This is a genomic window from Syntrophaceae bacterium (assembly GCA_013177825.1).
Lineage (GTDB): Bacteria > Desulfobacterota > Syntrophia > Syntrophales > PHBD01 > PHBD01.
Genome location: JABLXX010000004.1, coordinates 228,511 through 284,912 on the forward strand (window position 1 = coordinate 228,511; position 56,402 = coordinate 284,912).

General features: G+C 63.5%; 55 protein-coding genes and 1 pseudogene (2 of these 56 only partly in view). 38 read left to right on the forward strand and 18 right to left on the reverse strand.

What is annotated here, in order from left to right; all coding sequences use genetic code 11:
* Both HPY65_10560 and HPY65_10565 read left to right on the forward strand, forming a co-directional pair.
* Positions 1 to 46 carry the 3' portion of a hypothetical protein gene (locus HPY65_10560; protein NPU84917.1) on the forward strand. The gene continues 1,634 nt to the left of window position 1, outside the view, so 46 of the gene's 1,680 nt are visible here — the last part of the coding sequence; the start codon falls outside the window, past its left edge; it ends in the stop codon at positions 44 to 46.
* The gene (locus HPY65_10565) at positions 27 to 1,019 is read left to right on the forward strand and encodes a sensor domain-containing diguanylate cyclase (protein NPU84918.1); all 993 of its coding nucleotides are present in this window, start codon (positions 27 to 29) and stop codon (positions 1,017 to 1,019) included. The genes HPY65_10560 and HPY65_10565 overlap by 20 nt, the downstream gene beginning before the upstream one ends.
* A 91-nt stretch (positions 1,020 to 1,110) precedes the next feature.
* Here HPY65_10565 and HPY65_10570 read toward each other — a convergent pair whose 3' ends face one another.
* On the reverse strand, positions 1,111 to 1,491 hold the full coding sequence (locus tag HPY65_10570) for a P-II family nitrogen regulator (GenBank protein NPU84919.1): 381 nt from the start codon (positions 1,489 to 1,491) through the stop codon (positions 1,111 to 1,113).
* A 63-nt stretch (positions 1,492 to 1,554) separates the two neighbouring features.
* Positions 1,555 to 2,781 carry an ammonium transporter gene (locus HPY65_10575; GenBank protein NPU84920.1) on the reverse strand — a complete coding sequence of 409 codons (1,227 nt, stop codon included), beginning with the start codon at positions 2,779 to 2,781 and terminating at the stop codon, positions 1,555 to 1,557.
* Between the two features lie 321 nt (positions 2,782 to 3,102).
* Between HPY65_10575 and HPY65_10580 the strand changes: the two genes are divergently transcribed.
* Positions 3,103 to 4,362 (forward strand): AMP-binding protein, encoded by a 1,260-nt coding sequence (locus tag HPY65_10580; GenBank protein NPU84921.1) that lies wholly within the window; start codon positions 3,103 to 3,105, stop codon positions 4,360 to 4,362.
* A 96-nt stretch (positions 4,363 to 4,458) separates the two neighbouring features.
* Here HPY65_10580 and uvrB read toward each other — a convergent pair whose 3' ends face one another.
* A complete protein-coding gene (gene uvrB / locus HPY65_10585; protein ID NPU84922.1) occupies positions 4,459 to 6,462 on the reverse strand; it encodes an excinuclease ABC subunit UvrB in 2,004 nt (667 codons plus the stop codon).
* Positions 6,463 to 6,697: 235 nt separating this feature from the next.
* Between uvrB and HPY65_10590 the strand changes: the two genes are divergently transcribed.
* On the forward strand, positions 6,698 to 8,188 hold the full coding sequence (locus tag HPY65_10590; GenBank protein NPU84923.1) for a GNAT family N-acetyltransferase: 1,491 nt from the start codon (positions 6,698 to 6,700) through the stop codon (positions 8,186 to 8,188).
* A 33-nt stretch (positions 8,189 to 8,221) separates the two neighbouring features.
* On the opposite strand, the gene HPY65_10595 is transcribed toward HPY65_10590, so the two are convergent.
* The 10 genes from HPY65_10595 to HPY65_10640 form a co-directional block, all read right to left on the reverse strand.
* A complete protein-coding gene (locus HPY65_10595) occupies positions 8,222 to 8,662 on the reverse strand; it encodes a GNAT family N-acetyltransferase (protein ID NPU84924.1) in 441 nt (146 codons plus the stop codon).
* A gap of 80 nt (positions 8,663 to 8,742) precedes the next feature.
* Positions 8,743 to 9,612 (reverse strand): class I SAM-dependent methyltransferase, encoded by an 870-nt coding sequence (locus HPY65_10600; GenBank protein ID NPU84925.1) that lies wholly within the window; start codon positions 9,610 to 9,612, stop codon positions 8,743 to 8,745.
* Between the two features lie 73 nt (positions 9,613 to 9,685).
* The gene (locus tag HPY65_10605; GenBank protein ID NPU84926.1) at positions 9,686 to 10,657 is read right to left on the reverse strand and encodes an alpha/beta hydrolase; all 972 of its coding nucleotides are present in this window, start codon (positions 10,655 to 10,657) and stop codon (positions 9,686 to 9,688) included.
* An 89-nt stretch (positions 10,658 to 10,746) separates the two neighbouring features.
* A complete protein-coding gene (locus tag HPY65_10610; protein ID NPU84927.1) occupies positions 10,747 to 11,457 on the reverse strand; it encodes a DNA alkylation repair protein in 711 nt (236 codons plus the stop codon).
* A gap of 61 nt (positions 11,458 to 11,518) precedes the next feature.
* A complete protein-coding gene (locus tag HPY65_10615) occupies positions 11,519 to 12,130 on the reverse strand; it encodes a LysE family translocator (GenBank protein ID NPU84928.1) in 612 nt (203 codons plus the stop codon).
* A gap of 159 nt (positions 12,131 to 12,289) precedes the next feature.
* Complete coding sequence (locus tag HPY65_10620) at positions 12,290 to 12,919, reverse strand: GNAT family N-acetyltransferase (GenBank protein NPU84929.1); 630 nt, start codon at positions 12,917 to 12,919, stop codon at positions 12,290 to 12,292.
* Positions 12,920 to 12,929: 10 nt separating this feature from the next.
* Positions 12,930 to 14,063 carry a PLP-dependent transferase gene (locus tag HPY65_10625; protein ID NPU84930.1) on the reverse strand — a complete coding sequence of 378 codons (1,134 nt, stop codon included), beginning with the start codon at positions 14,061 to 14,063 and terminating at the stop codon, positions 12,930 to 12,932.
* A gap of 82 nt (positions 14,064 to 14,145) precedes the next feature.
* Entirely contained in the window at positions 14,146 to 14,535 is a 390-nt protein-coding gene (locus tag HPY65_10630) for a hypothetical protein (protein NPU84931.1), read from the reverse strand.
* A gap of 99 nt (positions 14,536 to 14,634) precedes the next feature.
* Positions 14,635 to 15,045, reverse strand: coding sequence for a hypothetical protein (locus tag HPY65_10635; protein NPU84932.1), 411 nt, complete (start codon positions 15,043 to 15,045; stop codon positions 14,635 to 14,637).
* 94 nt (positions 15,046 to 15,139) lie between these two features.
* Positions 15,140 to 16,213, reverse strand: coding sequence for a hypothetical protein (locus HPY65_10640; protein NPU84933.1), 1,074 nt, complete (start codon positions 16,211 to 16,213; stop codon positions 15,140 to 15,142).
* Between the two features lie 320 nt (positions 16,214 to 16,533).
* On the opposite strand from HPY65_10640, the gene HPY65_10645 reads away from it, so the two are divergent.
* Entirely contained in the window at positions 16,534 to 17,979 is a 1,446-nt protein-coding gene (locus HPY65_10645; GenBank protein NPU84934.1) for a DHA2 family efflux MFS transporter permease subunit, read from the forward strand.
* Positions 17,980 to 18,045: 66 nt separating this feature from the next.
* Here HPY65_10645 and HPY65_10650 read toward each other — a convergent pair whose 3' ends face one another.
* Entirely contained in the window at positions 18,046 to 21,027 is a 2,982-nt protein-coding gene (locus HPY65_10650; GenBank protein ID NPU84935.1) for a peptidase M16, read from the reverse strand.
* Between the two features lie 190 nt (positions 21,028 to 21,217).
* Between HPY65_10650 and HPY65_10655 the strand changes: the two genes are divergently transcribed.
* From HPY65_10655 to HPY65_10735, 17 genes are all read left to right on the forward strand, one after another.
* The gene (locus HPY65_10655) at positions 21,218 to 21,850 is read left to right on the forward strand and encodes a TetR/AcrR family transcriptional regulator (GenBank protein NPU84936.1); all 633 of its coding nucleotides are present in this window, start codon (positions 21,218 to 21,220) and stop codon (positions 21,848 to 21,850) included.
* A gap of 12 nt (positions 21,851 to 21,862) precedes the next feature.
* Positions 21,863 to 23,176, forward strand: a complete 1,314-nt coding sequence (locus HPY65_10660; protein ID NPU84937.1) for a TolC family protein — start codon at positions 21,863 to 21,865, stop codon at positions 23,174 to 23,176.
* A gap of 15 nt (positions 23,177 to 23,191) precedes the next feature.
* Positions 23,192 to 24,205: an efflux RND transporter periplasmic adaptor subunit gene (locus tag HPY65_10665; GenBank protein ID NPU84938.1), complete on the forward strand. Its 1,014-nt coding sequence runs from the start codon at positions 23,192 to 23,194 to the stop codon at positions 24,203 to 24,205.
* 41 nt (positions 24,206 to 24,246) lie between these two features.
* Positions 24,247 to 24,966, forward strand: a complete 720-nt coding sequence (locus HPY65_10670) for an ABC transporter ATP-binding protein (GenBank protein ID NPU84939.1) — start codon at positions 24,247 to 24,249, stop codon at positions 24,964 to 24,966.
* The gene (locus HPY65_10675; protein ID NPU84940.1) at positions 24,947 to 25,702 is read left to right on the forward strand and encodes an ABC transporter ATP-binding protein; all 756 of its coding nucleotides are present in this window, start codon (positions 24,947 to 24,949) and stop codon (positions 25,700 to 25,702) included. The genes HPY65_10670 and HPY65_10675 overlap by 20 nt, the downstream gene beginning before the upstream one ends.
* Positions 25,703 to 25,735: 33 nt before the next feature.
* On the forward strand, positions 25,736 to 26,164 hold the full coding sequence (locus HPY65_10680; GenBank protein NPU84941.1) for a protease inhibitor I42 family protein: 429 nt from the start codon (positions 25,736 to 25,738) through the stop codon (positions 26,162 to 26,164).
* A gap of 143 nt (positions 26,165 to 26,307) precedes the next feature.
* Positions 26,308 to 27,441 (forward strand): ABC transporter permease, encoded by a 1,134-nt coding sequence (locus HPY65_10685; protein ID NPU84942.1) that lies wholly within the window; start codon positions 26,308 to 26,310, stop codon positions 27,439 to 27,441.
* A 1-nt stretch (position 27,442) separates the two neighbouring features.
* On the forward strand, positions 27,443 to 28,564 hold the full coding sequence (locus tag HPY65_10690; protein ID NPU84943.1) for an ABC transporter permease: 1,122 nt from the start codon (positions 27,443 to 27,445) through the stop codon (positions 28,562 to 28,564).
* A 3-nt stretch (positions 28,565 to 28,567) separates the two neighbouring features.
* Positions 28,568 to 29,065: a GNAT family N-acetyltransferase gene (locus HPY65_10695; GenBank protein ID NPU84944.1), complete on the forward strand. Its 498-nt coding sequence runs from the start codon at positions 28,568 to 28,570 to the stop codon at positions 29,063 to 29,065.
* Positions 29,066 to 29,120: 55 nt separating this feature from the next.
* On the forward strand, positions 29,121 to 29,570 hold the full coding sequence (locus HPY65_10700) for a DUF3788 domain-containing protein (GenBank protein NPU84945.1): 450 nt from the start codon (positions 29,121 to 29,123) through the stop codon (positions 29,568 to 29,570).
* Between the two features lie 148 nt (positions 29,571 to 29,718).
* Positions 29,719 to 30,444 carry a cysteine hydrolase gene (locus HPY65_10705; protein ID NPU84946.1) on the forward strand — a complete coding sequence of 242 codons (726 nt, stop codon included), beginning with the start codon at positions 29,719 to 29,721 and terminating at the stop codon, positions 30,442 to 30,444.
* A 15-nt stretch (positions 30,445 to 30,459) separates the two neighbouring features.
* Positions 30,460 to 30,843, forward strand: coding sequence for a nuclear transport factor 2 family protein (locus HPY65_10710; protein ID NPU84947.1), 384 nt, complete (start codon positions 30,460 to 30,462; stop codon positions 30,841 to 30,843).
* A 26-nt stretch (positions 30,844 to 30,869) separates the two neighbouring features.
* Positions 30,870 to 31,541, forward strand: a complete 672-nt coding sequence (locus HPY65_10715; protein ID NPU84948.1) for a diphthine--ammonia ligase — start codon at positions 30,870 to 30,872, stop codon at positions 31,539 to 31,541.
* Between the two features lie 81 nt (positions 31,542 to 31,622).
* The gene (locus tag HPY65_10720; GenBank protein NPU84949.1) at positions 31,623 to 32,897 is read left to right on the forward strand and encodes an MFS transporter; all 1,275 of its coding nucleotides are present in this window, start codon (positions 31,623 to 31,625) and stop codon (positions 32,895 to 32,897) included.
* A 25-nt stretch (positions 32,898 to 32,922) separates the two neighbouring features.
* Positions 32,923 to 33,417, forward strand: coding sequence for a signal peptidase II (locus HPY65_10725; GenBank protein NPU84950.1), 495 nt, complete (start codon positions 32,923 to 32,925; stop codon positions 33,415 to 33,417).
* 115 nt (positions 33,418 to 33,532) lie between these two features.
* Positions 33,533 to 34,339, forward strand: coding sequence for a methyltransferase domain-containing protein (locus HPY65_10730; GenBank protein NPU84951.1), 807 nt, complete (start codon positions 33,533 to 33,535; stop codon positions 34,337 to 34,339).
* 19 nt (positions 34,340 to 34,358) lie between these two features.
* Positions 34,359 to 34,976 carry a LysE family transporter gene (locus HPY65_10735; GenBank protein ID NPU84952.1) on the forward strand — a complete coding sequence of 206 codons (618 nt, stop codon included), beginning with the start codon at positions 34,359 to 34,361 and terminating at the stop codon, positions 34,974 to 34,976.
* Between the two features lie 25 nt (positions 34,977 to 35,001).
* On the opposite strand, the gene HPY65_10740 is transcribed toward HPY65_10735, so the two are convergent.
* On the reverse strand, positions 35,002 to 35,448 hold the full coding sequence (locus HPY65_10740; GenBank protein ID NPU84953.1) for a hypothetical protein: 447 nt from the start codon (positions 35,446 to 35,448) through the stop codon (positions 35,002 to 35,004).
* A gap of 708 nt (positions 35,449 to 36,156) precedes the next feature.
* Here HPY65_10740 and HPY65_10745 point away from each other — a divergent pair.
* The 6 genes and pseudogenes from HPY65_10745 (at position 36,157) to HPY65_10770 (ending at position 43,203) form a co-directional block, all read left to right on the forward strand.
* Complete coding sequence (locus HPY65_10745; protein NPU84954.1) at positions 36,157 to 37,938, forward strand: lactate permease LctP family transporter; 1,782 nt, start codon at positions 36,157 to 36,159, stop codon at positions 37,936 to 37,938.
* A gap of 119 nt (positions 37,939 to 38,057) precedes the next feature.
* Positions 38,058 to 39,455 (forward strand): FAD-binding protein, encoded by a 1,398-nt coding sequence (locus HPY65_10750; protein NPU84955.1) that lies wholly within the window; start codon positions 38,058 to 38,060, stop codon positions 39,453 to 39,455.
* A gap of 1 nt (position 39,456) precedes the next feature.
* Entirely contained in the window at positions 39,457 to 40,740 is a 1,284-nt protein-coding gene (locus HPY65_10755) for a (Fe-S)-binding protein (protein ID NPU84956.1), read from the forward strand.
* Positions 40,741 to 40,965: 225 nt separating this feature from the next.
* Positions 40,966 to 41,357 (forward strand): annotated as a pseudogene (locus HPY65_10760) (DUF5329 family protein).
* Positions 41,358 to 41,420: 63 nt separating this feature from the next.
* Entirely contained in the window at positions 41,421 to 42,188 is a 768-nt protein-coding gene (locus tag HPY65_10765) for a glycosyltransferase family 2 protein (protein NPU84957.1), read from the forward strand.
* Between the two features lie 103 nt (positions 42,189 to 42,291).
* Complete coding sequence (locus HPY65_10770; protein ID NPU84958.1) at positions 42,292 to 43,203, forward strand: PhzF family phenazine biosynthesis protein; 912 nt, start codon at positions 42,292 to 42,294, stop codon at positions 43,201 to 43,203.
* Positions 43,204 to 43,217: 14 nt separating this feature from the next.
* Here the strand turns inward: HPY65_10770 and HPY65_10775 are convergent, their stop codons facing one another.
* Positions 43,218 to 44,816, reverse strand: coding sequence for a tetratricopeptide repeat protein (locus tag HPY65_10775; GenBank protein ID NPU84959.1), 1,599 nt, complete (start codon positions 44,814 to 44,816; stop codon positions 43,218 to 43,220).
* Between the two features lie 238 nt (positions 44,817 to 45,054).
* Between HPY65_10775 and HPY65_10780 the strand changes: the two genes are divergently transcribed.
* The 8 genes from HPY65_10780 (at position 45,055) to HPY65_10815 (ending at position 53,891) form a co-directional block, all read left to right on the forward strand.
* Positions 45,055 to 46,056 (forward strand): hypothetical protein, encoded by a 1,002-nt coding sequence (locus tag HPY65_10780; GenBank protein ID NPU84960.1) that lies wholly within the window; start codon positions 45,055 to 45,057, stop codon positions 46,054 to 46,056.
* A 100-nt stretch (positions 46,057 to 46,156) separates the two neighbouring features.
* Complete coding sequence (locus tag HPY65_10785) at positions 46,157 to 46,888, forward strand: glycerophosphodiester phosphodiesterase (GenBank protein ID NPU84961.1); 732 nt, start codon at positions 46,157 to 46,159, stop codon at positions 46,886 to 46,888.
* Between the two features lie 130 nt (positions 46,889 to 47,018).
* A complete protein-coding gene (locus HPY65_10790) occupies positions 47,019 to 48,236 on the forward strand; it encodes an FprA family A-type flavoprotein (protein ID NPU84962.1) in 1,218 nt (405 codons plus the stop codon).
* 27 nt (positions 48,237 to 48,263) lie between these two features.
* Positions 48,264 to 48,425 (forward strand): rubredoxin, encoded by a 162-nt coding sequence (locus HPY65_10795; GenBank protein ID NPU84963.1) that lies wholly within the window; start codon positions 48,264 to 48,266, stop codon positions 48,423 to 48,425.
* 9 nt (positions 48,426 to 48,434) lie between these two features.
* Positions 48,435 to 48,926, forward strand: a complete 492-nt coding sequence (locus tag HPY65_10800) for a rubrerythrin family protein (protein ID NPU84964.1) — start codon at positions 48,435 to 48,437, stop codon at positions 48,924 to 48,926.
* Positions 48,927 to 49,092: 166 nt separating this feature from the next.
* Positions 49,093 to 49,524 (forward strand): phage holin family protein, encoded by a 432-nt coding sequence (locus HPY65_10805; GenBank protein ID NPU84965.1) that lies wholly within the window; start codon positions 49,093 to 49,095, stop codon positions 49,522 to 49,524.
* On the forward strand, positions 49,515 to 52,139 hold the full coding sequence (gene mutS / locus HPY65_10810) for a DNA mismatch repair protein MutS (protein ID NPU84966.1): 2,625 nt from the start codon (positions 49,515 to 49,517) through the stop codon (positions 52,137 to 52,139). The genes HPY65_10805 and mutS overlap by 10 nt, the downstream gene beginning before the upstream one ends.
* Positions 52,140 to 52,319: 180 nt before the next feature.
* Positions 52,320 to 53,891 (forward strand): AAA family ATPase, encoded by a 1,572-nt coding sequence (locus HPY65_10815; GenBank protein ID NPU84967.1) that lies wholly within the window; start codon positions 52,320 to 52,322, stop codon positions 53,889 to 53,891.
* A gap of 138 nt (positions 53,892 to 54,029) precedes the next feature.
* Here HPY65_10815 and HPY65_10820 read toward each other — a convergent pair whose 3' ends face one another.
* A complete protein-coding gene (locus HPY65_10820) occupies positions 54,030 to 54,848 on the reverse strand; it encodes an outer membrane protein assembly factor BamD (protein ID NPU84968.1) in 819 nt (272 codons plus the stop codon).
* Positions 54,848 to 55,177 carry a thioredoxin gene (gene trxA / locus HPY65_10825; GenBank protein ID NPU84969.1) on the reverse strand — a complete coding sequence of 110 codons (330 nt, stop codon included), beginning with the start codon at positions 55,175 to 55,177 and terminating at the stop codon, positions 54,848 to 54,850. The genes HPY65_10820 and trxA overlap by 1 nt, the downstream gene beginning before the upstream one ends.
* Positions 55,178 to 55,376: 199 nt before the next feature.
* Here trxA and HPY65_10830 point away from each other — a divergent pair, with 199 nt between their 5' ends.
* Entirely contained in the window at positions 55,377 to 56,093 is a 717-nt protein-coding gene (locus tag HPY65_10830; GenBank protein ID NPU84970.1) for an MTAP family purine nucleoside phosphorylase, read from the forward strand.
* Positions 56,090 to 56,402, forward strand: partial view of a cob(I)yrinic acid a,c-diamide adenosyltransferase gene (locus HPY65_10835; protein NPU84971.1) — the 5' portion only. Its footprint extends 203 nt past the window's final position; 313 of the gene's 516 nt are visible here — the first part of the coding sequence; it begins with the start codon at positions 56,090 to 56,092; its stop codon lies off the right edge, out of view. Before HPY65_10830 ends, HPY65_10835 begins: the two co-directional genes overlap by 4 nt.

A 56,402-nucleotide genomic window follows, 5' to 3' on the forward strand; every position in this document is an offset into this window, starting at 1 on the left:
TCGGAAAAAAATCCAAGGAGTGCTCCATGGCCATCGCAAAGGATAAGGTAAAACGGCTGATCAAGATGGCGGATCTGCTCTGTGCCTCCTTCACCATGGAGGAAGCTTATGGAGTTCTGGGACGGGAAATGTCCCGCCTGTTTCCGGCGGGTGTCTTTTACCGGCATCACGCCGTTCGGGACCTGCTGGAGGCGGAGGCCTGGTGGGGCGAAGCGCCGAAGGAGGCCGTCTTCGCCCCGGTCGACTGCCATGCAGTCCGACGGAACCGTCCGCACCTGGTGGCCGGCGCGGCCAGGGGAATTCCCTGTCCTCACGCGGAACGGGAGAGCGACGGCCGCGTCTCCCTCTGCGTGCCCATGACGGTCCACGGGGAGTTCCTGGGGCTACTCCATCTCCGGCTCGATCTGCCCGCGGGGGCGCCGCGGCGGGCCGTCGAGGCGGGAGAGCAGCTGGCCCTGATGGCGGCCCAGCAGATCCGGCTGGCCCTGAAAAACATCCAGCTGCGGGAGGAGTTGAGCAGCCTGTCCACCCGGGATCCACTGACGGGGCTCGTCAACCGCCGCTACCTGGAAGCGACGCTGGAGCGGGAGCTGAAAAAGGCGGGAAGGCAGGGACAGTCCGTGGGGGTCGTCTTTATGGACATCGACCATCTCGGCCACATCAACCAGACCCACGGCATCGAGGAAGGGGAGCGGATCATCCGCGACCTGGGGACATTTCTCGGCGGGAACATTCGTGACGAGGACATCGCCTGCCGCTGGGGGGCCGACGAATTCGTCCTGATCCTTCCAGGAAGCGGCCTCGATGCGGCGCGGCGCCGGGCCGAAAATCTCCGGGAGATGCTGGGGGACGAGTCCCGGAAGGAGGGCCTTCAGCACCTGCGGCGGGTCACTCTTTCCATCGGCGTGGCCGCTTCGCCCGAGCACGGCGAGACGGCGGGGGATATCCTCCAGTCTGTCCGGGGGGCGGTGAAGCGGGCCAAGCAGGAAGGGCGGGACCGGGTCTGCACGGCCGGCTGAAGCAGGGCGCTTCCTCGTCATACGTCGTTCGGGGAGCGGAAAGAGAATGCGGCTGTTCCTCCTCTCACCCGGGATGACCGATTCCCCTGTATTACGGCTTTCCGCCTTTCCGCGCGTCGATGTCGCCGGGGTACATCATTGCATCCTGGCCGCGTTCTCTTGTCCGGACGCGGACCACCTCCTCCACGGGAGTGACGAAAATAATCCCGTCGCCGGGCTCGCCGGTGTAGGCGGCGGCGAGAATGGCCTCCAGTGCCGTCTCCAGGTTGCGGTCCGACAGGACGATATTGATCTGGATCTTGGGCAGTACGTTGACCTGGTAAGTCCCGGCGCGGCCGACCAGTTGGACACCGCCCTGGCGCCCGTGACCCCGGACCTCGAACATGTTCATCCCCACGATGCCGATCCCCGCCAGGGCCTCCTTCACGTCGCAGACCTTGTCTTCGCGAATGATCGCCTCGATCTTCTTCAGCATGGTTGTCTCTCCAAGATGTCTTTGAAATCTATTTAAAATTCGGGTTTCGATTCCGGGACGCTACGAGTAGGACCTCTCCCCATGGGAGCTGATGTCCAGCCCCACTTCCTCTTCCATGGGGGAGACGCGGAGCCCCATGCTCCAGTGGAGGAGCTTGGCCAGCACGTATGTCATCCCGAAGGAGAAGGCGATGGTGACGAGGATCGCAACGATCTGGACGCCGACCTGACCGGGGTTGCCGAAGAAAAGGCCGTTTGCGCCGTCGCCGTTGACGGCCGTCGTAGCGAACAGGCCCGCGGCGATCATGCCCCAGGTGCTGGCGATGCCGTGACATGCCCAGACGTCGAGCGACTCGTCGAGCTTGCGGCGGTCCCGGAAGCGCATGGCGTAGTAGGACAGGGGGGCCGCCACGGCGCCGACCACCATGGAAGCCAGGGGGGTGATGAACCCCGAGGCCGGCGTTACGGCCGCCAGGCCCACGACCATGCCCGTGGCGATTCCGAGGGTGCTGGGTCGCCCGTCCAGCCACGAGAGGAACATCCACACCAGACCGGCTGTTGCTGCCGAGGTGTTGGTCGTCAGGAGGGCGTTCACCGCCGTGCCATTGGCGGCCAGGGCGCTGCCGGCGTTGAAGCCGAACCAGCCGACCCAAAGAAGGCCCGCTCCCAGGACGGTGAGGGGGATGTTATTCGGTTCCATCGGTGATTTGCCAAAGCCTCGCCGGGGGCCGATCACCATTGCAAAGGCGAGGGCCGAGAACCCGGCGGCGATGTGCACCACCGTACCGCCGGCGAAATCCAGAACGCCCATCTCTTTCAGCCATCCCCCCTGGCCCCAGACCCAGTGGCAAAGGGGATCGTAGACCAGGGTCGCCCAGAGGAAGCTGAAAAGAAGAAAGCCTTTGAACTTGACCCGCTCGACGAAGGCGCCGGTGATGAGGGCCGGCGTGATGACCGCGAACATCATTTGAAAGGCGGCGAAGAGGCTATGGGGGATGGTTTTGCTGTAGTCCGCATTGGGGGCCGCGCCGACGCCCTCGAAGCCCAGGAAGTTGAGCCCTCCGATCAACCCGTTGATGGATTGGCCGAAGGCAAGCGAGTAGCCGAAGAGGACCCACTGGACACCGATCAGGGCCATGAAGACGTAGCTCAAGGTCAGGGTGGAGAGGACGTTTTTCCTCCGGACCATCCCTCCGTAAAAGAATGCCAGGGCCGGGGTCATCAGGAGGACCAGGGAACAGCACACGAGGATCCAGGCGGTGTCGCCCGCATTGATGGGGGTATTCATAATCTCCGCTCCTTCATGAAATGGATCTACAAATTGCAAATTGCCGGCCAGAATTTGAAATGAGTAATGTCAACGGGTTGTGCGAATCAACCCGTCCGAATACGGAACGGAATTGTCCCGATTGAAAGCGATTGCACGGATTTGTTGCAAACGCGCCACATGGACCGGAAACCGGAAATTGTGCGGGAATGCCGGATGAGCCCGGGAAGCATGTTTGACAAGCAAAAGGCTTTCCACTACATATCCGGGCGGGAAGAACTTCGGGAAACGTCATCCGTGCCGGGGTCGCCTTCCGATTTTCGCCACGCCAAGGAGGACATCATGGAACCCTATTTCAATGACCGGGAGACGTTGTCCCGGGAGGAGAGACTCAGGAAGCAGATTGAGGCGCTTTCCCGGATGATGGAGAATGCCGGCCGCCGGTCGCCGGTCCTTCGGAAACAGTTCGAAGACCGGAAGATCAGCCCTTCCGACATCAGAACGACGGCGGATTTCGAGCGGCTGCCGGTCGTCTCCCGGGAAAGGCTCGTGGAAATGGAACTGCAAAACCCGCCTTACGCGGGCCTGGCGAACCCCGACGCACCCATCGACCGGATCTTCATTTCCCCCGGTCCCGTATACGAGCCCCATCTGGGCGAGGAGGATGTCCTCTGGGCCCGGGCCTACAAGGCCGCCGGCCTCGGGAAGGGAGACGTGGTCCTGAACGCCTTCTCCTACCACATGGTCGCGGCGGGGCTGACGTTCCACGGGGGGCTGCGCAAGGTCGGCGCAACGGTCATCCCGTCGGGGGCCTCGAGCGCCCAGGCCCAGGTGCAACTGATCCGCGACCTCGGCGCCACGGCCTACACGGGGACGCCGAGTTTCCTGATGGCGATCATCGAGAAGTCAAAGGAGATGGGGTACGACTTTCGGAAGGACTTCCGGGTCCGGAAGGCCTGCTTCGCCGCGGAGCCCCTGTTTCCTGCCATGCGCGCGCGCTTCGAGACGGAGTTCGGCATTGACACCTACCAGATGTACGGAGCGACGGAGGTGGGGGACGTCGCCTACGAGTGCCGGGAAAAGAAGGGCTGGCACCTCTGCGAGGAGGTTTACGTCGAGATCGTCGATCCCGCGACGGGGAAGGCCGTTCCGCCGGGGACCCCGGGAGAGATCGTCGTGACGCGGTTCAACGACGTCTTCTATCTCTTCCGCTTCGGCACGGGTGACCTCTCCCGGATCGTCGAGGAGCCCTGCCCATGCGGCAGGACCTCGTACCGCCTGGCCGGGATCCTGGGCCGGGTGGGAGACGCCGTGAAGGTCCGGGGCCTCTTCGTCGCCCCGAGCCAGCTGCAGCAGGTGGCCGCGAAGTTCCCGGAGATCCGGAAGTTCCAGGTCGTCGTCGGCCGCAGCGGCGACAAGGACCTGCTGGAGGTACGAATCGATCCGCAGGAAGTCCCGGGCGACCCCTCCTCCCTGGAGCAGGCTTTCGAAAAGGTTTTCCGCGAGATCTGCACCGTCCGGATCGACCGGATCGAGTTCCTGAAGCCGGGGACCCTCGCGGACGACGACAAGCGGATCATAGACGAACGGGAGTGGAAGTAGGAATCACCGGCGGGAGCGGTTCTTTTTCCGCCCGGGCGGTTGGGCGGGTTTCTGCCGAGCCGCCGGAACTCCGGCGGCAAGGCCCGCCGCCCGTTCTCAGCCCATTTCCCCCATGGCCAGCATCAGGTCGGTCAGCTCCCGGATGCGGTCCCGCAGCTCCGCGGCCTTTTCGAATTCGAGGTCTTTCGCCGCGGCCTTCATCTCCTTCTTCAGTCGCTCGATGACGGCGGTGATCTCCTCCTCCGTGCCGTAGGCTGCTCCAGGCTCCTTCACGACGGGGACGGTGACGTAGTCCGCCTCGTAAACCGAGGAGAGGACGTCGGAGATGGACTTCCGGATGCTCTCGGGCGTGATGCCGTGCTCCTCGTTATAGCGATGCTGGATCTCCCGGCGGCGTTTCGTCTCCGAAAGGCAGGACCGGATGGCCTGGGTCTCCCGGTCGGCATAGAGGATGACCCGGCCGGCGACGTTCCGGGCGGCCCGGCCGCTGGTCTGGATGAGGGATCGCTCGGAGCGGAGGAATCCCTCCTTGTCGGCGTCCAGGATCGCCACCAGGGACACCTCCGGGATGTCCAGCCCCTCCCGGAGAAGGTTCACCCCAACCAGGACGTCGAACTCGCCGAGACGGAGGTCCCGGATGATGGCCACCCGCTCGAGGGTCTGGATGTCCGAGTGGAGATAGCGGACCCGGACGCCCAGTTCCTGGTAGTAGCGGGTCAGGTGCTCCGCCATCCGCTTCGTCAGGGTCGTCACGAGGACCCGCTCCCCCCGGTCCGTCCGTTCCCGGATCTCCGCCAGGAGGTCGTCCACCTGGCCCGCCACGGGCTTGACGGCCAGCTCCGGGTCCATGAGTCCCGTGGGGCGGATGATCTGTTCGACGACGCGCCCCCGGGCCTTTTTGATTTCATATTCGGCGGGCGTCGCGGAGATGTAGAGGCGCTGCTGAGGGAATTTTTCGTACTCGTCGAAGCGGAGCGGCCGGTTGTCCAACGCCGAGGGCAGGCGGAACCCGTGGTTCACCAGGGTCTCCTTCCGGGACCGGTCCCCCCGGTACATGCCGTTCAGCTGGGGGATGGTGGCGTGGCTCTCGTCGATGATGATCAATGCGTCCTTCGGAAAGTATTCCACGAGGGTGGGCGGCGGCTCCCCGGGCCCCCGGCCCGTCAGGTGGCGCGAGTAGTTCTCGATCCCCTGGCAGTATCCCATCTCCTCCATCATCTCCAGGTCGAAGGAGGTCCGCTGCTCCAGCCGCTGTGCCTCGAGAAGCTTCCCCTGATCCTTGAGCCAGGCCAGGCGCTCCTTCAACTCGACCCGGATGTCCTTCACGGCCCGCTCCAGGTTGTCCCGGGTCGTGACGTAATGGCTCCCGGGATAGACGGCCATCTTGTCCACCTTCATGAGCTTCTTCCCCCGCAGGGGGTCCACCCAGGAAATGGCCTCGACGACGTCGCCGAAGAACTCGATCCGGACGGCCCGGTCTTCCTCGTAGGCCGGGAAGATCTCCACCGTGTCCCCCCGGACCCGGAAGGTTCCCCGGTGGAAGTCGATGTCGTTCCGCTCGTACTGGATCTCCACCAGGTGGCGGAGCAGGTCGTCCCGGGGCATCTCCAGGCCCTCCGCCAGGTTCACCTGCATCCCCGAGTAGGATTCGGGGGACCCCAGGCCGTAGATGCAGGAGACGCTGGCGACGATGATGACGTCGCTCCTCTCGAAGAGGGCGTGGGTGGCGGCGTGGCGCAGCTTGTCGATCTCCTCGTTGATGGACGAGTCCTTCTCGATGTAGGTGTCTGTGCTGGGGAGGTAGGCCTCGGGCTGGTAGTAGTCGTAGTAGCTGACGAAATAGTGGACGGCGTTCTCGGGGAAGAGGGACTTGAACTCGCCGTAGAGCTGGGCCGCCAGGGTCTTGTTGTGGGCCATGATCAGGGCGGGCCGCTGGACCGCCTCGATGACCCGGGCGACGGTGAAGGTCTTCCCCGAGCCGGTGACCCCCAGGAGGACCTGGTGGGGATCGCCGCGGAGGACGCCCTCCGTCAGCGCCTCGATGGCCTGCGGCTGGTCTCCGGCGGGCTGGAATTCCGAAGTGATCTGGAAGCGGTTCATAGACATTATGCCGGGTGCGAGTCCTCCGGGAGGAGCCTCTGTTGTTCCTCCAGGTCGCGACAGCGCTTTGCTTTTCGGCGGGTTTACAGGTATAAGCGCGGGACCGGATGCGGCTTCCCTTGAGTCGCGAACTATAGCGGCGCCGCCGGTTCGTGTCAAATGCAAGATCCCCTCGCAGAAGCAGGGATCGATCCTGCACGGGCGGCATCATCCGGCATTTCAGAGGAGGAACCCGGTGAACCCTTCTTCCATTGCGCGTCTTACTGTGCCGGCGGACATGCGCTTCCTGGAGACGATCCGGGGCTTTGTGCGGGAACTGGCCTCGGCCGCCGGACTCTCCCAGAGGGAGATTCTGGGCCTGGAGCTGGCCGCCGAAGAGGCCTCCGTCAACACCATCGAGCATGCCTATCCGGACGGCCGGCCGGGAGACATTTTCCTGAAGGCGGAGATCGGGCGGACGGAGCTGGTCCTGTCCATCCGGGACGAGGGGCTGCCCTTCGACCCGGATCTGGAAGGCGCCGGCGTTTCCGGGACGGTCGCCGACGAGTTTTCGGCCCGGGGCCTGGGGCTGCGGATCATCCGTCATGAAGTCGACGAGGCCCGCTTCGAGAACCTCGGCCGCCGGGGGAAGGCCCTGCGCCTCGTCAAGCGGCTGACTACAACCGCGGAACCGGAGCCGGAGCACCTGCCGCCGAGGATCGAGCCGGCCTCCCCGCAGCCGTATGAGATCCGGACCATGAAACCCGGGGAGGCCATCCAGGTGGCCAGGATCTTCTGGCTGGCTTACGGCTATTCGTACAAAAACGAGAATTTTTACCGCCCGGAGGGCCTTCTGTACCTGGTGGGAAGCGGTCGCCTGACCAGCACCGTCGCCGTGACCGAAAACGGCGAGGTCGTGGGGCACGCCGGCATCCTGCGGCCGACTCCGGCGCCCATGGCCGAGGCGGCCCTCCTGGTGATCAACCCGGCCCACCGGGGCCGCGGGCTGATGGGCGCGCTTTCCAGGGCCAACGAGGCCAGGGCCCTGGAGATGGGGCTGCTCGGGATGTCCGTCGATCCCGTCACCAGCCATGCCATCAGCCAGCGAGACGTGATGCGGCTGGGGGGAAGGCCCTGCGGCCTGGACCTGGCCGCCAGTCCCCCCCGGCTGTTCAAGGCCCTCGGTTCCGAAACGGCCCCGCCCCAGCGGGAGTCCTGCCTCCACTGCTTCCGCTACTTCGACTCCCCTCCGCCGGTGAAGGTCCATGTCCCGCCCCGCCACCGGGAGATCGTCACCCGCATCTACGAAGGCCTTGCCCAGGCCTGCACCTTCGGCGATCCGGCCCCGGCCTCCGCGTCGGGTGAGTACCGGATCGACTTCGACAAAACCGTGCTCAAGGGGATCATCCGGGTGGTGCGGGCCGACGAGCGCCAATGGCCGGAGCTTCTCCGGGCTGCGGACGACCTCGCGGAGTACGCGGGCGCGGAGGTGGTGAACCTCGATCTTCCCCTCGAGCAACCGGCGGCGGCCCTGCTCTGCGAGCGGGCGGAGGAGGCGGGCTTCTTTTTTTCGGGGCTCCGGCCCCGGGAGGCCCCGGACGGCGACAGCCTGAGGCTCCAGCGGCTCCACTGCCCCTTCGATCCGGACCGCCTGCAGTTCTTCGACGAATTCGGCAGGCTGCTCTTCGATTACGTGAAGGCGGGGATGGGAGAATCAGGGAAGAAAGCAACGGGGTCGGGCGGGTAGGGACTTCTTTGCCGACTGCTCGGGAACGTCCTGTTACGGCCTTGCCAGGAATGCCCGCTTGATCCGGCCGTCGAACCCGGCGGATTCGTAGAACGTTCCGATCTCCTCGTTTTTTCTTCCCGTGCACAGCATGACTTTGTAACAGCGGCTCTCCCGGGCCAGCGCCAGCGCATTCTTCAGAACGGCCGTTCCGTAGCCCCTGCGGCGATGTGCTGCATCCGTGACCACGTTTTCGATGACGCCGTACGGCCGGCAGCCCCGGCTGAGATTCGGAATGATGCTCAGGGTGCAGGAGGAGACAAGCCTGCCGCCCACGAAGACGCCCAGGTACCGGAAGGACCGGCTGTCCCGGATCTGCCTCCAGACGGCCTCCACCTCCCGCCTTTCCGGCAACGGATCATCGGACGCGTGCATGTGCGCATAGAGGGCGAGCAGGTCGTCCAGTTCCCCTTCAAGAAGCTCTCTCGTTTCCATTCGATCCTCCCGCAACCCGCCGGCCGCCGTCGGTGTGACCCCGCCGCTCTTCCCGCGGGCGGCCGCTCCGGCTGCCCCAATTACCCCCGGCCTTTTCGAGCGACAATTGCCAGGTTGGCGGATTGGCTTTCCTCTTCGACCTCGACGCCCACCAGCGATGGATAAAACCGGACTTCTTCGAATCCCGCCCGGGTGAGCACATCCCGGAACTGCTCGTCCGTATAGGCTTCAGTGGTCATCGCGTGGCGGGACACCGCTCCCGTTTCGGCGTCCACGACGAAAAAGCGCTGCGTTGTCGCCAGCTCGTCGGCGTCCCAGAAGCTTTCGGTCAGGCAGAGATGCGGGCGGTCCGAGAAGAGGCCGCCGCCGTCGCCGCAGGTATGCCAGGAGCTTCCCGACTGACCCTGTTTCATGACCGTGTCGAACTTCTGCGGTTCAAGCAGCAAGAGGCCATCCGGGGTAAGGGCCGAGAGGGCCTTTTCGAGGACCCGGCGCGCGTCGCTTCTCCGGAAGACGTTGAACTGGCCGAAGATCATAATGACCAGTCCGTACCCTTCGCCGTAATCCGCTGTCCGCACGTCCTCCAGCCGGTAGCGGCAATTCAGGCCTTCGTGCGCAGCATTGGCCTGTGCGTAACGGACCGGCTCGGGAGCGTAGTCGATGCCGACGCACGCATGCCCCAGCCTGGCCAGGCGGCTCGTGTACAGCCCGGGCCCGCAGGCCAACTCCAGGATTCGCGTCGGCCTGCCGCCCAGTATCGCTCCGTGGATCCAGCCGACCTGCCGGTCGATGATGTCGAAACGGCGGCTGGCCAGGTTGTGCTCCTGGGAGAGATGCTCCGCCAGCATTCGCCGGCTGAAGTTGGGGTCGTTCCAGGGGATGTTCTCCCCCTCGGCCCAGGAAACGGGGGGTATCCTGCGTCCGATGATGTCCTGCAGGTTCATGGTCATTCCGCCATCCAGAGATGTGGAGATAAAAGTTTTTCCCGTTCCGGGATCCTGCCTGTCATGATCGCCTTTTCTGTCAGTCCTTTCCGGCCTGTGTTTCCACGCAGAAGAGATCCTTCACCTTTTTTAGCATCCGGTATCCGTGGACGATGTGATGGAAGTGCCCTTCGCCTTCGATCCGGTTGATCCGGACGTCCTTTGCGTGTTCCGCCAGGTATTCGCTGAACCGGGGAGGGATGAACAGGTCGGCCGTTCCCTGGAAAACCTCGATATGGATGTCGATGTCGGAGAGACGGAATCCCCAGTCCTTGTAGACCGTCTGTGCATCGTAGGCCGGCCCCGCGGAGCCGTTCCGGAAGAGCTCCTGGAAATCCCGCATCAGCAGGTATTGGAACTCGGACATCCTGAAAATCTCCTTGTCGGCGGGACAGAGGCTGGAGTCAAACATCCGCGCGAACGTCCCGGGTCTTTTCACGACTTTTTGCGTCATGCCCAGAACGGAGAAAGGAATCCGGAACAGGGCCAGGGGCAGCCGGGTGCCCAGCCTGGCATAAAGGCGATCCATGTTGCCGAGGTTTCGTACCATTTCGGGGTCGGCGTAGACCGGCATGGCGCAGGCAAGGTCCACGACATAACGGAGGCGGTCCGGAATGGCAAAGGCGCTGGCCATCAGGGTGGGGCCTCCGCCGGAAATGCCGATGGCCCCGAAAGAGCCGATTCCGAGACGGTCCGCCAGATCGGCCATGTCCCGGGCGTAGTCCAGAACGGTCCACCCCGGACGGAAGTCCGATCGGGCGACGCCCGGCCGGTCCGGCGCGATGATCCGGAAGCCGTACTCGATGCCGGGCTTGTGAAGAAGCATGCCGTGAACATGGGACCCGGTTCCGTGGTAGAAAATGATGGGGTCTCCGCCGGGATCCCCGTACTCGTGAAAGGCGAGGCGCGTTCCACGGCTGGTTTCCAGGAACCGGACGTTTTTCTCCAGCTCCTCGATTTCACTCCCGGAAAGGATGCTCAGTCGCTTCTCCCGATCGGCCGGTTCGCTCATCGATGGACCTCGTTTCTTTTCCCTTGTTCTGGTTATTGGATGGCCGCCCCGGTTTTCCAATCCGGGACACGCCCCCTTTCCTTTCGGGTTCAGGGTGACATATCTCCGCTCAGGTACCGCTGTCTCAGCTCTTCGGGAAACTTCTCGAGGGCGTACCGGAGCATCGTCCTCGGCATGATCCGGCAATGAAGCTTCAGAAATGCTTCTTCCGCCGCCCGGTCGCGCTTGCCGATTTCCCGGAGCATCCAGCCCGAGGCTTTGTGGATCAGGTCCTCACGGTCCCGGAGGAGCCGTTCGGCGATGTGGAGCGTCTCGGCGAACTCCCCCCGCTTGATGAAGTGGAAGGTCGCCATGACGGAGATCCTTCGGTCCCAGAGCAACCCGGATGCCGCCAGGGCATGGAGCGGCGCGCGGCTGCGGTCCAGAAGATGACGGCCCACGATGTGCTCGGCCGAGGCGTCGACCAGGTCCCAGTTGTTGATGAACCGCGTATGCTCCAGGTACAGGCGGTAGATCCGCTCCTGCATCGCGGCGTCTCCCCGTGCATAGGCACCGACCAGGATGAGAAGCGCCAGGAGCCTCGCCTCGTGGATGGGGGAATGGAGCAGATCGGCGACGTCCGGCAGGGGGAGATCCCCGTGCTCCCGGGCAAGTTTGCGGATCTCCGGGACGTAGAGGCCGATGAAAACGTCGCCTTCGCCGTACTCCCCCGGGGCCGTCTTGAAAAACCGCTGCAGGATCCGGACCCTTTCCGGGTTGCCCAGTGTCTGCAGCCGGCGCTGGATGTCGGCAGCCTTCAAATGACAATCCTTTCCCGATGCTTCTTGACCGGAACAGTGTGCTGTGGCCGAGGCGGCATATTTACTTTTTGGCGGCGATCAGGGCGGCCCCGAAAAACATGAACGTGGCCCCGCCCAGCCGGTTGATCGCCCGTCCGCCCCGCTCGGAGGTGAGCCAGCGCCGGGCGGTGCCGGCAAACAGCCCGTACAGGCAGTGGATGACGACGACCAGGGAGCTGTACGTCAGGACCTGGACGGCGAACTGGGTCCAGTAGTTCTTCGAGAGGTCGATGAACTGGGGAAAGATGGAAAGGAAAAAGAAGATCACCTTGGGATTCGTGAGCTGCAGGGACAGCCCCTCCAGGAAACGCCTGCCGAACCCGGCCTCGCAGGACGCTGGTTCCTGGAAGCGCATCGCCGGAGCGCGCCAGAGCCGGATGCCCAGGTAGAAAAGGTAGGCGGCCCCGATGAACTTGAGGATCGTGAAGGCCAGGGCCGAGGCGGCCAGCAGAATCCCCAGGCTCGTCGCCGAGATGGCGGCGACCGCGAGGGCGCCGAAGGCAATGCCGAGAATTCCGCCGAAGGTTCCCTTCATGCCGTAGCGAAGGGAGTTGGTGAGGGTCATGACGACGCCCGGCCCCGGGCTGAGCACGGTCAGGGCGGCCACGAGCAGGAAGAGCGGATAGAGCGTCAAGGGGGTCCTCCGTAATGAAATTTCCGTATGGCTACACGATCTTCATCACAAAAGGCAATCCCTTCCATCGCCGGCAGGGCTCGATTGATGTTTCGACCGACCCGGAAAACCCTTGGCGACACCGGAGTGGTTTCCCCGGCGGGCGGGGGCTCGCAACTCTTATCGCAGCCGTTTCACCATCCGGAAGTGGCTTCTTACGCCCCGCTCCTCAAGGGGAAGAACGCGGCTCTCGGAGAGGATCTCCATCCCCAGCCGCCGGTAAAACCGGACCGCCGGGTTGTCGCCGGCCACGTCGAGATGGCAGGCGTCATAACCCCTTTCGCGGGCGCGGTCGAACGCGCCGGTCAGCAGCCTCTTCCCCAGGCCTTTTCCCTGCTCCCCGGGATCCGCCGCCAGGAAAAGCACGTAGTAGGCATGATTCGGGATCGGCGGCGTGAGATACCGGATGTATCCGACGATTTCCAGGTAATGCCGAAATTCCCCGGGTGTCAGGATCTCCGGGGTCCGCTTCACCATGTTGGGGATCATCCGGTCCTGCCTGTCCCGGTCGTACCCGACTTCCAGGCCGGCGATCCTGCCGCCGGCGACGGCGACCGTGGCGTTGGAGTGACTGTACAGGCTCTCCTCCCCTTTCCACATGGCGGTGAAGAAGCGGAGGAAGCGGTCGAAATCGTTTTCGAAGAGGCAGTCCCAGAGGCGGGGATCCGTGCTGTAGATGAGCCGGGACGCGGCCTGGGCGTGCTCGGGGCCGGCCGGCAGGAACGCGGGGAGATGCGGATTCGTTTCCATGGCCGGTTTTTTACACTTCTTTCATCGCCTGGTCCATGTCCGCGATCAGGTCGTCCGCATCTTCGATCCCGACGGAGAGCCGCAAGAGCGAGTCGGAGATGCCGATCCTCCGGCGCTCCTCCGGGGAGATCTTCGCGTGGGAGGTCCCGGCGGGGGCGCAGATCAGCGTCTCCACGCCGCCCAGGCTGACGGCCGGGCGGATGATCCGGAGGCGGCGCAGGAAGGAGGCGGCGGAGACGATCCGCTCGTCCGGTTCGAAGGACAGCATGGCCCCGAATCCCGTCATCTGGGACCGGGCGATTTCATGCCCCGGCGAGTCCGGCAGGCCGGGATAGTTCACGCGGAAAACGGATGCATGTGCGGACAGATAGGCGGCGATGCGGGCGGCGTTCGCCGTCTGGCGTTCGACCCGGAGGGCCAGCGTCTTCATGCTCCGTTCGAGGAGGTAGCACATCATGGCGTTCAGGCTGCCGCCCAGGTGGCGGGCTGTGGCGCGGATTTTCGAGGCATGGGGTCGCGAGGTCAGGGCGGCGCCGCAGCTCAGGTCGCTGTGGCCGCCCAGGTACTTGGTTCCGCTGTGGACGACCACGTCGATGTCGAGCTGCAGAGGGCATTGGTTCACCGGCGTGGCGAAGGTATTGTCGAGGATCGTGACGATGCCCCGTTCCCGGCCGATCTGTGCCACCCGCCGGATGTCAATGATCCCCAGCAGGGGGTTCGTGGGCGATTCAATCACGATGACCTTCGTCTCCGGCGTCACCGCATCCGCGACCGCCGCGGCGTCCGTGGCCGCGAAGGTGTGGCGGATCCCCAGCCGGTCGAACATGTCCGTGGCGAAGGCATGGGTTCCGCCGTACAGCTCGTCCATCATGACGACATGGTCCCCCGCTCCGGCGAAGGCGAGGATCGCCGTGCTGACGGCGGCCATGCCGGAGCTGAACAGGACGCCGTCTTCCGCGCCTTCCAGTGCGCAGAGCTTGCGGACCACGGCGTCCTGGTTCGGCGTGTTGAAGTAGCGGGGATAGGGGATGTCGTCCCGGTCCAGGTATTCGAACGAGGAGGACGTGAAAATCGGCGTGTTGACGCCCCGCGTCGCGGCGTCGCGGTACGTGCCGCCGTGAACGCAGATGGTTTCCTTCTTCATGCAGCCTGCTCCTTGCCAATGTTCTGTCAGCGGCTGGGGCGCCGGCGGCACGGGAGGCCGCCGGCATTCCCCGGCCGGTACTTCACTTGTCGGACGATGCCTCGAAAAACGCTTCGCAGTGGCGATTCCCTTCGGTCCCGGTGACCGACACCCATCCGCCCGCCTTGGCCGGGAAACCCAGACACTCAAAGCTTTGCGGTTTCATGTCGTGGATCATGAACTTGACGGTGCTGTCTCTCTTCCCTTCCATGTTGCAGTCCTTGTTCTTCCAGTTGCAGCAGACGTGATCTCCGGGTTGGACGCCCCACCATTCGGCGCACCTTTCCATTTTGCAGCCGTGGGTTTCCTTGACGTGGATCGGCCGGTCCGTATTGTTATAGACACAAAATGCGCCTGCGTTCCCCGCCATCAGACAAAAACCGAACACGGACAGCATCAATACCGTCAAAACGAGGCTCTTCATTCTGCACATGGTAAACGTTCCTCCTTGTAATCGATTTTTCCGCGTGAACATTCAATGCACGAAATCGGTCTGTCGAGCATGTCGTTATTTTCCTCGTTGCCAGGACACTCATTGGTCGTCACCGTCTTTGTCCCAGGATTCATCAAAGTACGCTTCACACTTATATTGGTGCTTTCTATCACCGGATACCGACAGCCATCCACCCGCCTTGACGGGAAAGTCGACACAGAGGTTAATCGGGAGCACCTGCGTGAACGCGACAAGGAACTTGACAGTACTGTCTTTCTTCCCTTTCACGTTGCAGTCCTTGTTTTTCCAGTTGCAGCAGGCATGATCTCCCGGGCTGATTACTTTTATAAACTCCTTGAACTTCCTTCCACCGTGAGTTTCCTGGACCTGAAATTCCAAATCCGAATTGTTATAGACGCAAAAGGCATCTGCGCCCTCTGCCGTCAGGCATAGAAAAATTACCGAAAAGATCCATACCGCAAACAATACCGCCCCCTTCTTTTTGCACATGCCGATCCTTCTCCTTTCTTTGATTTGTCCGGTTGAACATCCGCTGCCTGAGATCGAATTTCCGCTGTCCCGCAAATCCGGGTCCTTATTGTCTCTATTGCTGCTTCGTTTCGATTTGGACGCTTTTCAGGAATGCGATCAATTTGTCGCGGCTGATGCTGGAGGAGATGTGAAGGTCAATCCAGGTGTCCTCCCGGACACAGCCGGCCCGCAAATTGAACTGGACCCATTCCGGCTTTGCTTTGGGGAACATGGAGTAGGTCATGACATCCCAGGGGCCGATTTTCCGGGTCATAATATTTTCGACGAGGACAGGACCGAGATTGGAGAGCTTGTCCCTGATCGTGGCGAAGTATTTTTCTCTGCCTTCGAATGCCCCGGCCGGCTCGAACCACCCGGAAAGGATGATTCCGCTGCCGCCCCCGTCGAAATAGAAGTACCCGGGATGATCGGTGCCGCCTCCGCTACCGGCCGAATTGCCCGGCATCAGGCCGTTTTGGGGAAAGCTCAGAACGATCCGGCCGGGGGGAGCGGTCAGCACATACTGGCCGTCTCTCTTGCCGATCTGCACGGCCTGTGGCGATACTCCCGCATCCTTGCGGTCATCGCTTTCCCTGCAGACGGCGCTGCCCACCATGGCCAATCCGGCGGAGACAGCGGCCTCCCGGTCCTCATTGGCCAGGATTGTGAAGTGCATGAGCACGTTCCCGGTGCGGGCTATGCCCTGGGTCATGTATCTGTATCCACCATCCTCCGGAGCCCGGTCCGTTGCGGAAAAGTAGGAACCGGTTGCGGAGGTCCCCTCCAACCTGCGAATGTCGATTCTGTCTTCCACGGCCCCGGACTTGATCTCCTCGGCGCGTTTCTGCACCCTCCCGTGCAGGGCGGCATCCCCGGGGGGCGACATGCCTTTGCCGGGGGGCCAATGCGGCGTCACCAGGACGTTGAAGGGCTTGCCGCTTTTCGGCTTGAAGGAGATCGTCGGCTCCGGGCGATCCCTGGGCTGAGAGACCTCGTCGCTCCAGTCCGCAGGCACCTGGAACTGAAGGATTCCAAAATCGGGCAGGGGGTAGCTGCGGAGGGTCGTTTCCGCCGCCCGCGACATGGCCGGGCTTGCAAAAAGCAGCAGGAGGATTCCAAGGCATAGCGCATAAAAGAATTTTTTCATGATTTCCTTTCTCCGGCCATGGCGCCGGCGGGCGTGAAGTATGTTTTTCTGCACGGATTCGGCTGACTGCTCACGGCCAGTATTCAAGGAAAATTCACAAGGATCAACAGGAATAATCGCTTATATATCAATAGGTAATATGCGGTTGAAAATTAGCGGATCCGCAGTTATTGTGCGGACTCCGTCAAATGAGATAAATCGATCCGAAGATTTGTGATCTTGAAAAAAGTGGAAACAGGACCCGATATTTCGAGCGGGTCCGGAAAGATGCGAAACACGGCTATGATTCTCCGCTCCCCCGAGCTGCCGCGACACCAATCATGAGGAAGACCCCGGCTTCCCGTAACGCCGACCGGAGCCGTCTGGTCATCCTCGCGGCGGGCTGCGCGGCCTTCATGAACATCCTCGACGGGACCATCGTCAACGTCTCGCTGCCGTCGGTCGTGCACGACCTGAAGGTCGACACGGACGTCGGCGTCTGGATTATCCTGGCCTATTCCGTCACGCTCGCGGGAACGGTCCTGGCGTTCGGCAAGCTGGCCGACCGGCTCGGGATGGGCCGCGTCATGACTTGGGGATATCTCCTGTTCACGGGCAGCTCCCTCCTCTGCGGGCTTGCCCCGACTGCGACGGTCCTCGTGGCCGGACGGCTCCTGCAGGGGATCGGCGGCGGGATGCTTTCCGCCACGTCGCTCGGCGCCGTCGGCAGCTACCTTCCCCCGGAGCGCCGGGGATGGGGGATCGGCATCGTCAGCGCCGCGTCGGCGCTCGGGGCCATGCTGGGAGCGCCGATTGGGGGATTCCTTTCGGAAATGGCGGGATGGCGGTGGATCTTCCTGGTGAATCTTCCCGTCGGCCTGTTTGCCTGGTACATCGTATCCTTCCGGTTCCCGCGGGATGCGGGAACCATGGCGAATCTGAACCGGAGGACGATCGGGATCGATCCGGCCGGTGTCCTGCTCAGCGTGGTCGCCCTCGGAAGCCTGCTTTACGGGATCACCCGGGGGCCTGATGACGGCTGGCTCTCCGCGCCGGTGTTGGGGAGCCTTCTCTCCGCCGCCTTTTTCTCTGTCGCCTTTCTGTTCCGGGAGCGGCGGAGTCCGGACCCGCTCCTGAACTGGAGCCTCTTTCGCGATCGCCGCTTTCTGGTCGCCAACCTGGCAAATTTCTTCACGTCCATGTTCGTTGCAGGGGTGAACTTCCTGTTTCCCTTCTATCTCATTTACGTGCAGGGCCTGGGCCAGGCGGTGACGGGAGCGGTCCTGATTCTCTTCAGCGGCGTTTATGTGCTGGTGAGTCCGGTGGCGGGAAGGATGTCGGACCGGATCGGGGTGCGGCTTCTGACGACGGGAGGGATGGCTCTGGCGTCGGGCGGGCTCTTGGTCTTCACGTTCCTGGCAGGCGCCCCGTCCATGGCGGCCCCCGTCGGGCTCCTGGTTCTCCTGGGGGTGGCCTACGGCTTGTACCTCTCACCCAACAACCGGCAGATCCTGAACCTGGCGCCGCCGCAAGGGCAGGGTAGTGCTTCCGGTGTCCTGCGGCTGCTGTTCTATCTTGGGCAGCCCTTGGGGGTGGCCCTGGCGGAGGCGGCGCTCCGGGACGGCCTCCCGGAGACGGTCTTGTCGGTTTCCCAGTGGCGCTCCCTGCCGGTGGCGGAGCTGGTCACGGCCTTTCAAGGCGGATTCATCATCTGCGCCGTCGTGGCGGCCCTTGCCGCTTGCTGCTCCCTCTTTTCCTCCGGGCGAGGGAAAACGCCCCGGCCGTAATCAGGAGATCCGCAGGCCCCGGGCATCCCGAATGCCCTTCCCGTCCGGATCTTGCCTTCCGCCGCGTCAGGCCTTCGCCTGGACCAGCGGCTCCACCTCCAGGGCTTCCTGCAGGCTCTCATTGGCCTTTTGCAGCTTCTCCTCCGGGGCGAACACCGCGACGGACGACCGGTCCATCGAGTCGGCCAGGAATGCCTCCGCCGCCGCCTGCATCGTCTCCGGCGTCATGTCCAGGATCCGCCGCCTGAGGGCGCGCCGGTCGTCGTCGGTGACGCCGGCGATGTGGCGGATCATGGCCGTGTGGGCTTTCCCCGAGGGATCCGACGGGCGGTCCAGGAGGCCGATCGTGCCGATGACGGCCTTCTCCAGTTCCTCCGGGTCGATTCCCCGCCGGATTTCGTCGGGCACGCCGTCGTAGACGTCCAGGGTTTCGACGAGGTGGGGATCCCGGTAGGACAGGAAGGAGAACAGCCCGTTCATCGAGTCGTAGCCGCACATGCCTCCGTAAGCCCCGCCCTGGACGCGGATCCGCTTGTAGAGATAGCCGCTTGAAAGATATCGGGCCAGGACCAGGAGGGCCGCCGCCTGCGGATCCCCGTGGACCGGCGCCGGCAGGACCCGGGCGACGTAGTTCACGTCGGCGGGGATGGCGACGCCCGGCCGCGACGGCTTCGGGGTTGTCTCGACAGGAGGCGACGTCTTTCCTGCAGGGAGATCCGTGATGAGGGCGCCCAACTCCGCCGAGAGGATCGAGAGCCCTTCCCGGTCGGCGGCAATGTCGACCGTCATGCCGGCCCGGCGGAACACCGCTGTTTTCAGCCCGGCCAGGGTTTCCTGCAGGCGTTCCGTTTCCTTCTCCAGGGATTCGGCCGTCCGGGCGGCGAAGCGAAGCTGGGAGCGGCCGTGCCACTGCTCGTCCCGCCAGGCCGGCAGGGCCAGGGAGGCCGCCGCCGCCATTTTCGCAAAGGAGTGTCCCGAGGGGATGACCGCCGCCTGGAGGCGGTTCTTCTTTTCCAGGACCAGGTCCCGCATGCGGGCCCGGTCGCCCAGGTCCCCCGCCAGGAGGAGGTCCTTCAGGATCGCCAAGGCGTCGGGGAGGTTCCGGTAGAGGGCCTTCCCCTCGACGAGCAGCTTCTGCCAGGTTCCTTGGCCCCTCCGGCCGAAGCCCGCCGAGAGGGAGAAGCGGAGACCGCCCGTCTTCAGGGCGAGCCGCTTGGCCATCTCCTCGTAGGATCGGCCCGCGGCGCCCATGTTGAGGGTCAGCTTCCCCAGGAGAGGGAGATACGGCTGGAGGTCTTCCGGGATGTCCGCTATGTCGAAAGCCAGTGACCAGTATGCAATCCCGTTGGTGTAAAGATCGTGCCGCAGGGTCGGCACGCCCCCCAGCAGGGATTCTTCCGTCGGGATATATTCCGGCTCGACGGGGATGTCTGCGATCTCGAGCCGGGGCAGGGTCGCCGCCGCCTCGGGCGGGTCCGGCTCCGACTGGTATCGCCGCAGATCGTCCGCCTCCCGCCGGATCCGCTCCATGTCACCGTTGGACAGGGTCGAGCGCAGCCCCGCCATCCGGTCGCGGAAGGCCGACTCCCGCTCTTCCTGCATCGACTCGCTCGGTTCGAGGACGACCAGGAGGCGGTGCGGGTTCTCGATCAGCCACGTCCGGGCGATCTTCTCGAAGAGACGGGGGTCCGCCTCCCATTTCCGGCGGATGCCGCTGATGATGGCCGGGAAATTCAGGCCCGCCAGTGGATTGCCCCCGTAGAGCCAGCTATGGAAGGATCGGCCCATCAGGGTGATCCCGTAGGGATACGTTTTTCTTTTGATTTCCCGTCCGTGAAACTCCACCTGGTGCAGGGTTCCCTCGATCAGCTCCCGGTCGAATCCTTTCTCCGTTTCGGCCTCCAGCGTGTCCAGGATCAGCTTTTCGATCTCCTCGGCCTTTTCCGGATCGGTTCCCCGGAGGCCCGTGGAGAAGAAGATCTGCTTCAAGTCCCGCTCGATGCCCGTCGCGGGTGAAAGGTCCTCGCCAAGGCCCGAGTCGACGAGGGCCTTCCGGAGGGGGCCCGCGGCGCTGCCCACGAGGATCCCCGCCACGATCTCCAGGAGGACGGCCGTCTCGGAATCCCGGCCGTCGGTGAGCATCCAGGCGGCGTTGACGGTGGACTTCCGCTCCCGGGGCTCGTCCTTGCCGATGGGGTAGGTGGCCCGGACCGACCGGGGCGCCTCCCAGCGCTCCTGGTTGGGGATCTCCGCTGCGGCGTCGGTCCGTTCCGCGCCTTCGAGGATCGTCTTCAGGAAGGCCAGGTGCTCCTGCGGCGGGATGTCTCCGTAGAGAAAGAAGAAGGCGTTCGACGGAGCGTAGCGGGCCCGATGGAACGCCCGGAACTGGTCGTAGGTCAGAGAAGGGATTTCATCCGGGCTGCCGCCGGAGTCGTGAACGTAAGGGGTCGCGGGGTACAGGTTCTCCTGGATGGCCTTGTACAGCAGCGACTCCGGGGAGGAATAGGCGCCCTTCATCTCATTGAAGACGATGCCCGAGACGGTCAGGCCGCCGGCGGGGTCGTCCGGATCCGCCGGCTCCAGATGGTGCCCCTCCTGCCGGAAGGTCTCCGGGAGCAGGCGGGGATGGAACACGAGGTCCGCGTAGACCCGGGCGAGGTTGTAGAAATCCGCCGGTGTCTGGCTGGCCACGGGATAGACCGTCTTGTCCGGGTAGGTGAAGGCATTGATGAAGGTCTGCAGCGAGCCTTTCATCAGTTCGTTGAAGGCGTCTTTCACGGGATAGGTCCGCGATCCCGCCAGGACGGAGTGCTCCAGGATGTGTGGGAGGCCCGTCGAGTCCGCCGGAGGCGTGGGGAAGGCCACCGCAAAGAGGTTTTCCCGGTCCCGGCTGTGGAGGTGGAGGACCCGGGCCCCCGTTATCTCGTGCTCCATCAGATAGGCGGTAACGCGGATATCTTCGACGGGTTCGACGCGGACGACGCGGAATCCTTCGTGAAACTCACCTGTTGCAAGGACCGGCGCGGGACTGCTGTTTTGATCGGACATGGCCTGCCTCCCGAATTGCATGTATTTCGCGAAGGTTCTCTATAGCGTACCTCCGGATGCGGCGCAACGGCCGGAAAAAAGTCTTGACAGGAGAAACGTGGGAAAGTATTCAACCAAACAGTTAGACCAACCGGTTAGTTTTAACGTTCGGTTGTTTCGGGGGTTCCAGGAAGATTGATGGAGGTGAATCATGGAGGAAGCGACCCACAGCGACAAGTCGGGAGACACGGTGGAAAGGATCCTGCGCGCCGCCGCCGAGGTCTTCGCTGAATCAGGATTCCCAGGGGCCCGGGTCGACGAGATCGCCCGGCGCGCCGGCGTCAACAAGGCTATGCTGTACTATCATGTAGGCGACAAGAAAAACCTTTACGAGGAAGTTGTTCGAAGCATCATCGGCAAGACGGCGGAGCGGCTCGAAGAGGAAATCGGACAGGCGGATACCCCGGAGCGTAAAATGAGGATTTACATGCGTCGCTTCGCCGCCACCCTGGACGAAAACCCCGTCATTCCGCCCATCATGATGCGAGAGCTGGCCTCCGGCGGGCAGACGCTGCCCCAGGCGGCGGTGGAGGGGGTGGCCCGGGTGGTGTCGCTCGTCTCGACCATTCTGGACGAAGGGGTCAAAAAGGGCGTCTTCAGGTCCGTCAACCCCTTTCTCATCCATATGCTTGTGGCGGGGGCCTTTATCGTCTTCAAGGTGACGACGCCGGTCCGGGAGAGGGCGGAGTTCATTCCCGATGAGGTCCGCAGGATGCCCCGGGAACTTGCAGGTTCCGTTCTCGAGGATGTCGAAGAGATGGTTCTCAGGGCGATCAGGAAATAAGGAGGGCGCACAATGAAAGAAAAGTCAATCCATGCATCCATGATCCTGGCCGGGCTGCTCCTGCTCCTGGGAAGCACGTCCTGCCTCGCGGGGGAGAAGATGACGCTTCAGGAAAGCATCGACATCGCCCTGAAGCAAAGCCTGCTCGTCCATTCGGCCCGGGAGGGCGTCGCGGGCGCCCGGGCCCAGGAGCGGGAGGCCTTAACGGGATTCCTGCCGAAGTTCTCGACGTCTTACGGCTACACCCGCCTCAACGAGGACCCCGGCATGACCGTTCCCAGCCTTGGCTCGTTCACGACGGGGACCCGGGACAACTACACCTGGGCCACGGAGGTCCGGCAGCCCCTCTTCGCCGGCGGCGGGATCGTGGCCAACTGGCGCGCCGGCAAGCTGGGCGCGGAGATCGCCCGGACGGACGAGCAGGCCGCCGTCAACGACCTCGTCCTGGACGTCAAGACGGCCTACTTCAACGTTCTGAAGGTGCAGCGTCTCGTGGAGGCGGCCCGGCAGGCGGTGGAACTGCTCCAGGCCCACCGGAACATGGCGAAGGACTTTTTCGACGTCGGGATGGTGCCCAAGAACGATGTCCTCCGGGCGGAGGTGGAGCTGGCCAACGGGAAGTACAACCTGACGAAGGCGGAGAACGTCCTCGAGATGGCGAAGGCGAACTTCAACACCATCCTGCGCCGGGACGTCAATGAACGGGTCGATCTGGAAGATATCCCGGATCTCCGGCCCTTCGACGGCTCCCTGGCGGACGTTCGGAAGCAGGCCTTGGAAAGCCGTCCCGAAATCAAGTCCTACGCCATGAAGACCGAGCAGGCCGACCGGTACGTGGACGCCGCGCGGAGCGAGTTCTTCCCCACCATCAGCGCCGTCGGCCACTACGAGCGTTTCGGCGACACCCCTGGCGTTTCCGGCAGTCCCTATCAGGACGCCGAGAGCTGGTACGTGGGGGGCATGCTGAACTGGAACTTCTGGGAATGGGGCCGCACGAAGTACCGGGTGGACTCCGTGAAGAGCCGCCGGAACCAGGTGCAGGACGCCCTGGAGGGCATGAAGGACCGGGTTACCCTGGAGGTCAAGAACGCCTGGCTCCAGCTCGATGAGGCCCGGAAGCAGGTGGGGGTGACGAAGAAGGCCATCGAGCAGGCGGAGGAGAATTTTCGCATGAGCCAGGAACGCTATCGCGAGCAGGTCGGGACGGCCACGGAGGTCCTGGACGCCCAGACGCTCCTGACCCGGTCCCGGTCTGATCACGCCGGCGCCCTGGCGGATTATCACATCGGTCTGGCCCGGCTGGAGCGGGCCATGGGGCGCCGATAGGCGGGGAGCTGCATCATGAAAAAGAAACGGATTGTCATCGCGGTTTTCCTGGTCCTCCTGGCGGGTGTGGGCGCCCTCGTCTACTGGGGCCAGTGGAGGAACCAGCGGCAGGAGCTGTACTATTCGGGAACCATCGAGGCCACGAACGCCAACCTGGCCTTCCAGGCCCCGGGACGGGTCGTCCTGGTTGCCGTCAGGGAGGGAGAGGCCGTGGCGAAGGACCAGTTCCTGGCGGAGCTGGAACCGTCGGAACTGAAGGCCCGGCAAGAGCAGGCGAAGGCAAACCTGGAGCGGGCCCGGCACGTCCAGGCACAGGCCGGGACGGTTCACGGCATCTACCGGGAGACCCTGCCTGCCGACGTGCTCAGGGCCGAGGCGAACCTCAAGGCCGTTCGGAGCGCTGCGGAGGACAGCCGGAAGAATGCCGCCCGATACGAGCAGCTCTTTTCCCGGGGGGTGGTGACGGAGAAGGAGCGGGACGCAGTCCGGCTCAAGGCCGATACCGACCGAGATCGGCTGGCCGAGGCCGAGGCGGTCCTCGTCCAGGCAAAATCGAACCTGAAAAAGATCGATGCGGCCCAGCAAGACCTGGCGGGCGCCCGTTCCGCCGCGGAGGCGGCCCTGGCCTCCCTGGACCAGGCAACGATCCAGTCGGGCTATGCGAAACTGTCGGCTCCCTTTGCGGGCATCGTCACCAGCCGGAACGTCGAGCCGGGTGAGGTCGTCACGGCGGGTCGGGAGGTCCTGACCGTCACCGATCTCTCCACGGTGGACCTGAAGATCTTCGTCGACGAGACGGAGATCGGCAAGGTCAAGCCCGGACAGAAGGTGGAGGTGAAGGTGGACACCTTCCCGAAGAAAACCTTCGAGGGCCGGGTGACCTTCATTTCTCCCGAGGGCGAGTTCACGCCCAAGATCATCCAGACGAAGAAGGAGAGGGTGAAGCTCGTCTACCTGGTGAAAGTGAATGTGCCCAACCCGAACCTGGAGCTGAAGTCGGGCATGCCGGCGGACGCCTGGCTGAAGTGAGGTATGCCGTGGCGCCCTTTGTTTCCGTGGAGAATGTGTCCATGCGGTTCGGTGTCGTCGAGGCCGTCCGGGAGGTGTCCCTCGCGGTGGAGGAGGGGACCCTCTTCGGCCTGGTCGGCTCCGACGGGGCGGGGAAATCGACCCTGCTGCGCATGGCGGCCACCATGATCGCACCCCTGGCCGGGCGGATCACCATCGATGGCCTCGACGTTGTTAAGGACCGGAAGAAGGTGAAGCCCCTCATCGGCTACATGCCCCAGCGCTTCGGCCTCTACGCGGACCTGACGGTGGACGAGAACCTGCGCTTCTTCATGGATGTCTTCAACATTCCCCGGGCGGAGCGGATCCGCCGTCGGGAGAAATACCTCGGGTTCTCCAACCTCCTTCCCTTTGTCGACCGCCCGGCGGGAAACCTCTCCGGCGGGATGAAGCAGAAGCTGGGACTGGCCTGCGTGCTGGTCCACGAGCCACGGGTCCTCATCCTGGACGAGCCGACCAACGGCGTCGATCCCGTCTCGCGGCAGGAATTCTGGGACATCCTGAAGCAGATGCGGCAGGAGGGCATGACGATCCTGGTCTCGACGGCCTACCTGGACGAGGGGGAGAAGTGCGACCGGCTGGCCCTGATGCACAAGGCGAGCCTGATCGAGACGGCTACCCCGGCGGACGTCCGGGCGGACTTCCCCTCCCTGGAGGAGGCCATGATCGCCCGGATCCGGGACGTGGACGAGGAACTGGCAAATGAAGCCTTCCAGCGGTGATGCCATCGCCGTTCAGGAACTGGAGAAGCGGTTCGGCGACTTCGTTGCGGTGAACCGGATCACCTTTTCGGTGAAGCGGGGCGAGATCTTCGGCTTTCTCGGCTCCAACGGCTCGGGCAAGTCCACGACGATCCGCATGCTCTGCGGCATCCTGAGCCCCACCTCCGGCCGGGGCGAGGTGGCGGGGATCGACATCTTCCGGGAGCCCGAGCGGGTCAAGGGCGTGATCGGCTACATGTCCCAGAAGTTTTCCCTCTACGAAGACCTGACGCCCGCGGAGAACCTCCGCTTCTACCTGGGGATCTACGCCGTTCCGCCGGATCTCTGGGGGGAGCGGACCCGCTGGGTCCTCTCCATGGCGCGGCTGGAGGCGGTGAAGGACCGCCCCACGGGGGACCTGCCGCAGGGCTGGAAGCAGCGGCTGGCCCTGGGGTGCGCCCTCCTGCACCGGCCGGAGATCCTGTTTCTCGACGAGCCGACATCCGGGGTCGATCCGGTGACGCGCCGCCACTTCTGGGACTTCATCCGGCAGCTGGCGGACGAAGGCATCACGGTGTTCGTCACGACCCACTACATGGACGAGGCGAGGAACTGCGAGCGCCTGGTCCTCATCGACCAGGGCGCCATCGTGGCCCAGGGAAGTCCCGGGGAGATCGTCGACATGGCCTGCCCGGACCGGGAAGATGCGGACCTCAACGACGCCTTCATCAGCCTGATGGCCCGGAAGCCCTGCTGAGAAGAGCGGGAAAAAAGAAAGGAGGATCGAGACATGAAGAAGGGATGGATGCTGTTTCTGGTTTTTATCATAACGATGGTCTTGGCTCCGGCGATTCAGGCCGCGCCGGGAGACGGCCGGGCGGGGGCGGGCCGGGTCGGGGGAGTCGGGCCGGTCTTCACCGATCCGAATCAGCCGGTTGAAGTGGCGGCGGGGGAAACCTTCCGCATCGTCCTCGACTCCAACCGAACGACGGGCTACGGGTGGCAGCTCGCGGAAACGCCCGACGAAGCGGTGGTGAAGAAGGTCCACAACCGCTATCGGGTACCGAGGGTGAAGCGTCCGGGCGCCGGCGGGCAGGAAGTCTGGCGGTTTCAGGCCGTGAAGCCGGGGACGGCGGAGATCCGGATGGTTTACGTCCGCTCCTGGGAAAAGAGCGTCGAACCCGCCCGGACGGCTGTTTTCAAGGTCAACGTGAAATGAAGCTGCTGAGCGTTGCGCCGCGAGGTTGCGCGGACCCGTCGCCCGCCGGTTTTCCGGTGAAAGCTGCCATGAAACGGCAGGGGGAAACGCGCAGTCGTCGCCCTGTTTCAACGTTCGGAAAAGCAGACGCCTGAGGAATGATCATGAACCCCGTCCGCGTCCAGGCCATCATCCGCAAGGAGTTCTATCACCTGATCCGGGACTACCGGAGCCTCATCCTGGCCTTCGCGATTCCGCTTCTCTTGATCCTCCTGTTCGGCTACGCGCTGAGCCTTGACGTGGACAACGTCGAGACGGTGGTCGTGGACCAGGACCGCACCGACCTGAGCCGGGACTTCATTCGCCGCCTCGATGCGTCACCCTATTTTCACGTGAAGGCCCACCTGGCGGACACACGCATTGTCGCCGACTGGCTCGACCGGGACCGGGCGACCGTGGCGGTCGTCATTCCCCCCGACTGGACGGAGAACCTCCGGAGCGACCGGGAGGCGCCGCTGCAGATCCTCCTGGACGGCAGCGACCCGAACTTCGCCAACATCGCCCGGGGTTACGTCAACGCCTTCGTCGAGCAGTACAACGGGAAGCTCCTGGCGGATTTCCTCACCCGCCGGGGGATCGAGCCGATCCGGGCTCCCGTGGAGGGGCGCATCCGGGTCTGGTTCAACGAGGACCTGGAGAGCCGGAACTTCATCGTCCCCGGAATCATCGCCCTCATCATCATGATCGTCGGGGCCATCCTGACCTCCCTGGTCATCGCCCGGGAGTACGAGAGCGGGACCATGGAGACCCTGAAGTCCCTCCCCGTCACGGGGATGGAGCTCCTGGTCGGCAAGGCGGTTCCCTACTTCTTCATCGGCCTGATCGATGTCCTGATCGCCGTCTTCATGGGACAGGTCCTCTTCGGCATCGTCATGAAGGCGAGTTTCTGGGTCATGATCCTGGCCTCGTCTCTCTACCTGTCGGTGGCCCTGGCCCTGGGGCTTCTCATCTCCACGGTCACCAAGAACCAGCTTGTGGCCAACCAGGGGGCGATCCTCCTCACCTATCTGCCGTCGCTGTTGCTGTCGAACTTCGTCTTCCCCATCGCCAACATGCCGAAGGCCCTCCAACTCCTCACGTATATCGTACCGGCGAACTACTACATCGAGATTCTGAGCGGCATCTACCTGAAAAACCTCGGGTTCATCCAGATGTGGACGAACTTCGCGGTCCTGGGCGTCATGTTCCTGGTCCTGGCGGGGATGACCGGGGCGCTGCTGAAGAAGGAGGGCCTGTAGGATGAACCGGCTGCGTATCCGCGAACTCGTCCGCAAGGAGTTCCTCAGCCTCTTCCGGGACCCGAAGAACCGGCGCATCCTCGTCATTGCGCCCATCATCCAGATCCTCGTCTTCGGCTACGTGGTGAACTACGACATCCGCCACATCCGCGTCGCCTGGCTGGACCAGGCGCAGACCCGGGAGAGCCGCCTGCTGGCGGAGAACTTCCAGGGGAACGGGATCTTCGACATCACCCACCCCGTTCGCGATACCCGGGCGCTGGAAGATCTTCTCCTCAAGGGGAAGGTGGACCTGGCGGTCAAGGTGGCCCCCGACATGAGCCGGCAAATCCGCCGGGGCGAGACGTCGGAGGTCCAGATCCTAGCCGACGGCACCATGAGCAACATGGCATCCGTCCGGATCGCCTACACCATGACCGTCCTGGACCGGTACAACCGGACCCTGATCCGGGAACTCAACCCGATGCATATGGACTACGCCCGGGTCGACGCGCGGATCCGCACCTGGTACAACGCGAACCTGGACAGCCCCCACTTCTTCGTTCCGGGGATCGTCGCCTTCATCGTGATGCTGATCTCGCTGCTCCTCACCTCCATCGCCATCATCAAGGAGAAGGAGGCCGGGACGATGGAGCAGCTCATCGTCACGCCGCTCAAGCCGGTGGAGCTGATCATCGGCAAGACGATCCCCTACATCGTCATCTCTTTCGCCCAGATGATCGTGGTGACGATCCTGGCGGTCTTCTGGTTCGAGATCCCCCTGGAGGGGTCGATCGGCCTCCTGGCCATTGCCACCTGCCTCTTTCTTCTCTCCACCCTCGGCATGGGCCTCTTCATCTCCACGGTGTCCTCGACGCAGCAGCAGGCCATGATGGCAACCTTCTTCGTCATCCTGCCCTTCTTCCTGCTCTCGGGGTTCGTCTTCCCCATCGCCAACATGCCCGAGCCGGTCCAGTGGCTGACCTTCCTGAACCCGCTCCGCTACTTCCTCGTCATCATCCGGGGAATCTTCCTGAAGGGCGTGGGCCTGGATGTCCTCTGGCCCCAGTATGTCGCCCTCATCATCCTGGGAACCGCCGTCTTCGCCGGGGCGACGGTGCGGTTCCGGAAGCGGCTGGATTAGGATATGAAATTTCTGATTCGCATCTGCACGATGGAAGACTGCGCCATGCTGGCCGAAACGATCCGGATGTCTTTCCGGACGGTGGCGGAGCGGTTCGGCCTGACGAAGGAGAACGCGGCCCGGCATCCCTCCAACTGCGAGGAGGACTGGGTCTTGAAGGACATGGAGCGGGGCGTCGTGTATTACGTCCTGGAGATGGGGGACCGGACCGCCGGGTGCGTCGCCTTTGAGCGGACCGACGACGCCGGGTGCTACCTGGAGCGCCTGTCGGTATTGCCCGGAAATCGACGGCAGGGCTTGGGAAAGGTGCTGGTGGAGCATGTCTTTGCCGAGGTGCGGCGTCTCGGCCTCCGCCGCGTCGGCATCGCCATGATCGCGGAGCAGGACGAGCTCAAGGCATGGTACAAGGGGTTCGGTTTCGTCGAGGGCGTCACGAAGGATTATCCCCACCTGCCGTTTCGCGTGACCTTCCTGTCTCGTGATCTTGCAGGCAGCGATTGACGTACGTGGCGGGAATCGACGAAGCGCGGGTTTCAATTCCCGGCAGGAGGATTCCATGGCACAGAGCGGTCTTCGCATGACGGACCCGGGGGGGCCTCCCGCCCCGGGGGAAGTCGAGGCTTGGATCGGCGGTGAGGCTTGGGAATGCTGGCTGCGCGTCGAGTCCATGATCGAGCGCAACTACCCGGGTGTCTTCGCGCCGGAGTGGCTGTTTGGAGGAAAGAAACACGGCTGGTCGCGCCGCTATAAAAAGGGGAAGTCATTCTGCACGCTGATTCCGGAAAGGAACCGCTTCGCCCTGCTGATCGTCTTCGGCGCGGAGGAGCTGGCGAAGGTGGAGGCGATGCGGCAGGATCTGTCAGAGCGGACCCGGAGGGACTACGACGCGGCCACGACCTACCACGACGGGAAATGGCTGCTTCTCGCCGTCGACGCGGATGAAATCGCGGCCGACACGGAGCGGCTGCTGGCGGTGAAGCGGAAGCCGCGAAACATAGCGAAATAACCCCGCCTGTTGTACTTGCATCCGATTGAACGTGTGACTTTCAATTTGACACGATGGATTCCCCGGTGCAGTCTGACGCCTTGACAGGGCCGTATGCCGGCTGCACGATCCGCTGCCGGCGGCGAATCAAAAATGGACGGAGTGGACGATGAAGAACGGCAACATTGAACGGGACGCGGCGGCGGCCGAGGGGATGCTCCGCGGGCTTCGCGCCGAGCTGTACCCCCTGTTCCGGCAGTGGGGGCGGCCGGAATGCCTGTTTTCCCCGAGCGTCGCGAAGGCCGCCTTTGTGGTCATCGACATGCAGAACTTCTCCTGCGCCCCCGTGTCCCATGATGCAATGCCGCGGATCGGCCTGGTAATCGAGCGGATCAACCGGCTCGCCGATTTCTGCCGCAAGGCGGGTGTCCCCGTGATCTGGGTGCGGCAGAACATCACCGAGACCCCGGGCAGGCACGACGGGGGCCTGTATCCGGCCTTCCACGACGAGAGGCACTGGAAGAACGAGGCCAACATGGGCCCGGGAACGGAGATCTTCCCGGAGATGCATTTCGATCCCGCCCGCGATCACGTCGTGTTCAAGAACCGCTACAGCGCGTTCCTGTCCCGGCCGCCGGGTCTTCGGGAGAAGCTGGATGCCCTGAGGCGGACGCAGTTGATCGTGGCCGGAATCGCCGCCAACGTCTGCGTCGAATCGACGGTCCGGGACGCCATGCAGATGGATTACGAGGTGATCCTGGTGGCGGACGGCACGACCGCCACGTCGGACGCCCTTATGGAGAACGCCCTCAGGAACACGATGCTGTTCTTCGGAGACGTCCGGACGGCGGAGGAAGTCGAGGCCTTGCTGAGCGCCCGCGGTTCCCTGTCCTGAGGAGGCCCGTTGCCCATGACTGCAAAGGAAATTCAGGCGCTGATCGAACGGTACATTGCGGCCTACAACGCCCTTGACGTGGAAGGCATGCTGGCCCTGATGCATCCGGACGTGCTGTTCAGAAACGTGGCCGGCGGGACGGTCACCGCCGAGGCGGATGGAATCGGGGCGCTCCGCGCCCTGGCGGTCCAATCGAAAGGTCTGTTTGCCTCCCGCCGCCAGGAGATCGCGAGCCTGTCGATCGAGGGCGACCGGGCGTCGGCGAGCATCGATTTCAAGGGCGTCTTGGCCGCGGACGTGCCGGGCGGTCCGAAGGCCGGCGAAACGCTTTGCCTCTGCGGACGGTCCGAGTTCGAGTTCCGGGACGGCCTGTTCTATCGGATCACCGACATCAGTTGAGATTCGGAAAAGGGAAGACCCCTGTCATGAACGCGGATGGATCGCCGGCCGGCCAGCCGTTTTTCTGCTCTTGGAGCGGGGGGAAAGACTCGTGCCTGGCCCTTTACCACGCCGTCCGGAGCGGTGGGAAGCCGGAGGCCCTCTTGACCATGCTGTCGGAGGACGGCATGTCGTCCCGTTCCCACGCCCTCCCCCGGCCGCTCCTGGAGGAGCAGGCAAGGAGCTTGGGGATGCGGCCCGTTTTCCGCTCCGCCTCGTGGGAGGACTACGAGGAGGAGTTCGTCTCGGCCCTCCGCGAACTTCGGCGGGAGGGGATCGAGGCGGGGGTCTTCGGGGATATCGACCTGGACCCGCACCGCGAGTGGGTTCGGCGAGTTTGTGCCCAGGCGGGAATTACGCCGGTTCACCCCCTCTGGAGGCGGGGCCGCCGGAAGCTCCTGGAAGAGTTCGTCGCTCTGGGATTTGCGGCGGCGATTGTCGTCGTCAATGAGGAGAAACTGGACGGGCGATTCCTGGGCCGGACCATCGACGCCGGGACCATTGCCGAGATGGAGGCGGCCGGCATCGATCCATCGGGAGAACGGGGCGAATACCACACCGTCGTCACGAACGGCCCCCTCTTTGCCTCGGAAGTCCGGATCAGGCAGGACGGCCGCCGCCGCCACGAGGGGTACGCCTTCCTGAACGTGCGGCTGTGATTTTTTAACGGGAAGAGATGCCGGGCAGGTTGGAATCGGGCCGGCGGGGGGGATGATGATCCTCCGAGGGCGACGAGAGGAATGGCTTCCGAACAATCCGGACCCTTCGGGGTGATCTTTCGGACGCTCAAGTCCCGGAATTACCGACTGTTCTTCACGGGCCAGGGGATTTCCCTGATCGGCACCTGGATGCAGCAGGTCGCGCTGAGCTGGCTGGTCTACCGCCTGACCGATTCGGTCTTCCTGCTGGGGGTGGTCGGCTTTGCGGGCCAGTTCCCCACGTTTGTCGTCTCTCCGTTCGCGGGGGTCCTCTCGGACCGCTGGAACCGCCACCGGACCCTGGTCCTGACCCAGACGCTGTCGATGGTGCAGGCCCTGACGCTGGCGGTTCTCGTTCTGACGGGAGCCATCGCGGTCTGGCACATCATCCTGCTGAGCCTTTTCCTGGGCTGCGTCAACGCCCTCGACATCCCGACACGGCAGTCTTTCGTCATCCACATGATCGACGACAAGAAGGACCTAGGCAACGCCATCGCCCTGAACTCCGCCATGTTCAACGGGGCAAGGTTTCTCGGACCCTCCGTGGCGGGCATCCTCATCGCCCTGGTGGGAGAAGGGGTCTGCTTTCTCCTGAACGGCCTGAGCTATATCGCCGTCATCGCGGCGCTTCTTGCCATGAGGATGTCCCCGGCGGCCCCGGTGAAAAAGAGCACCAATATGCTTCAGGAACTGGCGGAGGGGTTCCGGTACGCCTACGAATTCAAACCGATCCGGTTCATCCTCCTGCTTCTGGCCCTGACGAGCTTCATGGGGGTTCCCTATGCGGTTCTGATGCCCGCTTTTGCCCGGGACATCCTGCACGGAGGTCCCCATACCCTGGGCTTCCTGATGTCGGCAGCGGGCGTGGGGGCATTCGCGGGCGCCCTCTACCTGGCGTCCAGAACATCGGTTTTCGGGCTGGGCCGGATCATTCCGCTGTCGGCGGGCATCTTCGGCGTGGGCCTGATCGCCTTCGCCTTTTCCCGCACCCTCTGGATTTCTCTTTTCCTGATGCTCATCGTCGGCATCGGCATCATGATCCATGTGGCATCCTGCAACACGATGCTGCAGACCCTCGTGGAGGACAGCAAGCGCGGGCGGGTGATGAGCTTCTTCGCCGTCGCGTTCCTGGGGATGGCGCCGTTGGGCAGCCTGATGGCGGGTTCCGTGGCCGAAGCGATCGGCATCACCGCCACCATGGCGATCGGAGGGGTCTTCTGCATCGCCGGCGCCGTTTTCTTTGCCGGCAAGCTTCCCCTGCTACGGTCCATCGTCCGACCGATTTACAAAGAGAAGGGCATTGCCGAGCCTTCTTGAGGCTGCGTCAGTGGGTATCCGAAAAATGAGCATCTGGAATCGATTGATGATGATGTGCCTGGTCTCGCTGCCCTGCATCGGCTGCGACCAGGCGACGAAGCAGGCCGCCCTCTGGATTCTCCCGGAGACGGGAACGCTGTCCTTTCTCGGCGACATGGTCCGCGTACAGCTCGTTCAGAATCCGGGCGGGTTTCTGAGCCTGGGGGCCTCCCTCCCGGAGCCCTGGCGGCTGGGCCTTTTTCTGGTCGGGGTCGGAGGGCTACTCCTCGCAATCCTGGTCTTTGCGCTTTGGTCCAAAGACGTGCGCCCGTTCGAACTGCTGGCCGTTTCGCTGTTTTTTGCCGGCGGCGCCGGCAACCTCCTGGACCGCGTCCTGTACGGCGGCTCCGTGGTGGACTTCGTTCGTATCGGAGCCGGTTCGCTTCACACGGGCTTCTTCAATTTCGCCGACGTTGCCATCACCGCCGGGGCGCTGGTCTGGATTGCCGGGATGATGCTGAATCGGCACCGGGAGGGCTGAACCCGCGGCCCGGTCGACGGGCTGGCGGTTTCCCGGCACTTTTGATACAAGTCCTGCGGCGGCGGCCGCAAAGCCTTTGCCGCGGCCGCCGCGATCCCGATATGGCGGAGGACCCATGAGTCACGCGTATGTACACGGTTACGATCCGCTGGAAAACATCCGGCTTCAGGACCAGGCGTCCACGCTGGTCCATCTGCTCCATTCCGACACCGCCTACCCGGCGGGGAGCCGCGTGCTGGAGGCCGGCTGCGGCGTCGGCGCCCAGACGATCACCCTCGCCCGAAACAGCCCCGAGGCCCGGATCACCTCGATCGACATCTCCGAGGCGTCCGTCCGGGAGGCCGAGGAGAAGGTGACTTCGGCGGGGTTGACGAACGTGACCTTCCGCCGGGCCGACATATTCAGCCTGCCTTTTGAGGCGGAATCCTTCGACCATGTCTTTGTATGCTTCGTCCTGGAGCATCTGCCGAGGCCCGTCGATGCCCTGCTGGCGCTGAAAAGTCTTCTCCGGACGGGCGGGACGGTCACGGTCATCGAAGGGGACCACGGCTCGACCTTCTTCCATCCCGACAGCGAGGCGGCGCACCGGGCGATCCAGTGCCAGGTCGAGCTGCAGCGGCGGGCCGGGGGGAATGCCGACGTGGGAAGGGAGCTGTACCCGCTCCTGTGCCGGGCTGGTTTCGGCTCTGTCCGCGTATCGCCGCGAATGGTCTACGTCGACTCCAGCCGGCCCCAACTGGTCGAGGGATTCACGAAGAAGACCTTCACGGCCATGATCGAGGGCGTCAGGGAGTCCGCTCTGAAGGCCGGTCTCGCCGCCCCGCAGGATTTCGACCGGGGTATCGCGGACCTGTACCGGACCGCGGAATCCGACGGCGTGTTCTGCTACACCTTCTTCAAGGCCTTCGGGGAAAAGACGTGAGCGCCCGCCGGGGGCCGCCATGACGGTGTGGGCCTACCTGATCCAGGGGATCGGCCTGGGCTTCGCCGCTGCGGTGCAGCCGGGGCCGTTCCAGACCTATCTTATCTCACGGACCCTCTCCCGGGGGTGGCGCCGCACGCTTCCGGCGGCCCTGGCGCCGCTGGTCAGCGACGGCCCCATCATCGTCCTGTGCCTCTTCGTCCTGAGCCGGGTGCCCCTCTGGTTCCAGCGTTTCCTGTATCTCGCCGGCGGCCTGTTCGTCCTCTATCTCGCATACGGCGCCTTCAGGGCCTGGCGGACATTCGAGGGCGTACCTGCCACGGACGAAAAGGCGGCGAAACAGACCGTCCTGCACGCCGCCCTGATGAACGCCGCCAATCCCAGTCCATATCTCTACTGGAGCCTCGTGACGGGACCGATCCTCCTGAACGGATGGCGCACCGCCCCGGCCGATGGGATCGTCTTTCTCGCCGGCTTCTATGCCGCCATCATCCTCAGCCTGGCGGGGATCATCCTCCTGTTCGGCACCGCCCGGAGACTTGGGCCGAAGGTGAACCGCGCCATGATCGGTGTCTCCGCCCTCACCCTGGCCGGCTTCGGCCTGTTCCAGCTCTGGCTCGGCCTGTGGGGGAGATGAACCGGCTGGTGATCCGACTGTGGCGCTATCGTTCCCCGAGCCCTTCGATATCCGCCAGATCCCTGACTCGTCCCGTTGCCCGCTTGTTGACGACAAACTGTTCCCGCCCGATGAATGCGACGGGGATGTCCCCGTACCTTCCGGAGACCCGCCCCGCCCATGCCTCGTCCCATGAAACGCCGGTCAGTGAGGTGATCAGATCAATGCGGACAGGGGGAATGCCGAGTTGCACGGTCCGTTCGGGGTGCTCGAAATCGCTCTCCGAAAGACCCAGCGATCCGAAGCCGAAGGCCTCAAGGGCGGCCAGGATCCGCCGGGCATTGGCGGACTCAGCCTTGACGAGAAGATCCAGATCTCCGGTGAAGCGGGGAACACCGTGAAATGCCAGGGCGTAGCCCCCCACGATGAGATACTCAACGCAGTGGGCGTTGAACAGTGCGAGCAACTCTTTGAAGTCGGGCTGTGTTTCCATGCTGTTGCCTGCGGAGTTCATCGACGGCGGCGATCCGTTCCTCCGGCGTCCTGCTCAACCAGTAGGACAGGTCGTCCCGGAGGCAGTCGCTCTTCTGAAAGGATCCTTTTTTTACGACTTTTTCAATCATGCACGGACTTTAGCACACATCGGCGGGATTGCGCCAGTTTGATGCATGGCAATGGGCGATTAAGAAGAGGAACGAATCCTGCGGGCATGGCGTCCCGATCCATTTCCCCGCTGCCTGCCGTGCCAGGAACGGTCCGTTTTCAAAATTGGTCTGAATGCAGGGTGCAGGTCAGGGAGACGGTTCGGGCAAGCGAAGCCCGTCCAGATCAACCTTCTCCCGGATCACCTGATGTCCGATACCTACACATTCCTGCCAATCGCTAACAGAACTTCCGGCATTGCGATCTTCCCCGTTGGTGTTAAAAATCCTCCCCGAACGTTGTCCACCTGCCTGCGGAAACCGGTTCGTGAAAGACCTCTTTCCCCCCGGTCATGATGATTCCCGCGGAGTGTCCGCGGTCCCGGCCGGGAGAAATCCGGATATGGTGATCCCGGGTGCTGCCCCGATGCCTTCATGGCCTGTCCGGTCGGATCCATTCCCGAGCTTTCACGAACAAGAATGTTTGAAAAAATAGTCCGTCCGCGGGGCGATGTCCCCGCGCTCATCGATAATCAAGAAAGGAGTGTCAAGAAGAGATCATGCCTTGGACCATCAACACCAATCCGCTCGAAAATCTTGCCCTGTCGTCCCTGGTGGCGGCGATTCCGATCCTTTATCTCTTCTGGGCCCTCGCTTTTCGGCGCATGAAGGGCCATTGGGCGGCGGTAAGCGCGCTGGCGATCGCTGTGGTCATCTCCGTCTTTGTGTACGGCATGCCCGCGAAGTTGAGCCTGTACTCCGCGGGGTACGGCATGCTCTTCGGCCTCTGGCCCGTCTGCTGGATCGTCGTCACGGCCGTCTTCATCTACAATCTGTCCGTGAAGACGGGCGAGTTCGAGATCATCAAGAACTCGCTGGCGACCATCTCCGACGACCGGCGCATCCAGGCCCTCCTGATCGCCTTTTCCTTCGGCGCCTTCATCGAGGGGGCCGCGGGGTTCGGCACGCCCGTGGCCATCACCGCGGCCATGCTGGCAGGCCTGGGGTTCAAGCCCCTTTACGCCGCAGGCATCTGCCTGATCGCCAACACCGCCCCGGTCGCCTTCGGCGCCATCGGCATCCCCATCATCGTGGGTTCCCAGGTGTCGGGTGTCGATCAGATGGCCCTGAGCCGGATGGTCGGCCGGACGCTCCCCTTTGTCAGCGTACTGATTCCCCTCTACATGGTCGTGCTCATGAGCGGATGGAAAAAGGGCCTCGAGGTGTGGCCGGCGGCCTTCGTCAGCGGCGGGTCCTTTGCCGTCGCCCAGTTCCTGACGGCCAATTTCGTCGGGCCCCTGCTGCCGGACATCATTGCGTCCATCGTCTCCATCGTCTGCCTGGTCGTGTTCCTCCGCTTCTGGCAGCCGAAAGAGAGCTGGCACTTTGACGGCGAGCCCCAAAGCGGCGGCCGCGCGAAGCTTCTGTACACCGGAGGCCAGGTGTTCCGGGCCTGGACGCCGTTCATCATTCTGTCGATCTTTGTCGCCGCCTGGGGGGTGAAACCGATCAAGATGCTACTGGACCAGCATTCGCTCGTCCGGGTTCCCATCGAGGGCCTTCACAACATGGTGATTCGTGGCGACAGGCCCATGGCGGCCGTTTACATGTTCAACATCCTGAGCGCCGCCGGCACGGCCATTCTCTTTGCCGGCCTCTTCTCGATCCCCGTCATGAAGGCCTCCCTCCGCACGGCGGCGCAGGTGGCCTACCAGACCCTGAAAACGCTGCGCTGGCCCATTTTCACGATCGCGACGATCCTGGGATTCGCCTACATCATGAACTTCTCGGGCATGGCCGTCACCCTGGGCGACGCCTTTTCGAAAACGGGCGTCCTGTTCCCCTTCTTCGCGGCTTTTCTCGGCTGGCTGGGCGTGTTCATGACCGGTTCGGACACGTCGTCGAACGCCCTGTTCGGAAAGCTGCAGGAGGTTACCGCCACCCAGATCGGCGTCGATCCGGTGGTTACGGTAGCGGCCAATTCCTCCGGCGGCGTCTGCGGCAAGATGATCTCGCCGCAGTCCCTTTCCGTGGCCACGGCGGCGACGAACCAGGTGGGAAGGGAAGCCGACATTTTCCGCTTCACCGTGATGCACTCGCTCATTCTCACGACGGTCATCGGCGTAATGGCCTATCTGCAGGCCTATGTCATCCAGTGGATCGTTCCGGTCTATGAAAAGACCGCGGCGCCCGTTGCCGCCGCCGCGTCGCCGTCCCTGTCGGGAGGCGGGGCGGCCTGGCTGGGCGTCGCCGTGGCCGCCGTCGTCATCCTCACGTTCCTTGCCAGGAATGCGAGGGAAGCGGAGCCGGCCGTCGTCAGGGAAACCTTCCGTAAGCGCTGACTCGGGGCCTGTGCGTTGATTCATCTCCGCGCAACCCTGCAAAAAGATGAGTCGGGCGCCGGGAACCGGATCGGCAAAAGAAGACAGGACCGAAACATTCATTCATGGAGAAAGAAAATATGGTCGAGGATTCCGTGATCGCCCAGTTGAAGGGCACCGTAGGCGAATCGAATGTCCTGAAGGACAGGGCCGACCTCGTTACGTACAGCTACGATGCCACACCCGATCAGCCGAGCCGGATGCCCGACGTGATTGTGCTGCCGGCGACCACCGCGGAAGTCCGGAACATTGTCCTGATCGCCAGGAACAGCGGGCTGGCCGTCTATCCCCGCGGGGCGGGCACCAATCTCAGCGGGGGAACCATTCCGATCCAGGGCGGCATCGTCCTGTCGTTCCAGAGGATGGACCGGATCCTGGAAGTGGACCCGGAGAACCTGACGGCCACGGTGCAGGCGGGCGTGGTCATCCAGGCCCTCAACGACGCCGTGGCGCCGTACGGGCTGATGTACCCTCCCGACCCGGGGACGGTGACGACGGCGACCATGGGGGGATCCGTCGCGGAATGCGCGGGAGGACTGCGCGGGCTGAAATACGGTGTGACCAAACATTATATCCTGGGGATGGAGGTCGTCCTGGCCTCGGGAGAAATCTTCAAGTTCGGCGGGAAGACGGTGAAAAACGTCACCGCCTACGATTTCGCCTCCCTCTTTGTAGGCTCCGAAGGCACCCTGGGGATCATCACCCAAATCACCGTCAAGCTCGTCCCGCCTCCCAAATGCCGGAAGGCCATGCTGGCGACGTTTCAGCGGCTCGAAGACGCCGGAAACACGGTGACGGGCATCATCAAGGCCCACATCATCCCCGCCACGCTGGAAATCATGGACCGGGTGACCATTCAGACCGTCGAGAGCTACGCGAAGGTCGGATTGCCGACGGATGCGGAAGCGCTTCTCCTGATCGAGGTCGACGGTGGATCCCAGGACCTGGTGGATGCGGAAGCGGAGGCCGTGCTGAAGGTGATCGGTGAGCACGGAGGGAAGGTCCGGCTCGCCCAGTCGGAGATGGAGAGAGACCGGATCTGGACGGCCCGGAGGGCCGCCCTTCCCGCATTGGCGCAGGTCAGTCCCACGACCATCCTGGAAGACGCCACGGTGCCCAGGAACTGCATTGCCGACATGCTCATTGCCGTTCAGGACATCGCCCGCCGGTATCGCCTCCGGATCGGGACATTCGGGCATGCAGGCGACGGGAATCTTCATCCCACCATTCTGACGGACGTGCGAAACGGGGAGGAAATGGAACGGGTCCACCGGGCCGTGGACGAAATTTTCTCCACGGCCCTCCGGCTCGGCGGAACCCTTTCCGGCGAGCACGGGATCGGGCTGGCCAAGATGAAATACCTCGGGGACGAGCTGAACGGCAGCGGGATCAACCTGATGCGCCGCCTGAAGGATGCCCTGGATCCCGATTCCATCCTGAATCCGGCCAAAATGGTGCCTTTGAAAAGGAATCCCTGAGATGAAGACGGCCCTCTACGACTCCCTGGACGGCGTGGCCGACGCCCTCGCAAAGTGCATGAAATGCGGCAACTGCATGGCCGTCTGTCCCGTGTATCCAGCGGAAAAACGGGAATCTTCCTATGCCCGGGGGAAACTTGCCATCGCCGAGGCGGTCCTCAGGGGCGATCTCCGTCTCGATGACGGGAGCGTCCAGGAGAAGCTCTTCAACTGCCTTGTCTGCACCTCCTGCATGCAGAACTGCCCCTGCGGCGTGGACGTAGGGGGGATTGTGATCGCCCTCCGGGCCGCCCTGGCCAGGGAGAAGGGCCTCCACGCGGTCAAGCGCGTGATTTTCCGGACCCTGAGAAATCAGACTCTCTTCAACCGGCTGATGAAGACCGGGGCCTCTCTGCAGAGACTGGGCCTGCGCAGGATTCCCGGAGACGCCGGGTACGAGCTCCGCTTCAACATCGGGCTTCTGACGAAACGGATCTTTCCCGGCCTGGCCGCCACGCCTTTTCGCGAGCAGGCGCCGGAGCGGATCTCCTTCCATAAACCAGGAGCGACCGCCGCCTTTTTCACCGGGTGCACCTTCAACTACATTTTTCCCGGTGTTGCCTGGGACGTGGTCAAGGTGCTGAACGCCAACGACGTGGAGGTTCTCGTTCCCGGGGGCCAACAGTGCTGCGGCATCGCCCTGCTCGCCCACGGCGACGTGGAAGGGGCAAGGGACCTGGCACGGAAAAACCTCGACGCCATGGAGACCTGCGGAGCCGCTCAGATCGTTACGGCCTGCGGATCCTGCGGCGAGTCCTGGCAGCACGGCTTCCTGAAGATCCTGGCGGACGACCCGGTCTACGGCCCCAAGGCGGCCTTCTGGCAGAGCCGCACCTTCGATATTTCCACCTTTTTGACGGCCGTCGTTCCGTTCCGGCAACCGGAAGGGCGCATGGAGGAGACTGTCACATACCATGATTCGTGCCACATGAAGAAAGTCATGAAGGTCTTCACGGAGCCCCGGATCCTCCTGCAGTCGATTCCCGGCGTCACGCTGAAAGAAATGACCAGGCCGGACGCCTGCTGCGGAAGCGGCGGCTCCTACACGATCACACATCCGGAGACGTCCGCCGGGATCACCGGCCGGAAGATAGAGGATATTCTCAACACGGGTGCCGGCAGGGTCGTCACGGGATGTCCCGGCTGCATGATGCAGCTGTCCGAGGGGCTCGCCCGGGCAAGACGGCCGATGGTCGCCGGTCATTACATATCGCTGCTGGCCCGAGCCTATGGTGAAAATTTCTGAGAGCGGACAGTGGAGAGCGAAATCAGTGCAATAGCGATGCGGAAAAAGGATTCCTGAAGAAGTGCCTCTCCCCCTTCCCGTAATCCATCGGGTCGGGATTTCTTCGATCCGGCGTCGGGCAACCCCTGGCGCCGGATTGTCTTTGTGAGGAACCCCGTTGCAATCGCCGGGCTGACAGGCTATGCATCGGCATGCGAATCTGAACCTTCTGCTGCGGATCGGAAAATGGAACGGCATTCATCGTTATCGTGCAGGGACATAGTGAGAATTCTGATTCTCGCCGCATCTCTGCTGATGGTCTCTGTTTCCCATGCTGGAGAACCGCCTCTCGCAGCCCGGGCGGAGATCGAGCATCTTTTCTCCTATCTGGAGACTTCCGGCTGCGATTTCTACCGGAACGGCTCCCGGTACGACAGCAGGGAGGCGGCGGCGCAAAGCATCAGTATCTCCTCGAAAAAGGCATGGTTTCATCCGCAGAGGAGTTCATTGAGCGGGCCGCTGCGAAAAGCAGTTCCAGCGGGAAGCCTTATCAGGTTCGCTGCGGCGGGGGGAAGATCACGGAGAGCGGCCCGTGGCTCCGGGCGGAGCTCATGAAATACCGAAAATCGCGAAAGTGACCCGGAAGATTTCATATCGTTTGCGATCCCGGTGGCGGCGCCTGTCTATCGGCTGGAGAAAGCATGTTTCTTGACCGGAAAATCGTTGTGGTCATGCCGGCCTACAACGCGGCGAAGACCCTGAAAAAGACTTACGAAGAGGTGATGGCCCAGGGGATCGTGGATCTCGTGATCCTGGTGGATGACGCCAGCCGTGACGAAACGGCGGAAATCGCATCCGCCCTGCCGAAAACGAAGGTCTTCGTCCATGGCGAGAACCGCGGTTACGGGGCGAACCAGAAGACCTGCTACCGTCTGGCGCTGGCGGAGGGGGCGGACATTGTCATCATGGTCCACCCGGATTACCAGTACACGCCGAAGCTCATCCCCGCCATGGCGTCCATGATCGCCGGCGGCCTTTATTCCTGCGTCCTGGGGTCCAGGATCCTGGGAGGATACGCGCTCACGGGCGGCATGCCCCTGTGGAAGTACGCCGCCAACCGTTTTCTGACGCTGGTGGAGAATTTCCTGATTGGAGCCAAGCTGTCCGAATACCACACGGGTTATCGGGCGTTTTCCCGGGAGCTCCTGGAGAGGCTCCCCCTGGAGGAGAATTCGGACGATTTCGTCTTCGACAACCAGATGCTGGCCCAGGTCGTCTGGTTCGGCTACATCGTCGCCGAGGTGAGCTGCCCCACCCGATATTTTGCCGAGGCGTCGTCCATCAACTTCAGCCGCAGCCTGCAGTACGGATTCGGATGTCTCCGCACGGCGGTGCAATTCCGCCTCGCCGCATGGGGCTTTTTGTCCTCGAGACTGTTTCCGGAGAAACCCGGCCGAAACGGAAGATAGGCGGCGTCCGCGCTCCTGACGGCCCGCAGGGCGGGGAGGCGATCGAGCGCAGGCCTGCCGACCGTGCCGGAAGCCGTCGATCCTGACAACCGGAGGTGATTCCATGCCCGTTCCATCTTTGCAGAAATCGTTTTCTTTCAAGAAGATCGACGCCTTTGCCACGGCGACATCGGAGGGGAACCCCGCCGGGGCGGTCTACCTGAATGCGCCGGCCGAGATGACGGCCGATGAAATGCAAAGAATCGCCCGGGAGCTGAAGGGATTCGTTTCCGAAGTCGGGTACGTCTGGAAAATCGACGATGGCGTGTACGGATTGAAGTATTATTCGTCGGAGCGCGAAGTCGCGTTCTGCGGTCATGCGACGATCGGCATTGCATACGATCTGATCGGGAATGACCCAGCTTTGCTTGCTCGGGAAACCATCCGAATCGTCAACAACATGGGGACGCTGACGGTGGAGAACAGGATCGAGGGGGAAAACGCCGTGTTCGTTGCAGCTCCCGAGCCCGTCTATGCGAACACCCGGATCGATGATGGCGGTTTTGCCGAGGCCGCGGGCATCGATCCGGTCGACCTGGATCGTGAAAAGCCGATATCCGTTGTCAATGCGGGCCTTGAGACGCTGATCGTTCCGATCCGGCGGCTGGAGACGGTGCTTGGGATGTCTCCCCGTCTGAAAGAGCTGAAATCCTACTGCGAAGCGCACTCCGTCGACATCGTCACCGTGTACTCCTGTGAGACGGCGGACAAGGCGAATGCCTTCCGGACGAGGGTGTTTGCGCCTACCTTCGGGTATCTCGAAGACCCCGCGACAGGGTCCGGGAATGCGGCCTTCGGCTGCTATCTCCTGAAGAACGGATATTGGGACGGATCGTCCATCCGCCTGGAGCAGAACGGCGATTTCGCCAGGCCGAACATCGTCCGGCTGCTGGCCCGGGACGACGGCGGCGGCATGCGCGTCTGGTTCGGCGGTGGAGCCATCGTTCGGATCCGGGGTGAGTACTTTCTGGAGTAGAGACGAACGGATCGTCAACGCCCGGCCTGGATCGCCCCGGCGGCGTCGCAGGCCTCCTTCAGACCCAGCGAGCAGGCCTTCCGGAAATCCGCGAGGGCCTGGCTTTTCCTTCCCTTCTTTTTGTAGGCGGTTCCCCGGTTCTTGTAGGCATTGGCGTACCCGGGGGTGAGGGCGATGGCGCGGTTGTAGTCGTCGATGGCCTGGTCGAGCCGGCCCTGAACGAACCGGGCGTATCCCCGGTTGTTGAAGGCGAGGTCGTACCTGGGGTTGAGGGCGATGGCGCGGGTGTAGTCATCGATGGCCCGCTCAACCCGGTTCATCCGCCGGTACACGATGCCCCGGGTGTTGTAGGCATCGGCCAACTTGGGGTCCAGGGAGATCGCGCGGTTCAGGTCTTTCAGCGCTTCGTTCAGACGGTTCTTCTTGAGCCAGGCGTCTCCCCGGTTGTAGTACGTACCGGCGTCGGACGGCTCCAGGGCGATGGCCCGGTCGAGGTCCGCAATGGCCTGGTCGAGCCGCCCCGCCATCAGGTGGGCATTCCCGCGGTGATGGAACGCCAGTGACGAGGCCGGGTTCAGCTCCAGAGACCGGTTGTAGTCCTTGATGGCCCGGTCGTATTCGCGCTTGTCGAACCAGGCGCTGCCCCGGTTGTGGTAGGAACTGGACCCGTCCGGATTCAGTGCGATGGACCGATCGAAATCATCGATGGCCCGGTCCAATTTGCCCATCCGCCGGTATACGGTGCCCCGGCCGTCGTAAGCGCTGGCGCCGTCCGGCTTCAGGGCGATGGCCCGGTTCAGATCCTTCAATGCCTGGTCGTACTTTCCCATTTCCCGGTAGGCAAGCCCGCGGTTGCGGTGGATATAGGCCGCACCCGGCTCCAGAGCGAGGGCCCGAGTGTAGTCGGCGACGGCCCTGTTAAAGAGCTCTTGCCGCTGGTAGGCGTTTCCCCGGTTCGCGTAGGCGTCCGCGTAGCCCGGATCCAGTTCGATTGCCGACGTGTAGGCCGCAACGGCCGGCCCGAATTCATTCCGCAGGTAGAACTGGAGGCCCTTCTCCAGCCAGGCGGAGGCCTGGAGGCGCTTTTCGTCCTGCGTGATTTTCTCCTGCAGGGGTATGGCCTCTTTCTTCCCCTTCGAGCGGGCCAGCTCCGCCTTCAGCCGGTCGATCTCCCGGCGGCTGTCTTCGTATGATTTCCGGAGGTTGCCGTAATCCTCGGCGGCGTCCCGTTCCCGGACCCGGGCGGCCATTTTTTTGACCTCGTCCGTCTGGATCCGGGCACGGATGCGGACCCACACAATGAGGCCATCCCCCGCCATGGTCCTCTTCTTTTCCAGGACCGTCACGTCCATGATCCCCGAGGCGAGAACCTGGACCTCGTCGCGGGTGAGCTGGAGATTCTCCACCTTCGAGTAGCTCTCCACATAGGTTCCCGCTTCCTCAAGGGCGGCCCGCTTCGCCTTCTGCAGCGCCCGCTCTTCCGCGGCCAGGGGCGTCTCGCCGTCCCCCATGATGTAGGATCCCTCGGCGGTGATCTCCCGGACATCCGCGACGGCCGATCCGGGAAGAATCAGAAGAAGCATGATCAGAATGTGGATCAGAAAGGTTTTCATGACTGCCTCCCAAACTCACCATAAGGGGAAAACAATCTCCAGTGCAAGCCCCCATGCCGGTGAATCGCTGAACGGCAGACTCCCGGAGGTGATAACCGGGTGGACTGCATCCCTTTTCCGCATGATGAACGTTGCCGTAACGGCGGACCCATGGTAGAAAAACACGTCTCGTACGAAAATCATTTCGTTCCGGATACCCGTTCCTTTCTGGAGGGGACCGGTCGGAGAGGAATCGAGCATGCTGAAGGTCATCGAGGACGAGGCCACCATCCGGCGGTGTCAGCAGCAGTTCAGCCGAAGTTTCCGGGCTGTCGCGGACGCGCGGATTCCCGTCCGGGTTGGGCATCCGGGGGCTAGCTTCCGGGCCTCCGTATACTGGTCGGACGAACGGGATCTCTGGCTCTACTCCAAGCGGATCCCGGAGAAGAACCACTGGAACGTCCTGGGGATCGGCAAGCCGGCGCCGGAGGGGCGGGTAGCCATCACCTGCGAGATCAATTTCCCGATCCGGGGAATCGACCGGAAGATCGGCGGCGCCCTGGCGCGGGACCCGGAAGGGGTGATCTATGTCGTCCACCGGGGCCGCCTCGGGGGAAGCCGGAAGGGAATCGGCAAATCCCTGTTCGGGAGCCGCTACCGCGGTGTCTGGGCTCTCATGGAGGACGGTGAAGAACTGGCGACGGTGGCCGTTGTGGGCGCCCTTCATTCTCCCCGTTTCGTCCGCCAGCTCGGGCAGTTCGTCCGCAAGGTCCAGCGGATGAAAGACCTGGCCGCGTCTCAGGACCCCCAACTGGCCATCGCCTTCCCGGAAGTGAAGTTCCGCGAAGAACTCAGCGGCAAAGCGGCCCTGCCGGATCCCGTCGATCTTTCCCGGTTTTGCGACCGCGGCCTGATCGCCGGCGACCTGGCCGCGGCTCTTCAGTCCATGGGACTCCAGTCGGGCAACGACGAAGGCCGGGACTGCTTTATCGTGGACAGCCAGGAGCGGATCACCGTCCTGTTCAAAATTCTGACGAGCCTCCGGGACGGCGAGGTTCACGAAGCGGCGGCAAGGCTCCTGGTGGACGGCGTTTCTCTCCCGGAAAAACCGTGGTTGGTCCTGGCTGCTCCGGCCGCCCTGCCTGCCGTTTTGGCGGAGCCCCTGAAGGCCCTCGGCGCGGAAATCCTGCCCTATGACTGGTCCGGGGACCGAGCCGTGTTTCCACAGTTGAAGGCCTTTGTCCGGGAGATCGGGCGTTGACTCCCGCCCGATTCTCCGGGCCGCCGGTTGCGGATTCCGGGTTTCATCCTGCTGCGCTCCGGCGGGGTAAGGCGGTCGTCCCGCAGGGCGGCGAGTGTGGATGCCGCGGGAGGATGCCGTGACGTCCCTGGCCGAACTTCCCCGTGGCCGGCTTTTCCGCTTCGCCCACCGGGGTGCCTCGGCCCGGGCGCCGGAGAACACCCTGGCGGCCGTTGAGCAGGCCCTTGCCCTCGGGGCCGACGGCGTTGAGATCGACGTGTACGCCGTCGAGAGCGAACTGGTCGTGATCCACGATCCCCGGCTGGAGCGGACGACGAACGGGCAGGGCCGGGTCATGGCCTCCCCCCTCGCCTATCTGCGCTCCCTCGATGCCGGACAGGGACAGAGGATTCCCTTTCTCCACGAGGTCCTGGACCTGGTGGACCGGCGGGCCGTGGTCAACGTGGAATTGAAAGGGCCCGGCACAGCCGGTCCGGCAGCGGCCGTTGTGCGGCGGTATGTGAGAGAACGCGGATGGCGTTACGGGGATGTTCTCCTGTCATCCTTTCACCGCCGGGAACTGGCCGTTGCCGGGGAGGAGGCGCCCCGAATTCCCCGGGGCCTTCTGACGCGCTCCCCCATCCTCCCCACGAAGCGCTTTCAGGTGGAAAGGAATCTTTTTTCCATCCATATCCGCCTGGACCGGGTCAGCCGCCGCCTTACGGACGCGGCGCACCGGAGGGGCCTGAAGGTATTTGTCTATACCGTCAACCGGGAGGAGGACTTCCGGGCCATGGAAGCCATGGGAGTCGACGGCGTCTTCACCGACTTTCCAGTGTCGGTGAAGGGATGAAAGAGGCAAATCGATATGCAGAGCGGGCAATCCGGAGCCGTCCCGAAGCTGTCGGGATTGACACCCTCCACGGCGTAATGCTATCCAATGCCCGGCATTTCCCATTCCGATACGGCTACGAGGTAAGCACATGAACAACGTCGATTTCTACAAGGCTGTGAAGATCACCGACCGGGTCTGGTGGGTCGGTGCGATCGACTGGAATATCCGGGATTTCCATGGCTACACGACCCGCCGGGGAAGCACCTACAACGCCTACCTGGTGATGGCCGACAAGATCACCCTGATGGATACGGTGAAGGCCCCGTTCCGGGAGGAGATGCTCTCCCGGATCGCCTCCGTCGTGGACCCGAAGGAAATCCGCTACATCGTCTCCAACCACTCGGAGATGGACCACACGGGCTGCCTGCCGGAGATCATCGACATGATCCGGCCGGAGAAGGTCTTTGCATCCCCCATGGGTGCAAAGACCCTGCAGGAGCTTTTCCACCGTCCGGCGGAGATCGTTCCCCTGAAGGACGGCAGCCGCCTCAGCCTGGGCAACGCGACCCTGGACTTCATGGAGACGCGGATGCTCCACTGGCCCGACAGCATGTTCAGCTATCTCCAGGAGGACAGGCTGCTCTTTTCCCAGGACGGCTTCGGCATGCACCTGGCCACTTCGGAGCGGTTCGACGACGAGATCGACCCGGCTGTCCTCGAGTTCGAGGCAGCCACGTACTATGCCAACATCCTCCTGCCGTACTCTCCGCTCGTCCTGAAACTCCTGGAGCGGGTCGCCGCTTCGGGCCTGGCCATCGATGTCATCGCCCCGGACCACGGACCCGTCTGGCGGAAGGATTTGCAGGGGATCCTCGCCCGCTACGGCCGCTGGGCCGCCCAGAAGCCGGCGGCCAAGGCCGTCGTGGTCTACGCCACCATGTGGAAGAGCACCGAGAAGATGGCCAGGGCCATGGCAGAGGGGCTTGCCGAAGGAGGGCTCCGGGTGAAGCTCATGAACATGGACGAGGTTCACCGGAGCGACGTGGTTTACGAGACCCTGGAGGCGGGGGCTCTTTGCGCCGGCTCCCCCACCCTGAACAACAACCTGCTTCCCCAGATGGCCGACGTCCTGACGTACCTGAAGGGGCTCCGGCCGGCCAACCTGCTGGGGTGCGCCTTCGGCTCCTATGGCTGGAGCGGTGAGTCGGCGAAGCAGGTCCAGGAATACCTGGAAGACACGAAGGTGAAGATCGTCGGCGAGGCCATCCGGGCAAAGCACGTCCCCGACCGGGATACGCTGGCCCGCTGTTTCGAGCAGGGGCGTCAGGTGGCTGCGGCTGTCAAGGACGTCGTTTCCCAGGGATGAAAGAATCAGGCAATTGTGGAGGAAATCATGAAGAAATATGTTTGTGACGTGTGCGGCTATGTGTACGACCCGGCCAAGGGAGATCCCGATGCCGGAATCCCCCCCGGGACGGCTTTTGAGGATCTGCCCGAAGACTGGGTCTGCCCGATCTGCGGTTCCGGCAAAGACGTCTTCGCCCCGGAGGAGTAGGAGGAACCGATGAGCAAGATCATGGAGATCCTCCACCAGGCCTACACCGGCGAGGCCAAGGCGGTCCTGCGGTTGAAGGTCTATGCCGACAAGGCGGAGAAGGAGGGCTATCCCCAGATGGCCAGACTGTTCCGGGCCATTGCCCTGTCGGAGGAAGTCCACGGAACCCGGGCCCTGCGGCTCCTCAAGGAGATCAGGAGCACTGAGGACAACCTGGCGGCCAGCTTCGAGTCGGAGACGAAGGTGGCCGGCGTGGCCTACGACGCCTTCATCAAAATCGCCAATGAAGAGGGGAACCGCGGCGCCGCCCTGCACTTCAGCCAGAGCCGGGACGTCGAGGAGGTCCATGCGAAGCTGTACAAGGAGGCCATGGGCCACTTCATGGAAGAGCGGGAGACGACATACTATGTGTGCACGATCTGCGGCTATGTCTCCGACGGCGTCCTCCCGGACAAATGTCCCGTCTGCTCCGCCAAGCCGGAGTACTTTACCCAGGTGTGACGACGAAGAAACAGGCCGGACGGGGGCGCTGCGGATCCTTCCCCGCCGCGGCACACAAAAACCTGCGCCTCGTTTGACGGGGCTCGCGTGCCCTGACGGCGAGTGTCCCTGCGGGCGGGGCCGGATGTTCTCCCGCTGAATCTGCCTGAAATCGGAAGGCTGATCCATGACAAGTATCTTCATTCGCTGGCTGATCCTGACCGTGGCCGTTCTCGCGGCGGCCTACTTCGTGGAAGGCATCCGCGTGGCCAGCTTCTGGTCCGCCTTCTTCGCCGCCGCCGTCCTGGGGATTCTCAATACGCTCCTCAAGCCCGTCCTGATCATCGTTACACTGCCCGTGAACATTCTGACCCTGGGGCTGTTCACCCTGGTCATCAACGCGCTGCTTCTGAAAATGGCCTCGGGGGTGATCCCCGGGTTCGACGTACAGGGATTCTGGCCCGCCGTCCTGGGCGCGCTCCTGATCAGCATCGTCAGCTGGATCCTCCATTCCTTCTTCTCCGGACCCGGTCCCGGCATCCGCTCCGGTCCGGGACCCCGCCGGTCCCGGGACGAGACCATCGACCTCTCGCGCCGTGGAGACGACCGATGGGAGTAGGGGACCTGACCCCCGCCATGCGCCAGTATGTGGCGCTCAAGGAGAAGTATCCCGACTGCATTCTCTTCTTCCGGATGGGCGACTTCTACGAGATGTTCTTTGACGACGCCGTCACGGTGGCGCCCGTCCTGGATATCGCGCTGACGTCTCGGAACAAGGGGAAGGAGGATGCCGTCCCCCTCTGTGGCGTTCCCTGGCACTCCGCTTCGGGCTACATCGCCCGTCTCATCGAGAACGGCTTCAAGGTCGCCGTCTGCGAGCAGATGGAAGACCCCAGGCAGGCGAAGGGCGTCGTGAAGCGCGACGTGGTCCGCGTCGTGACGCCGGGGCTGGTCCTGGAACCGGACAACCTCCGGGCCAAGGAGAACAACTTCCTCGCCTCCGTCTGTGTTCGGGAGGGAACGTACGGGATGGCCTTCCTGGACATCTCGACGGGCGATTTCCGGATCACCCGGTTCGTGGATCGGGAGTTCTTCCTTGCCGAAGCGGCGGGCCTTGGTTTCCGGGAGATGATCGCCGAAGAAGAGGCCCGGTCGGAGCCCTGGCTGAAGAGTCTCCGGCAGCGCTCCAATGCCCTCCTGGTGAATTTCCTGCCGCCGGACTATTTTGACGCCGACGCAGCCCGGGATCGTCTAGGCGCCTATTTCCCCCCGGAATCCATCGACCGGCAGGGCATCTCCGGAACGCCTGCCCTCGCAGGTGCGGCGGGAGCGCTGCTCCGCTACGTGGAGGAAACCCAGAAGGAGCGCCTGGGGCACCTTCGGGAGATCCAGTTCCAGGAAGCCGGCGAGTACCTCGTCCTGGACGAGACGGCCCGGGAGAACCTGGAACTCTTCACGACCATCCGGGAGCAGAAGAAGGCGGGCTCGCTCTTCCACGCCCTCGACGAGACGGTCACTCCCATGGGGGGGAGGAGGCTCCGCTGGTGGCTCTCGTACCCCCTGGTGAATCCCGCGCGGATAGGCGAGCGCCTGGACGCAGTCGGTGCGATCCGGGAGCGGAATCTGATGCGGGAGCGGCTCCGGAAGGCCCTGTCCTGCGTGCAGGACCTGGAGCGCCTGGCGGCCCGTGTATCCATGGGCGTGGCCAATGCCCGGGACCTGGCGGCCCTCCGTTCCTCCCTGGATCAGGTGCCGGCGGTCCTGGCCGCCGCGGAGGAATGGACGGCGCCGCTGGCCGTTTCCCGGAAGGCGGACGTCGACGAAATGGCGGACCTGCGGGAGCTGATCGGGATGGCCATCGTGGATGACCCGCCCTTCAGCGTCCGCGAGGGGGGGATCATCCGGGAGGGGTACGACGCCGACCTGGACGGGCTCATCGTCCTGAGCCGTGACGGCAAGCGGGGCATCGCCTCCCTGGAGGAGACGGAGCGGCGAAAGACGGGCATCTCCACGCTGAAGGTGGGCTACAACAGCGTCTTTGGCTACTACATCGAGGTGACGAAGGCCAACGCCGACCGGGTGCCGCCGGAGTACGTCCGCAAACAGACCCTGGTGAACGCGGAGCGCTACATCAACCAGGAGTTGAAGGAGTTCGAGCACGCTGTCCTCCATGCGGAGGAGCGGCGGCGGGAGAGGGAATACGAGCTCTTCACGGCGGTGCGCGACGAGGCGGCCCGGCAGGTGCGGCGGATCCAGGCCACCGCCTCGGCCCTGGCCGACCTGGATGCCCTGGCGTCCCTGGCGGAGGTGGCCCAGCGAGACAATTTCTGCCGCCCCGACGTGGACGACGGCGACGCCATCGACATCCGCGACGGCCGGCACCCCGTCGTCGAAAAAGCGGTCTTCCCCGAGGCGTTCGTTCCCAACGACACCCTCCTGGACGGGAGGGAGAACCGCTTCCTCATCATCACGGGCCCCAACATGGCCGGCAAGTCCACCTACATCCGGCAGGTGGCGCTGATCGTGATCCTGGCCCAGATGGGGGGATTCGTCCCCGCCGCCTCCGCCCGGATCGGGGTGGCCGACCGGATCTTCACGCGCATCGGCGCCGCCGACAACCTGGCCCGCGGGCAGAGCACCTTCATGGTGGAGATGAATGAGGTCGCCGGCATCCTCCGCCACGGCACGCCCCGGAGCCTCGTCATCCTCGACGAGGTGGGGCGAGGGACCAGCACCTTCGACGGCCTGTCCATCGCCTGGGCCGTGGCGGAGCATCTCCACGACGCGCCGAGCCTCCGGTGCCGGACCCTCTTCGCCACGCACTACCATCAGCTCACGGAGATGGCCGCCGCGAAGGAGGGCGTAAAGAACTACAACATCGCCGTCCGGGAATGGGGAGACCGGATCATCTTCCTCCGGAAGATCATGGAGGGCGGGACGAACCGGAGCTACGGCATCCAGGTGGCCCGCATCGCCGGCGTCCCCGAGGACGTGATCCAGCGGGCCCGGGAGATCCTGCACAACATCGAGAACGGCGAGTTCGACGAAGGCGGGATGCCCCGCCTCGCCAGGGGAAAGCGGGCGTCCCGGAAGGAGTCAAGCCAGCTCAGCCTTTTCGCGGGCGTCCGGGACGATCTCCTGGAGGAGATCCGGGTGGCGGATCCCATGAACATGACCCCCCTGGAGGCCCTGCAGCGCATCCAGGAATGGAAGGAGCGCCTGGAAAAGGAGTAGGAGAGCGGAATTTTCGGGAAAGCGGTGAAGGTCCCGAATTCCCCCCGCCGGGCCGACCGCAGGCCAGTCCGTCGCCACAAGGCACAAGGAGTCCATCGTTCCGCCGGGGCGGGTTTCCCGGTACTGGCCGGGACGCACCCGGGTAAAGAGAAATGATACGTGAGGAGAACGTGTGAAGCCATGACCCATCCGAAGCTCGTCGAGTCCATGCTGCGCCCCGACTTTTATCCCCACCGGCCGGAGACGGTCGAACTGGTCCAGACCCACATCTCCTTTGTTTTCATCGCTGGGGACGAAGTCTACAAGATAAAGAAGCCCGTGAATTTCGGATTTCTCGATTTCACCACGCCGGAGAAGAGAAAATTCTACTGCGGCGAGGAGGTCCGGCTGAACCGGCGGCTGGCGGGCGACACCTACTTGGGCGTGGCGGAGATTCGCGAGGAGAAGGCCGGCGGCCTGTCTCTTTCCGGAGACGGGCCCGTGGTCGAATACGCCGTCCGGATGCGGCGGCTGCCCCAGGAGCGGATGCTCAAGGGGCTCCTTCTGGAAGGCGCCGTGGACATCTCCGTCATGGACAACGTGGCGCGGAAGATCGCGGCGTTTCACGCCGGAGCCGAGACGGGCGGCCGCATCGACGAAGTGGGGGGGATCGAGACGATCCGCCGCAATCATGACGAGAATTTCGAGCAGACGGCCAAGTACCGCGGGATCACCATCCCGGCCCACCAGTGGACCTTCATCCGGGATTACATCGCCTTTTTCATGGATCGGAACGGAGAGCTCCTGCACCGCCGGGTGGCGGAGCACCGGATCCGGGACTGCCACGGGGATCTGCACCTGGAACACATCTGCCTGGCCGGCGAAATCGTTATCTTCGACTGCATCGAGTTCAACGAGCGGTTTCGCTTCGAGGACACGGCGGCGGAGGCGGCCTTCCTCGCCATGGACCTGGATTACAACGGCTATCCGGAGTGGGCGGAGGCCTTCGTGACGGCCTATATCCGCCACTCGGGGGATGAGGCGGTCAGGATGCTTCTGAATTTCTACAAATGCTATTATGCCTTTGTCCGGGGGAAGGTGGTCAGCTTCCGCCTCGACGACCCGGCCATCGGCGAGGAGGGGCGCCGGGAGGCCCGGGAGATGGCGGAGAAATACTTCGACTGGGCCTACACGTATGCCGCCCGCCCGGAGCGGCCCGCGCTGATCCTGACGGCAGGGCTCATGGGGACCGGCAAGAGCGTCGTGGCCCGGCAGATCGCCCCCCGCCTGGGCGCCCGCATCATCCAGATGGACGCCCTGAGGAAGGAACTGGCGGGCCTGGCGCCGGGGGAAAAGCGCTCAGAGGACTTCGGCGAGGGCCTCTATTCGGAAGAGGTCTCGCGCAAGACCTACGCCGCGGCCCTGGACCGGGCTGCGACGGCGATCCGGTCGGGCCGGTCGGCCGTCATCGACGGCTCCTACAAGCGGCGCGAGGAGCGCCTGCGGGCGCTGGAAGCGGCCCGGAGCCTGGACGCGGATTTCATCGTTCTTGAATGCCGGTGTGATGAAGGGAAGGTGCGGCGAAGGCTTGAATCCCGGCAGTCGGAGGCGGGCGAGCCCTCCGACGGCCGCTGGGAGATCTTCCGGCAGCAGCAGGCGGACTATGACGCCGTCCATGAATTGCCGAAGGAGTGCCACGGCGTCGTGGAAACGGACGTTTTGCCGGAGGAGGCAGCCGACCGTGCACTGCGCCGCCTTCGTTTCCCGGCGTGACAGGCGGCGAGCCGGGGGCGTCCCGCCGGCCGACCGTAGCATCTCCGGCGGACGTGGATTCATGAAAACGCCATAAAAAAAGGAGCCTCTGGGGGCTCCTTTCCATATCCGGTCGGTGTCCGTTGCCGGACCTCCGGTTCAACCATTGTTTTTATCGTTTTTCTCGACTTTTTCCTTGTCCTTATCCTTGTCTTTTGCCTTTTTCTTTTCTTCCTTTTCTTTCTCTTTTGCTTCCTGGAGCCGCTTTTTCTCCTTTTCCTTCTGCTCTTCGATTTCCTGCGCCGCGGCAAGCTTTTTCGTTTCGGCAAGGTACCAGTTGAGCTTGTAGTCCAGCCCGAGGCCCGAGTAGTCTTTTGCGACGCCCTCGAACCGCTTCAGGGCGGCCTTGTATTTCTTCGTCCGGAAGTAGAACTCGCCGATGTAAAACTCGTTTTCCGCCAGCTGCTGCCGGGTTTCCCGGAGTCGCTTTTCCGCCTGGAAGGCGAACTTGCTGTTGGGAAACCGGGCGATGAGCCGCTCGAAATCCTTCCGGGCTCTCACGGCCTCCGACTGGTCCCGGTCGATCGTCGGCATCTGGTTGTAGTGGCACATGCCGATCTGATAAAGAACATAGGGAATGTTCTCGTTGGTGGGGTGCAGGTTGTAGAAATCCGTGTAGGCCACTTCGGCCTCACCATAGGACTTGTTGCTGAAGTGGGCGTCGGCGATGCCCATCTCCGCGAGAATCGCCAAGGGACTCAGTGGATAGACTTCCTTGAGCCGCTGGAACGATTCGACGGCCTTCTCGTAGCGCCCTTCCTGATAGTCTTCGTAGCCGCGGGCATAAACGGCGTCCGGGGTTGACCGGCTCATGTCCTTCTTGGTGAAGAGATTTTTCACCCAGCCGCAGCCGGTCGTCATGAAGATCAGGGCGATCAGGATCAGCAGGAGGGCCCGGCGTTTTCTGGCGTCCCTCATCACAGCCCCTTTTTTACGAACGTTTCCAGCTTGTCCTTCGGCGCCAATCCGATCAGGGTGTCCAGGACCTTCCCATCCTTGAAAAGGAGCAGCGTGGGGATGCTGCGTATCCCGTACGTGGCCGATGTTCTTGGATTGTCATCTACGTTGACCTTGGCGAACTTGACCCGGTCTCCGTAAGCCGCTGCTATTTCTTCCACGATCGGTCCGAGGGCCTTGCAGGGGCCGCACCAGGGTGCCCAGAAATCAACAAGGACCGGCTTGTCGGCCTTCAGGATTTCCTGGTCGAAGTTACCGTCGCCGGCTTCAAAAAGCTTGCCTTCCGCCATCGGGTTTCCTCCAGGTAATTTTTTCTGTGGCTATGGCATACAAGCGGAGAGGCTGTCAATCCCTTTGCCGACGCATGACCGGTGCGGCCGGCAATCGTAAAGGTTTGTAAAGGCTCTCCGTAAAGGTTTCCTTGCGGGAAGGGGCATTTCTGAGGTAATATCAACTGGCTCGGTCACTCTTCACATGGAAGGGAACGTCATGCCGCCCCTGGGAATCATCTCCGGCCCCATGCTCCTGAAAAGCCACGTCCTGGGCAAATTGAAACCGCGCATGGTGGAAACGCCCTTCGGTCCCGCCATGATCCTTTTGTCTGACGAGGTCGCATTCATCCCCCGCCATGGCCTGGAAGGGGAGCCTTATATCCTCCCCCATCGGATCAACCATGCGGCCAACATGGCCGCCCTCAGGAATCTGGGCGTCCGCTGCGTCGTCTCGGCCAATTCAACGGGATCTCTGAAGCCGGACCTGCCCCCGGGAACCCTCGTCGTGCCGGACGATTACATCATGACTACCGCCTATCCGACGGTCTTTCACGACCGGCCCGTTCACGTCACCCCCGGTCTCTCCGGGAAACTCAGACGGGAATGGCTGTCCGCGGCGGAGGACTGCGGCCGGCCCGCCGTGGACGGCGGCGTGTACTGGCATACGGTGGGGCCCCGGTTTGAAACGAAGGCGGAGGTTCGCATGGCCGCTGCGTTTGCCGACATCGTCGGGATGACCCTGGGCGGGGAGGCCTCTGTGGCGAAGGAGCTGGACCTCGAATATGCATCTCTTTGTTCCGTCGATAATTTCGCCCACGGCATCGGCGGGGAACCTCTGACCATGAATGAAATCGTCCGGTGTGCCCGGGAGAACGCCGAGGCCGTCGTACGAATCGTCAAACGGCTGCTGGAAAAAAGGAGGGATAACGGATGAAGTTTTCGAAAAAGGGAGACGGGGGCGAGACGAGTCTTCTGGGGGGACAGCGCGTGCCGAAATATGATCCCCGCCCGGAGACGTACGGTGTTCTCGACGAGGCCAGTTCCGTCATGGGGGTCGCCCGGGCAATGACCGGGAACGCGAAGATAGGGGACATCCTGCTGGACGTGCAGAAGGATCTCCTCGTTCTGGGGGCGGAGCTGTCGGCCCTTCCGGAAGACCTGCCGAAACTGGCCCGCCGTATTGGCCATGAGGACGCGAAGCGCCTGGAGAACCTCATTGACGATCTGCAGAAGGATGTTACGC

Bases quoted from the DNA above. Each gene is read 5' to 3' on its own strand.
- HPY65_10655 (NPU84936.1), top strand. From the start codon at position 21,218: ATGGAGGAAGCGACCCACAGCGACAAGTCGGGAGACACGGTGGAAAGG.
- HPY65_10640 (NPU84933.1), bottom strand. From the start codon at position 16,213: ATGAAAAAATTCTTTTATGCGCTATGCCTTGGAATCCTCCTGCTGCTT.
- HPY65_10580 (NPU84921.1), top strand. From the start codon at position 3,103: ATGGAACCCTATTTCAATGACCGGGAGACGTTGTCCCGGGAGGAGAGA.
- HPY65_10805 (NPU84965.1), top strand. From the start codon at position 49,093: ATGACAAGTATCTTCATTCGCTGGCTGATCCTGACCGTGGCCGTTCTC.
- HPY65_10605 (NPU84926.1), bottom strand. From the start codon at position 10,657: ATGAGCGAACCGGCCGATCGGGAGAAGCGACTGAGCATCCTTTCCGGG.
- HPY65_10800 (NPU84964.1), top strand. From the start codon at position 48,435: ATGAGCAAGATCATGGAGATCCTCCACCAGGCCTACACCGGCGAGGCC.
- HPY65_10645 (NPU84934.1), top strand. From the start codon at position 16,534: ATGAGGAAGACCCCGGCTTCCCGTAACGCCGACCGGAGCCGTCTGGTC.
- HPY65_10700 (NPU84945.1), top strand. From the start codon at position 29,121: ATGGCACAGAGCGGTCTTCGCATGACGGACCCGGGGGGGCCTCCCGCC.
- HPY65_10785 (NPU84961.1), top strand. From the start codon at position 46,157: ATGCCGCGGGAGGATGCCGTGACGTCCCTGGCCGAACTTCCCCGTGGC.
- HPY65_10665 (NPU84938.1), top strand. From the start codon at position 23,192: ATGAAAAAGAAACGGATTGTCATCGCGGTTTTCCTGGTCCTCCTGGCG.
- HPY65_10815 (NPU84967.1), top strand. From the start codon at position 52,320: ATGACCCATCCGAAGCTCGTCGAGTCCATGCTGCGCCCCGACTTTTAT.
- HPY65_10765 (NPU84957.1), top strand. From the start codon at position 41,421: ATGTTTCTTGACCGGAAAATCGTTGTGGTCATGCCGGCCTACAACGCG.
- HPY65_10745 (NPU84954.1), top strand. From the start codon at position 36,157: ATGCCTTGGACCATCAACACCAATCCGCTCGAAAATCTTGCCCTGTCG.
- HPY65_10715 (NPU84948.1), top strand. From the start codon at position 30,870: ATGAACGCGGATGGATCGCCGGCCGGCCAGCCGTTTTTCTGCTCTTGG.
- HPY65_10670 (NPU84939.1), top strand. From the start codon at position 24,247: ATGCGGTTCGGTGTCGTCGAGGCCGTCCGGGAGGTGTCCCTCGCGGTG.
- HPY65_10720 (NPU84949.1), top strand. From the start codon at position 31,623: ATGGCTTCCGAACAATCCGGACCCTTCGGGGTGATCTTTCGGACGCTC.
- HPY65_10780 (NPU84960.1), top strand. From the start codon at position 45,055: ATGCTGAAGGTCATCGAGGACGAGGCCACCATCCGGCGGTGTCAGCAG.
- HPY65_10635 (NPU84932.1), bottom strand. From the start codon at position 15,045: ATGTGCAAAAAGAAGGGGGCGGTATTGTTTGCGGTATGGATCTTTTCG.
- HPY65_10750 (NPU84955.1), top strand. From the start codon at position 38,058: ATGGTCGAGGATTCCGTGATCGCCCAGTTGAAGGGCACCGTAGGCGAA.
- HPY65_10795 (NPU84963.1), top strand. From the start codon at position 48,264: ATGAAGAAATATGTTTGTGACGTGTGCGGCTATGTGTACGACCCGGCC.
- trxA (NPU84969.1), bottom strand. From the start codon at position 55,177: ATGGCGGAAGGCAAGCTTTTTGAAGCCGGCGACGGTAACTTCGACCAG.
- HPY65_10740 (NPU84953.1), bottom strand. From the start codon at position 35,448: ATGGAAACACAGCCCGACTTCAAAGAGTTGCTCGCACTGTTCAACGCC.
- HPY65_10575 (NPU84920.1), bottom strand. From the start codon at position 2,781: ATGAATACCCCCATCAATGCGGGCGACACCGCCTGGATCCTCGTGTGC.
- HPY65_10730 (NPU84951.1), top strand. From the start codon at position 33,533: ATGAGTCACGCGTATGTACACGGTTACGATCCGCTGGAAAACATCCGG.
- HPY65_10735 (NPU84952.1), top strand. From the start codon at position 34,359: ATGACGGTGTGGGCCTACCTGATCCAGGGGATCGGCCTGGGCTTCGCC.
- HPY65_10675 (NPU84940.1), top strand. From the start codon at position 24,947: ATGAAGCCTTCCAGCGGTGATGCCATCGCCGTTCAGGAACTGGAGAAG.
- HPY65_10705 (NPU84946.1), top strand. From the start codon at position 29,719: ATGAAGAACGGCAACATTGAACGGGACGCGGCGGCGGCCGAGGGGATG.
- HPY65_10630 (NPU84931.1), bottom strand. From the start codon at position 14,535: ATGTGCAGAATGAAGAGCCTCGTTTTGACGGTATTGATGCTGTCCGTG.
- HPY65_10725 (NPU84950.1), top strand. From the start codon at position 32,923: ATGAGCATCTGGAATCGATTGATGATGATGTGCCTGGTCTCGCTGCCC.
- HPY65_10690 (NPU84943.1), top strand. From the start codon at position 27,443: ATGAACCGGCTGCGTATCCGCGAACTCGTCCGCAAGGAGTTCCTCAGC.
- HPY65_10830 (NPU84970.1), top strand. From the start codon at position 55,377: ATGCCGCCCCTGGGAATCATCTCCGGCCCCATGCTCCTGAAAAGCCAC.
- HPY65_10660 (NPU84937.1), top strand. From the start codon at position 21,863: ATGAAAGAAAAGTCAATCCATGCATCCATGATCCTGGCCGGGCTGCTC.
- HPY65_10595 (NPU84924.1), bottom strand. From the start codon at position 8,662: ATGGAAACGAGAGAGCTTCTTGAAGGGGAACTGGACGACCTGCTCGCC.
- HPY65_10600 (NPU84925.1), bottom strand. From the start codon at position 9,612: ATGACCATGAACCTGCAGGACATCATCGGACGCAGGATACCCCCCGTT.
- HPY65_10775 (NPU84959.1), bottom strand. From the start codon at position 44,816: ATGAAAACCTTTCTGATCCACATTCTGATCATGCTTCTTCTGATTCTT.
- HPY65_10790 (NPU84962.1), top strand. From the start codon at position 47,019: ATGAACAACGTCGATTTCTACAAGGCTGTGAAGATCACCGACCGGGTC.
- HPY65_10755 (NPU84956.1), top strand. From the start codon at position 39,457: ATGAAGACGGCCCTCTACGACTCCCTGGACGGCGTGGCCGACGCCCTC.
- HPY65_10625 (NPU84930.1), bottom strand. From the start codon at position 14,063: ATGAAGAAGGAAACCATCTGCGTTCACGGCGGCACGTACCGCGACGCC.
- HPY65_10650 (NPU84935.1), bottom strand. From the start codon at position 21,027: ATGTCCGATCAAAACAGCAGTCCCGCGCCGGTCCTTGCAACAGGTGAG.
- mutS (NPU84966.1), top strand. From the start codon at position 49,515: ATGGGAGTAGGGGACCTGACCCCCGCCATGCGCCAGTATGTGGCGCTC.
- HPY65_10710 (NPU84947.1), top strand. From the start codon at position 30,460: ATGACTGCAAAGGAAATTCAGGCGCTGATCGAACGGTACATTGCGGCC.
- HPY65_10620 (NPU84929.1), bottom strand. From the start codon at position 12,919: ATGGAAACGAATCCGCATCTCCCCGCGTTCCTGCCGGCCGGCCCCGAG.
- HPY65_10680 (NPU84941.1), top strand. From the start codon at position 25,736: ATGAAGAAGGGATGGATGCTGTTTCTGGTTTTTATCATAACGATGGTC.
- HPY65_10685 (NPU84942.1), top strand. From the start codon at position 26,308: ATGAACCCCGTCCGCGTCCAGGCCATCATCCGCAAGGAGTTCTATCAC.
- HPY65_10820 (NPU84968.1), bottom strand. From the start codon at position 54,848: ATGAGGGACGCCAGAAAACGCCGGGCCCTCCTGCTGATCCTGATCGCC.
- HPY65_10770 (NPU84958.1), top strand. From the start codon at position 42,292: ATGCCCGTTCCATCTTTGCAGAAATCGTTTTCTTTCAAGAAGATCGAC.
- HPY65_10565 (NPU84918.1), top strand. From the start codon at position 27: ATGGCCATCGCAAAGGATAAGGTAAAACGGCTGATCAAGATGGCGGAT.
- uvrB (NPU84922.1), bottom strand. From the start codon at position 6,462: ATGAACCGCTTCCAGATCACTTCGGAATTCCAGCCCGCCGGAGACCAG.
- HPY65_10695 (NPU84944.1), top strand. From the start codon at position 28,568: ATGAAATTTCTGATTCGCATCTGCACGATGGAAGACTGCGCCATGCTG.